The sequence below is a fragment of the Francisella sp. XLW-1 genome (genome assembly GCF_008711455.1).
Classification (GTDB): domain Bacteria; phylum Pseudomonadota; class Gammaproteobacteria; order Francisellales; family Francisellaceae; genus Francisella; species Francisella salimarina.
The window spans coordinates 173,015-230,685 of record NZ_VXKP01000002.1; the positions used below are offsets into that span (position 1 = coordinate 173,015).

Sequence of the window (57,671 nt, forward strand, 5' to 3'; positions counted from 1 at the left end):
TGACTGCCATAAGTCCAATAGGACCAGCTCCAGTTATAAGTACATCCTCACCAGTTAGGTTAAATGAAAGTGCTGTATGAATAGCATTACCCATAGGATCGAATGTACTAGCTATATCATCACTGATAGAATCAGGAATCTTAAAAACATTGACAGCTGGCATTACTAAGTATTCAGCAAAAGCTCCCTGTACATTTACACCTATTCCAATGGTTTTTCTACAAAGATGGCGTTTACCTGCTCTGCAATTACGACATTGTCCACATACAAGATGACCTTCACCAGATACTCTATCGCCAACATCTACACTTGTAACACCATTTCCTTTGGCTACAACTTCACCAGCAAATTCATGTCCGGTAATCATTGGTACAGGTATGGTAGCTTGAGACCATTTATCCCAATTATAAATATGTAAATCAGTGCCACAAATTGCTGTTTTTTTAATTTTAATCAAAACATCATTGTAGCCATATTCTGGTATAGGAGCATCATCAAACATCCAAATACCAGGTTCTTTTTTTAATTTAGCAAGTGCTTTCATAGTTTGATTCCTATTAACTATATAATACCTAATTCTTTGGCAGCTTTTGTAAAGCCATCAACAGCTTTATCGATTTGTTCAAAAGTATGGGCAGCAGACATTTGTGTTCTAATTCTGGCTTTACCCTTAGGTACCACTGGATATGAAAAAGCGATTACATATATACCATAATCTAGTAGCTTATCAGCAAATTCAGCTGCTTTTTTCTCATCGTATATCATTACAGGAATAATAGGGTGTTCTCCTGGTATTAAATCAAAGCCTGCAGCAGTCATTTTTGATCTAAATCTCTGTTGATTTGCCTGTAATTGCTCTCTTAATTCATTTGAATTTTTAGTTATCTCTAAAGCTTTAATAGATGTTTTAGCTATTATAGGTGCTAAAGCATTTGAGAAAAGATATGGTCTAGAAAGATTTTTAAGTAAATCTACTACTTCTTTTTTAGCACAAATGTAGCCACCAGAAGCGCCACCTAATCCTTTGCCTAGAGTACCAGTTAGGATATCAACCCTACCCATAACATCACAATGTTCAATTGAACCTTTACCATTTTTACCTACAAACCCTGAAGCGTGAGAATCATCAACCATAACAATGGCATTATATTTATCGGCTAAGTCACAAATAGATTTTAGATCAGCAATAATACCATCCATTGAGAAGACGCCATCTGTAGCAATCATTTTAAATCTTGCTCCAGCTTGATCAGCCTCTATAAGTTTTGTTTCAAGGTCTTGCATATCATTATTGTTATATCTAAAACGCATCGCCTTGCACAATCTAACACCATCAATAATACTAGCATGATTAAGAGAATCACTTATAATGGCATCTTCTTTAGTAAGAAGTGTCTCAAAAAGCCCTGCATTGGCATCAAAACATGATGGATATAGGATTGTATCTTCAAACTCGAAAAATTCACTTAGTTCTTTTTCTAGTTGCTTATGCACAGAGTTTGTACCACAGATAAACCTAACTGATGCCATACCATAACCACATTCTTCAATATGGTTTTTTGCATAAGAAACTATTTCTGGATTATTTGCAAAGCCAAGATAGTTGTTTGCACAGAAATTAATTAGTGTTTCACCATTTTCTAGATTAATTACAGGTTCTTGTGGAGTAGCTATTATTCTTTCGCTTTTGTATGTGCCTGCTTCTTTTATTTCTAGTATTTTATTATTTACATTAGTATAGAAATTATTATTCATGATTAGTTTCCTCTCAAAAAATTAGAATTTAAAATATATTCGACTTTAGAATATTAGCTAATAAACATAAGTTTTAAAACAATTTAATGTCAAATTATATTGTCAATAAATGTTATTTTCTTTTTGCTAGATCGTAATCTGTAAATTTATGTAAAGAAAACTATTTGAATTATTAATAATTTATTTGTTTTTTTGTTGTGTTATGCAACTATAAATTAATCTTTGTATTCAAGTTTTAGCTATTATTTTTTATCTGGAGCTATTAGTTTTTGATAATTATTTATTTTTGGCTATATGTTATATTGTGTCTCAATAAGAATCTAGCAGGAACTTTAAAGAAAAATTAATATTTATTTATGCAAATCATAATAAATAGGATTTGAAAAAAAAATTGCTTGATTTGCTTGATTTGATAAGCATAAAATGAATCTGTAAGCAATAAACTTACAGTTATTAATGTTTGTATAAGGAGAAATTCATGAACAAAACAAAATTAGTTTCAATGGTATGCGCTTTGATGGGCGTTGGTTCTTTTGCAGTAGCTGAAGCAGCTCCAGTAAATGATGTTAAAACTTATGATTTTAAAGCACCATTTAAGGACTATAATAATAAAATTGTTTTAAGTATTAATAATGTGGCATCTGGTAAAACAGTTGAGTTTACAAGTAACTTTAAACCTAAAGCAGGTTGGGGTAATTGTTTTGGTACAACTGTTGATAATGTTAATTTTGATACTACTCAGAATACCAGTGGTGATTTTGTAACAAAAATGACATTAAAAGATGATACTGCATCATTTAACTTTAGCCAGTCATGTGACATCATGGGTACAGATTCTGGTAATGCAGTTGTGCTGCCAGGGGTAGTAGTTCCTATCGTAAGCAGTCTAAAGGTAGATGGTAAAGATCTAGATATTCAAAGACCGTGTGAAAACAATGTCTGTGAGGATCCAACTCCAGGATATACAAATGCTGCATACTACGCACAGTGGGCTGTCTGGGGTCGTAAATATAACCCGTATGATTTCAAATACGATAAGTTAAACACTATAATTTATGCGTTTATAGGGTTTGATAAAAATACTGGCAATATCAAAACATTAGATGCTTCAGCAGATTCATGGGGTCTGTCTGCAGCAGCTAGAGCAGCTAAAAAGTATCCATACTTAAAGTCATTCTTGTCGTTTGGTGGTTGGACCAATAATGGAATTACAACGGCTCCAATGTTTGAAAAGCTAGCTTCTAGTCAGCAAAGTATGCAAAACTTTGCAGATCAGTCGATTGAATTAATGCGTAAGCTTGGTTTTAATGGTATTGATATCGACTGGGAGTGGTGGTCAGATTATGGTAATGATGTGGCGCCAGCTAAGAAGATGTTGGCTTTCTTCAAAGTTCTTCGTACTGAATTGGACAAGGCAGGTAAAGCAGATGGTAAAAAATACTATCTTGCTATAGCTGTGAATGGTGCTAGAAGTCGTATCGAGGCAATGGAAAATCCGAGTAATCCAAATAGCGTATCAGATTTCTGGAAGCAAACTGGTGAGCTGATGGATGAAATCAATATTATGACTTATGACTATCAAGGTGGTTGGGGTACTGGTTTCCCTGCATACTTCCAAGCGTCAACTGATTTCCCTAGTAATACTCCGTATAGTAATAGAGTGTACTCAGCTGGAAAAGGTCCTACTGATGCTGTTGATAATGTTACTGATGTTGCAGCTGATGGAGTAACTCTAGATCAAGCTATTGGTAAAGAAGGTGGTTGGTCAATCAAAGGATCTGTAGATGCGTATATTGCAGCAGGTGTGCCAGCTAAGAAGTTAATTGTTGGTTTACCGTTATATGCTAGATCAATGACGGTTGATAGTGATGTTGATGGTGGTCTATTCCAGACTATTACAGCACCAGGTATTGGTGACTACGAAGCTGGTGTATTTGACTATAAATGTCTAGTGAATCCAGTAAATGATCCTGTAACAGGATGTGGTACAGCTAAGCCTGTTAGTGGTCTATCTAATCTTAAGTATTATGATATTAGTCATAATGTTGATGTATTTAACAAATATGGTAAAGTTGCTATGCAACCTTGGGCATATAGTCCATCAACTAAATCATTTATAACTTATGATGACGTATGGTCTGTAGGTGAAAAGACTAAATATACTAAGAGTAGAAATCTTGGTGGTACTATGTTCTGGCAAGCAGACAATGATTCTACAGATCCAAATAAATCATTAATAAATGCGGTTGCTAAGGTCTATGCATCAGACACAATTAATGTTTCGGTAACAGATATTACAGAAAACTCAGCGACAGTATCATGGAATAAACCAGAATTAGATGGTTCTATCAGATACAAGATAGTAGTTAATGGTGATGTGGTTGCTGAGAATATTACAGCCCTTAATTATGTACTGACTAATTTAGAAAAAGGAACAAGATATAATGTAGAGGTTATCGCAAATACATCTGCTACATCTAGAGAAGATAGTCTAACTTTTGAGACTGTAGGTGCAGAACCAGCTGATGATCAAAACCAAGATCAGAATGATGATCAAAACAATAACGATGATCAAAATCAAGATCAAGGCGATGATCAAAATACTGATAATGGAGCAGCAAATACTTGGACAGCTGATGGAGTATACAACAAAGGCGACAAAGTAGTTATGAATGGTGTAACATATGAAGCGCAATGGTGGACTCAAGGCGAGAATCCTACTCAAACAGGTCAGTGGGGTGTATGGCGTACAGTTTCTGGTCAGACTGATAACCAAGATAATAACCAAAGTGATGACGCGGACCAGGGTAATGATCAAGGAAACACAGATCAAGGTAATACTGATACAAACCAAGGTAATGATAATGATAACTCATCAGCTTCAGGTACTTGGGATGCTACAAAAGTCTATAATAAAGGCGATAAAGTAACTTATAATGGTGTAAGTTATGAAGCACAGTGGTGGACTCAAGGTAATAAGCCTTCTGATGGTGGCGCTTGGAAGAAACCTATTGTAGCTGGTGGTGCTTGGGAGAGTGGCGTTGCTTACTCTGGAGGTCAAACAGTGACTTATCAAGGATCTACATACAAAGCTAAATGGTGGACTCAAGGAGATACTCCGTCAAACAGCAATGTTTGGGAAAAACAGTAATAATCTTTTGTCTAAAAAATTCTAAATAATATTATTACCTATTTCAATATACCTCCTGAATATTCAGCAAGGAGGTTATTTATTTTAAAGATCGTAATAAACTAATTCAAAACACTTAATTTAATAAACTTTTGTTATAATTAAATAAATTAGTCTATCTCGAGAAAATTATGAAAGTAGTTGAAATCAATCATCCTATGGTTAAACATAAATTAGGTCTTATGCGCGCATCGGTGATTAGCACACAAGAGTTTAGAAGATTAACTAAGGAAATAACTAGCCTATTAACTTATGAAGTCACAGCAGGGTTTGAACTTGAAAAAACAGAAATTCTAGGCTGGCAAGGTGAAAATATTGAAGTTGATCAAATTAAAGGTAAGAAGTTGACTGTTGTACCTATACTTCGTGCTGGACTTGGTATGATGGATGGAGTGTTTGAGCATGTACCCGCTGCAAAAGTTAGTATGGTTGGTATGTATCGAGATGAAGAAACTGCTAAACCAGTGGCTTATTTTGCTAAACTTTGTGATAAGCTTGATGAGAGAGTGGCACTAATAGTGGATCCAATGTTGGCGACAGGTGGGTCTATGATTGAGACTGTTACATTATTAAAAAAAGCAGGATCAAAAGATATCAAAATTATTACTCTGGTATCTGCGCCAGAAGGTATAGAAGCATTAGCGAATGCTCATCCAGATGTTGAGTTATACACAGCATCTATAGATAGTCATCTAAATGAGAAAAAATATATAATTCCAGGTCTTGGTGATGCTGGGGATAAGATATTTGGAACTAAATAAGTCAAAAAAATAACTAAAAATCTAACTAAAATAATAATTATGTATTATAGTTTATGGTTACTATTAATTTCTTTTAAAAATATATAATGCAAAAGTATCGCTTATTGATTGAGACAGATGACCAAAAAGGCTTGGTTTATAAAGTTTCAAAAATTATCTATGAAAATAATCTCAATGTTGAGAGAAACTCTGAATTCGTTGATAAACAGCATAATAAATTTTTTATGCGTACTGAGTTTTCTGGAGAAGTAAATATTGAGCAAATGTTGGTTGATTTAGAGAGTACTTTACCCACTGATTCAGAGATTAAACTAGTAGATTCTTCTAAGAAAAATATAGTTATCTTGGCTACAAAAGAAATGCATTGCTTAGGGGATTTGCTCATAAAGCATGCGGAAGGAAAACTAGATGCGAATATTACCGCAGTAATATCAAACTACGATAATCTTAAGAAGCTGGTAGAGAAGTTTGATATCCCATTTGAGTATGTTTCTCATGAGAGGATTTCACGAGAAGAACATGAGGAAAGAGTCCAAAACATCATAAGAACTTATGATTATGATGTAATTGTACTTGCAAAGTATATGAGAATATTGTCTCCAAATTTTGTTGAGCAATTTCAAGGCAAGTTACTTAATATTCATCATTCATTTTTACCAGCATTTATCGGGGCTAATCCTTATAAGCAGGCTTATGAAAGAGGTGTGAAAATAATTGGTGCAACTAGTCATTTTGTCACAGATGATTTAGATGAAGGACCAATTATAGCTCAGGATATAATTAGGGTAGATCATAATTACTCATGGCAAGACATGCGAGATGCTGGACATGATGTTGAAAAAAATGTTTTATCAACAGCTTTGAGCCTAGTTCTTAATGATAGAATTTTTATTTACAACAATAAAACAATAATTCTTTAAGAGACTTTGCCCTACAGGTTGTTAATGTAAAGCAAAGTACTAATCTAAAAAGCTAAAATTTATATCAAGAAATTTAATTATAGAAGATAATTGAGAATTTTAGACTGAATTAGTTATAGGCTATTCCTTTGACGCCATCAACCCAAGTCCAGCCTTGATAGTCATCTGAATTTAGAATCCAAGTCATTACACCGCCGTATTGGCTATAGTTACCAAGACCACCGTTAGTAATGTCTTTAGTTATATCGGCAGGTTTGTATAATCCTGAACCTGAGCATTCAGCTGTCGCTAAACAAGTTCCTGTTCTATACTCAGACTCAGATACTGATGGATCTTTAAAGTTTGGTACTCCTAGGACTATCTTTGTTTCTTCTGGTACATAAAATGCATCAGCAGGTACACCAGGCATTTTATCGCGTGTTTGAGGGCTTAGTAGCTCAAATGTTTTGGTTAAGAAGCCAACATCTTGTCCTTTAAGTCCAGAGAAGTTAGCACCACCATACTGGTTGTATGTTTGTATAAAGAAAGCGTCAAAATGAGCATTATTTACAAAGTTTTGAGTATACATAGGCTCAGCAAACTTAGCACTACCACTTGCCCATTGACCGCTTCCATACCAACCTTGTATTTGAGGAGCTGCCGTTAGATACATGTCTTTACCCGTGATGTTTTTGTACTCGGCTCTAGTTGCTTCGATATAGCGTAAGAAGTTTGCATCTATTTTAGCTGATCCAACAGGGTGCTCAACATCTATATCTAAACCATCGAAGTTGTGTTCTGCAATGAATTTACCCATAGCTTTACCAGCAGATACTGCTTTTTCTCCACTCATATCAGGTCTGAAGAAGTTGACTCCTCCACCAATAGCTATTAAAGCAATACCACCTTTTTGATGAATTGTTTCCATTTGAGTAGGCAGCTGGGCAATTAGGCTATCTTCCCATTTAAGTTGCATGTTATCTACCTCAAAAGGACTGTCAAAGAAAACTGTACCGTCAGTATCTTGACCAATAAAAGCATATACTAGTACATTGTAGCCTCTGTCAAGAGCTGTTGAAATCATTTGATTTGTGGTATCTGGTTGACTATACCATGTAGAGTTGTAGCCTTTAACATAACCTACAACAACTCTATCAGGCCAGCCATCTTTTGACGAGCTATTTTCAGTAATTTTTAGTGAGATTTGTTGAGTATCTTGGTTAGCTGTGAAAGATGTTGGAGTCACAGCAAGTTTAAATCCAGCAATTGCGGCTACTGCAATATTCCAAGTATTTCCGTCTTTTGGTACTTCTACAGTAATTGAAGAGTTACTCTTAATATCAACTTCTTTAGTATCACCATTTTCGTTAGTTAGTGTAAGAGTTGTTGCTTTATCTTTTGGCAGGCCTTCTACTGCTATGGAAATAGTTTCAGTAGGAACCTGTTTCTTAGCAAATGTAACATCAACTGCTGTTGTATTAAAATTAGTAACAGTTATAGCGTAAGTTTTGCTAGGAGTATAGTTATAACCATTAGTTGTAAAACTACCTATAGTAAGAGTATAGCTTGTACCACTTTCAGATGAAGGGATATGATCTAAAGTTGTAGAGTCATTGATTTTAAGATTGCCATTACTAACAACGTTTCCATTGGTATCTTTAAGAGTATACGTAGCTGTAGGGTTGCCTGTTACTTCCGCTGAGGCATTTATTTTGATAGATCCTTCTTCGGCAGGCTTAGGAGCTGTGTATTCTATATTGACTGTTTTAGAGGCATTTTTAGCAAGAGTAAATGATGCTGGTGTAGCAGAACCTGTAGCACCATCAATAGCTGGTACACTTACTGTTAAGTCTGAGCTATTTCCAACTACAACTTCTAGATTTGTAGTAGAACCCCATTTAGCATTAGTAGACTCTGCTATTTTTTGACCATCTTTTAGGATCTGAACATCTGCTAGTTTGTCTTTTGCGATGAAGTCAGGTTTTGCAGGTAGTATTATTGAGACAGTTGCTTTACCTTGTTCAGTTACAGGTCCTTCATTTTTCCATACTCCCCATTGTCCAGATTGGCCAGGATTTTCTCCGCGTGTCCACCATTTAGCAGTATATAAGTTACCATTATATATAGCTTGAGAAGGTTTGGATTTGTCGCTTGGATTGTATACAGTATTCGCATCCCATTGTTGTACTGAATCACCAGGATTTACTGGGTCTGGTGTAGGAGTTGGTTCTGGTGTAGGCTCCGGAGTCGGAGATGGATTATTACCAATAACATCCCAAGCATCAGAACCATATGTTCCATTAGGCTTATATGCAGCAATTTGACACCAACCAGAAGCTGGCCAACCTTTACATTTATATGTTTTGCCACCATCAGTTACTTGAGAGCCTGCAACGTATGACTTTAGGTTTGCAGTAGACCAAGCATCAGTAGCATTAGCTATTGAAAATGATCCTATACCTATCAAAGCACAAACCATAGTAGGTGTTAGTTTAAGTTTATTTTTCATAATGGAATTCTCCTAATACAAGTATTAATAACCGTAAGCATATTGCTTACAAATTAATTTTATGCTTACGAAATAAAGCTAATCAAGAAAAAAATATTTTTCCTGATGTTTATTATGATTTGTATAAATAAATATTAATTTTTCTTTAAAGCTGGTTATGTATTATTGATTGCGACACAATATAACATATTGTCATAAATTGTTAATTATCAAAAACTAATAGCTGGCTGTAAAAACTAATAGCTAAAATATGTATAACTAATGGAATTGTTATATATTTTTAAATGTTATAATTTTGTTCATAAGTAGATTTTTGATTCTTTAGATGCACAAAAAAATATTTTTATTATCTTTACCACTTATATTATCTAATTTGGTTTTACCAACGGTTGGTATTGTCAATACTGCATTAATTGGTCATCTCAGTGACAGCAATTATCTTGCTGCAATAGGCTTAGGAGTTTCAATAATAAATGTTATTTGTTTCATGTTTTCATTTTTTAGAATGAGTTTGACAGGGTTGATAGCTCAGTCATTAAATAATCTTGAAAAGATGCTAGAAATAGTTATAAAGGCCGTGTTAATTGCATTACTAATATCAATAATTGTTTTTAGTCTTAAAAGTGTGATTCTGGTTGTTGTATTAAAAATAGTAAATACTTCATTTGATATAAAAATGTTACTAGCAAACTTTTATAATGTTGCTATTTATATTTTGCTTTTTTCATTACTAAATTATATTTTTATTGGTTTCTTTATTGGTGTTGGAAATCCTAGAGTAGTACTTTATAGTTCTATTATCTATATGAGTGTAGCAATAGGGCTGAGCACACTCTTGGTGGTTATTTTAAATTACAATGTTGTTGGTGTAGCAGTTTCTTTAGTTATAGCCTCTGCTAGTTGTAGTATTTATCTGAGTACAAAAATATTTAGATATTTCTATAAATTAGGTAGTTTTAGTATCAAAAAGTTGGTGGATTATAAGCTCTTAAATTTGCGTAGTTATATGCCTTTTCTTCAACTTAATATAAATATTTTTGTGCGTTCTTTATGTTTATTATTAGCATTTAATTCTTTTTATATATTTTCTTCGAATTACGGAAAAACTATTCTAGCAGCAAATACTATACTTGTAGAAATAGGTATGTTTTTTGCGATGTTTCTAGATGCTCTTGCTAATACAACTGAGTCGTTAGTTGCTCAAGCGTACGTTGATAAAAATACTAGCCTATTGAGAGAAACTATTTACAAAACATTTGTGCAAAGTATGATACTAACTCTGGTTTTATCTTTGGTTTATTCTTCTTTTAGTGGTTATATAATATCAATCTTTACCGATATTGTAGATGTTAAGATCCAGATAAATAAATATATTATTTTTTCGTTTCTTATGCCGTTATTTGCAAGTTTTAGCTTTTGGATAGATGGTGTGTTTGTAGGTCTCCTAAAGACTGTAGCAATGAGAAATGCGATGATTTTATCAGCAGGAGTGTATATTGCTTTTGTTTTTTTATTACAACCCTATGAAAATTATGGCTTATGGATTTCGCTAATATTATTCTATATAGCTAGAACAGTATTTTTGATGCCTCCACTAGGTCAGTATATTAAAAAAGGAGTTTAAATGCCGCATATAATCTTAGAAGTACCTCAACAATTTGATACAGAATTAGCAAAGAAGGTAATAAATTTAGCGCAGCAATTTTTGGTAGAGAAGTTACCAACTAGATTAGAAACCTTTAAAAGTAGAGTTTATAGGTACAGTTTTAGTAGTGTAGCAGGAGATGATAGCTTAGATGTAATCCATATGCAGATTAAAGTTCTAAAAGGAAGAAAGCCTGAGCATCTAGAAGAAATCTCACAACAATTGAAAGCTAAAATTCGCCAATTATTAAATTCTGAAGTTAATCTAGACAATTATAGTGTAACTTTAGAGTTGATGGAGCTATCTACTGCTTATGCTAATTAATATTTGATTATCGTTATTATTTCACTAATATATACTAAAATCTTCAAACTTAGATATTAGAAAATTAATGAAAAACTATAATAGATTACTATTTTCATCATTAGGTGCTGCTTTTGAACTCTATGATTTTGCAATATATTCTGTATTTGCTGTAGCTATTGGTAGTAAGTTTTTTGATAAAAGTAGTTCTATAAGCAATACTTTATTGGTTTTTTTAGTATATATCGTTGGCTATCTTGTGCGTCCTATTGGTGCTTGGGGGTTTGGATATATTGCTGATAAGAAGGGTAGAGCATTTGTCTTGAGGCTTAATATGTTCTTACTATTTTTTGCGACTCTAGCATTGGCTTTTTTACCCACGATAGAAAGTATTGGTGTTTTAGCTACTATTTTGTTTGTTGGATTGCGCTGTATACAATCATTGGCAGTAGGTGCTGAGATACCAGTATCAGTAGTATATATTGTCGAGAACTACCCTCAAAGACAAGGCTTTATGACAAGTATAGTGTTTTGTTGTTTGAGTATTGGGATTATGATGACATCACTTGTACTGTTTATATTAAATCATTTTACTAGCCAAAGCTTTATAGAAAATTACGGTTGGCGGATTGGATTTTTTATAGGTGCTTGTTTTACATTTATATTATTTTTCTTGAGAAAAAATATTGTAGATATTCCTAAAGTTACTGAAATGTTAGATAAACCTCGCTCTGAAAACTCTATGTTTATTGTGAAAGTAATTGTTGGTATAGCCTTAGTTGCTTGTATTGCTATGTTAACTACTCAGCTATATATGTTTTTACCTGCGTATAAACAAATGTATGTAGAGTCAAATTATGATATTTCTAGTTTACTTCTAACTGGTTCTATAATTATGGCGATTAGTTGTTTGTTAGGTGGTTTTATTAGTGACTATGTATCTAAGTCTAAGATGATGGCGCTATTGATTTTGATAAGTATAGCAGTAACCCCAATCTTCTATAAAAATATGATTGCCGGAACTGATGTTTTTGCATGTTTTATTATTTTGTCAATTATAATGGGATTTTTTGCTTCAACATACAATGTGATTATTACAAATTTTTTTAGATTAGAGTATAGATGTCGTGGTTATGGTATTGCCTATAATTTGGGATATCTGATATTTTCTGCAGGTATACCCGCTTTGACAATATCACTTATAGCTACAACTAATAGCCTTTTAGTACCGGTGTATTTAGTTGTATTTGCTGGAGCGGTATCATTTTTTGGGATTGCTACGGCTAGTTGGTTTATGAAAAAGGCTTAAATATCATCGCCGAAGGATCTGATTTGAATTGATTATATAGTTCTATTATATATCTATCGGTCATAGATGATATGTAATCGCTTATTATTCTAGCTTTACCATGAGAGCTATGAGTGTTATAGAATATAGCACCAATATCATCTGGTAGTAGGCTTTCATCCGGAGTTGAGCTAATCAAAATATCAAAAATCTCTGAAATTATCTCTCGACCACGATACCTTAAGACATTAAGTTTAGGTGATTTTATTATTTTAAATAAAATATATTTTTTAAGTACTTCGACTTGTTTTCTAATTTCATTATTTAAATATACCTTTGAAATAATAGGAACTTTTAGGTTTAGGTCTAGCTCAATATTTTGAATGCAACTATTGACTAGTTTTGAGGTTAGTTTTGTACGTAACAAGCTATTATTAGCAATATTTTTTGATATCTTGTATATCTCCGTGCTATCTACATTGAAATCAATATAATCTGAAAATATATCTTTGAGGATATTTTGAATTTCATCTTTGGTTATCTCTAAATCGTTAGGCATTGCATTATAGATTTTGTCTAGAAGCTTGTTATCAATACTTGCCATAGATAGTGGATCTATAAATCCGCCTTTAAGAGCATCTTCGACATCATAAGTTGAATAAGCAATATCATCTGCTACATCCATAATATAACATTCTATAGTTTTGAAGTTTTCTGTAGTTGTTATCCCATAAGGCTCGAGGAGCTTATGTTTGATATCTTCAACTAGTCTTGATTCTTCATTATAGTAGCCTTTTGTAAGCTTACCTAGATCACTAATTGGTGGAATAAGCTGATCATATTTTATAGTTGCTGCGAGAGTTCTATATGTTAGGTTTAAACCAAAAGTTTGCTTTTGATCAATATCTTTTTTAGCAGTATGTGATATTAGTCGTAGCATCTGAGCATTACTTTCAAAACCACCAAAATTACGCATTTTTTTATTTAAGGCAACTTCACCATTATGACCAAAAGGAGGGTGACCAATATCATGACAGAGTGCTGCTGTTTCAATTAGATCATAATCTAAATTTAGACCATGTTCTGTGTTGAGTTTAACAGCTATAGATTTAGCTATTTGGGCTACTTCTAGAGAGTGAGTAAGCCTATTTCTAAAAAAGTCATTTTCAAAACTAGGGAAAATTTGTGTTTTTGCTTGAAGTCTTCTAAATGATGAAGAGTGGACAACACGAGCATAATCCCTTCTAAAAGGAGAAAAGTTATCTTTTTTTGATATATCATTATTTTGTCTTAGATAATCATTTTCATGATAAAGGTTTAATGCCATATATACTCGAATATAATTTGTGATTATATATAAATATTAGAGTAAATGATTAGATATGCAATATTTTAGTAGTAAGAAAGATAAAGAGATTAAGAATAATTATTCTTGAACATCAAACCTGCCAAGCATCATAACTTTATGCCAAGCTTTTGCAAAGTCGTTTACAAATTTTTGCTCATTACCATTTTCAGCATAAACTTGAGCCACAGCTTTAAGTTCAGAATTTGAACCAAAGATTAGATCTACAGAAGAAGCAGTCCACTTTTGTGCACCAGTTTTTCTATCTATACCGATATACTCACCATTGTTTGTGTCAGATTTTTCCCATTTTGTAGACATATCAAGTAAGTTTACAAAGAAGTTATTATTTAACTGACCTGGAGTTTTGGTAAATACACCTTTTTGAGAGTCATCGTAGTTTACATTTAGTGCACGCATACCACCAACTAATACCGTCATTTCAGGGATATTTAAATTAAGCATACTTGCTTTTTCAACTAATGCCTGAGGTAGTTTATTAGATGCTAGACTACCGTCACTATAGTTTACAAAGCCATCAGCTTTTGTTTTTAGATAGTTGAAAGAAGCAATGTCAGTTTGAGCTTGGGTAGCATCTGTTCTACCTGGTACAAATGGTATCTCTATAGTATAACCAGCTTCTTTAGCTGCTTGTTCAACACCTACATTACCACCTAGTACTATTAAGTCAGCTAATGATACTTTAGTGCCATCAGTTTTGCTATTGTTAAAGTTAGTTTGAATCTCTTTAAGCTTAGCAAGAACAACTTCAAGTTTAGAAGGTTCATTCATTTGCCAATCTTTTTCAGGAGCTAAAGCAATTCTTGCACCATTTGATCCACCTCTATAGTCGGTTTTACGATAAGTAGAAGCTGAATCCCAAGCGGTTCTTATAAGTTGTTGATTTGTTAATCCAGAGTTTATGATATCTTGCTTAAGTTGAGCGATATCTTGAGCTGATACTTGCTTGTAGTCAGCAACTGGCACAGGATCTTGCCATATAAAGTTTTGTTCAGGAATCCAAGGACCTATATATCTAGATTTTGGACCCATATCTCTATGAGTCAGTTTAAACCACGCCTTAGCAAACTCTTCTTTGAATTCTTCAGGATTCTTATAGAATTCTTCAGCATATTTATTAAATATTGGATCTTCTTTTAGCGCTAAGTCTGTTGTAAACATAATAGGCTTATGTTTTACCCCTGGCTTATGAGCATCAGGAACCATATTTTCTGGCTTAGCATCTGTAGGAGTCCATTGGTGAGCTCCAGCAGGACTATGAGTTTTTTCCCAATTTAGATTATACAAGTTATGTAGGAAGTCATGGTTCCAGAAAGTCGGTGTAGAAGTCCAAGAGCCTTCAAGACCACTACCCATAGTATCATCACCCATGCCAGTACCGTAGCTATTATGCCATCCTAAGCCCTGTTGCTCGATAGGTGCTTTATCCGGAGCAGGACCAATATCCTTTTTGATATCTTTTTCAGGAACTGCACCATGAGTTTTACCAAATGAATGTCCACCAGCAATAAGAGCTACAGTTTCTTTATCTGTCATGCCCATACCGCCAAATGCTTGACGAATATCGCTAGCAGCACCTTTGATATCCGGTTTACCATCTGGTCCCTCTGGGTTTACATATATCAGACCCATTTGAGTTGCTGCATAAGCTGGAGCAAGTTTGCCATCTTTGACATTGCTAGACATTAGCTCTTCAGGAGATATACCCCAGTTTGTATCATCGCCTTGCCAATCATCTTCTCTACCAAAAGCAAAACCAATCGGCTGCATACCCATAGATTCTAGAGAAACTGTACCAGCTAGAACAATCAAATCAGACCATGACACAGAATCACCATATTTCTGCTTGATTGGCCATAAAAGCTGTCTTGCTTTATCAAGGTTAACATTGTCTGGCCAACTATTTAGCGGAGAAAATCTTTGCTGACCACGATTAGCACCACCACGACCATCTACTACTCTGTAAGTACCCGCATCATGCCAAGATAGTCTAATAAAAAATGGTCCATAATTACCAAAGTCAGCTGGCCACCAGTCTTGAGATTGGGTTAATAGATTTTGCATATCTTTCTTAAGCTGTTCTGTATCTAGCTTTTTGAAAGATTGATGATAGTTGTAATTTTTCCCCATTGGACTATCGAGTTTATTCAAATTGCGAAGTGGAGATAAATCTACACTTTGAGGCGTAGCTGTTTCGGTATTTTTGTCATCAGCAATAGCACTACTGGTTGCTAATAGCATACCTGACATTCCTAATGCCGTTACAATTTTTTTTAGCATGGTGATTTCCTTACTATAAAGTTAACTATTAATACAAGATTTTTCTTATATTCTCTAAATTAAACCAAATCCTATGTTTAAAATAAAATTAAGGTCTATAAGTGATTGTATGTAAATGAAAAAGTCTAGTCAAATAGTATATGGTTATAAGCTCTATAACAAATTCTTATAAGTCCTGTAGCTTTGCACAGAGTTGATTTTAATTTATTTATAGTCCACCAGTGATATCAATAATAGTACCGGTGCAGTAGTTTGCACCATCTGATAATAACCAAATAACTCCACTAGCAATCTCTTCAGGATAACCACCTCTTTTAAGCGGGATTTTGTGTTTGATTTTATCAACTCTAGCAGCATCACCAGATAGTTTATGGATATCTGTATATGTAGAGCCAGGTCTTATACAGTTTACAAGGATTCCTTCATCAGCTAGTTCTTTTGATAAACCTTTTGTAAGAGTATCAATTGCACCTTTGGTACAAGCGTAATCTATATACTCATTAGGCGAGCCAGAGCGAGATGCACCAGATGATATATTAATAATCTTACCACCGCTATAACCATATTTTTGCGACATATTTTTTATAGCATGTTTTGCACATAGAATATTCCCAATAGCATTTACTTGGAATACTTTTTGTAGACGATCAATACTCATATCCTCTAGACGAGAAGTATGAAAAATCGTACTAGCGTTATTTATAAGCGCATACATGGAGCCATGGTCAGATATAAACTCATCAAACATTTTTTTGATATCTTCTTCATTTGCTATATCAGCACAATATGTTGATATATTGATATTATAGCTAGATAGCTGAGTTTTTAGCTTATCAATATTCTCATGATTTTTATTATAATGTAAACCAACATTATAACCAGCTTTTGCTGCAGCTAAAGCTATGGCAGATCCAATCCCACCATTAGCGCCTGTTATTAAAATATTTTTAGTCATTATTAAAGCTCAATAAATTATTTTATCGCAATTCTAGCAGATGCTCTCAAGCAAGTCTCTTTCTACAGCGATAGCAGCTTGTTTTTGTGAGTCTTTGAGGTTATTAATCAATATTGAGAATATATATTGCTTATCATTAGTGTAAAGATATCCAGATAGAGAAACTGAAGTTGTTCCGGTGCCGGTTTTTGCATAAACTTTGCCTTTTAATATGACGCTTGAGCGATTTTTAAGTGTACCGGTTTCTCCATATATTGGTAGTAGACTCCTAAAAAGCTCAAAACTTTTATGCTGAGATATCTGTTGTAATAGATTACTAATAAAATCAGCTGATAATAAATCATTATCTGACATCCCAGCACCATCTTCAATTTGAATTTGGCTAGTGTCAATTTTAAGCTTACTTTTTAGTATTTTACCAATAGCATTTTTGCCGGATACGATACTTCCGACTTGATTATACTTATAGCCTATAGTTCTTGTGATTGTCTGAGCATAAAGATTATCGGATACTAAAAGCATATGTTTTAGCAACTTTGTTAGATTAGCTGATTTATGATCTGCTAAAAATATTAGATTCTTTGGAAGTTTATTTGTGACTTTTATTTGTTTGGATGATGAAATTTTAAGCTGTGCAAGTTGAGCTAAGACAGCTTGTTGCATATGTCGTTGAGGATTTTCTATGGCAAAGCTAAAGGTATAGTTGTTTAATGGTAGGCAACCACTAAGAACAAGTTTATGATCCACATAATTAGAGCTAAATTGGCAAGTCTTTAGCTGCTCTGGTTTAGCTACAACTAGCTTATTCACAAAATTAATTTTCTCACCATCAGTTTGCTTTATTTTGAAGGAGTTAGAGCTTGGTGTAAGCTGAAGGGTTATTGCATTTTCATTCAAGTTATATATTGAGCTTGGGGCTCCGTAACCAAATATAGAACTAGTATTGCTTTGATTGATAGGTGTATCACGCCCCTTAAAGTAGCGGTTTACAAAGTAGATATTCTTTATGCTACGGATATGTTTTTTTTGTAAGCTCATCAAAAGTCTATTCAAGTCCCTGGTAGTAAAACTTGGGTCACCTGAAAACTCAATATAGAGATTGTCAATGGTATGATTATTAATATAATCATAATATATAGCAGTTGAGTATTTAAAGTGTTTACCAAGAAATAGTAATCCTGAGATGCCCGTTAATAATTTAGTGTTACTAGCGGGCATGAAGTTTTTGTTAGAGTCTTTTGAAAAAATAACGGCTTTATTCTGAGAGTCAATAATATTGATCCCAATTAGTGCTGATTCAAGATTATGATATTTTATTGAGTTATTTAGTTTTTCATTTAACTCTTCAGAGTTAAATGAGAATGCTAAGTGAATTGTTAGTATGAAAAATAAGAATGATTTAAATATTTTTGTAGACATTAAAGTCTTTGTATTTAACTTTCAGAAGCTTGATTATAACTAAGATTCCAGCAGATAGCTAATAATGCAGTAGCAATTACACAAGAGCCTAATAAGAATATAAATACAGCATCCCAACCTAGCATAGTTGCGATAATACCAATCACTGCTTGAGCTCCAACTGTACCTAAGAAGTAGCCAAACAATCCTGTGAATCCAGCTGCAGTACCACCAGCTTTTTTAGGGACTAAGTCCAAAGCTAATATTCCGATCAGAGCGACAGGTCCGTAGATAAGTACACCCATAGCAGATAGTGAAAGTAGTAATATCCAAGCAGTATCGCTGTACCAGTATACAAACAAAGCACCCATAAATAAAAGCATACATATCACACCCATAGGAGCTCTACGACTACCAAAATATTTATCTGTTATCCAGCCAATTATTATAGTTCCTGGAATCGCAGGTAACTCAAATAATGCAAATCCCAAAAGTCCTGTAGTTGTTGACATGTGTTTAACATGAACAAGGTAATATGTTGACCAGCTTAAAAGACCATATCTAGCACAATAAACAAAAGCATTTGCAAATGCAATTAGCCAAACCCATTTATTATTTAGGACATATTTAAAGAAGATTTCTTTAGCTGAAAACTCTTGTTCATGATGAGCTTCTGAAGTTGTATAGCCTTTGTATACTTCTATAGCTGGTAAACCCACTGATTGAGGAGTATCTGCACCAAAAATTAGAACTAATATTGATACAAATATACACATTGCACCAGCAACATAAAAAAGACCGTGCCAGTTATCATTGAATATTAGTAGACCAATAGGTACAACCGCAATAGCTAAAAATCCTGCTCCGACATTATGAGCAGTATTCCAGATTCCCATTTTTGTGCCGCGCTCATTAGCACAGAACCAGTGTGTCATAATACGTGCACATGCTGGCCATCCCATACCTTGCACCCAACCATTGATAAGCATGGCAATGAATAACACAAGTACGCCTAATGATAATAAGCTAGGTAATATTAGGTTTATAAGTCCTGTGATAAATAATCCAATAGCTAAAAATACCTTTGCATTACTTCTATCTGAGATATTCCCCATCAAAAATTTACTTATACCATAAGCTATACCTAAACCAGCCCCAATTAGTCCAAGCTCATCTGGAGTTAAGGTTGTAATATATTGTTTTGATACATCAAAACTACTACGACCAAAATAGTATGTAAAGTAACCTATATAGGCTACTAAAAACATTCTTAGACGCCAATGAGGGTATGCTTTTTGAATTTGCTCTTTAGCTAATAAAGGCAGAGCTTTTGCTGGTTTAAGGAAATTCATCGTTAATTAGTAAATATTAAACAATAATAGCTTGCTAGTTTAGTTTAAATTTTGGTATTCGGCAATATAAATTAACTGTTTAATTTTGATGTTTTAAATAATGATTAGAATTTTTTTGGAAAAGGAATATTAGGATAGGCAGGTGGTAAATCTAAACCTTTAGCTGCTTCTACACCTCTTAGTATATCTGGTCTATCAGTGATGATACCATCAACTTTCCAGTCGATTAAGTTGTTAATAACTTTATAATTAAAGTCACTACCTTCATCTTCTGTCCAGCCCCAAGTCACAACTTTGACACCTAGTTTGTGAGCTTCTTCAACATCTTTTTTAGTTAGATCTTTTTCATAAGGTTCCCAGAATGTACCGCCTAATTTTTTGACCATCAATGGATAATTGTAATTATAGTCTTTAGGATCAAGTGGAGCTGTCCATTTTTGATAATCCGTGAGTTGTTTTGCTTGTTCGGCATTCATTGGCTCTGTTGTATGATCTGTCAAATATGCAGTTTTAACTTTTGGATTTAATTTCTGTAAATCTACTAGAGCTTGCCATTCAAAAGATTGTACTTCAACATTATCAGTCATATCTGTTTTAACCAAAACTTTGTTTAACGCTTCAGCCATTTCTTGTGCTGACCAGCTTGCATTTGGATCATAAGGGTTGGTTTTTATCTCAATTTGTAAACGAACTCTACTACCAACATTAGATTTGACATAGTTGATAACTTCTTCTAAGGTTGGCATATGAACATTGTCCATGCCAATATGGTCTGGATACATCTTAGCTGTAGCAGAATTAGGCTTTATATATCCAACTGTGTATTTTTTTACTTGAGCTAAAGTGAGATCTTTTATTGGAGTCTTTTCTGTTATCCAATTACCATTTTCATCTTTTGTAAGATCTGGGTTTAGTGTTAAATCGTGTGTTACAACTAAAACTTTGTCTTTAGTCATATTTATATCCATATCAATAACATCGACACCAACACGCATAGCCTCTGTATATGCTGGCAAAGTGTTTTCTGGAGCAATAGGTCTAAGACCTCTATGAGCATAAATATTTATAACATCAGCAGTAGCAATACTAACACTACATACTGCAAAAGTAGCAACGGCGATCTTTTTAAACATTTTGATTTAAGTGGTTTTGGTTTAAAACACAAATATAATTACTTTTTTATTATCAAATAGCAATATTTTTATATCAGAAAAATGGTTTTTTATGATAGTTGTTTACTTTATAATCACCGTAGTGATTTTTATCTTTGATTAGTGATGTCGATTAGAAAAAAAATTATAATTGTATCGATTATATTTGTTATTTTTGTCTTAGGATTTATTTATTATATTAGTAGATCGAGTATTAAAGTAATTCCTGGTTACGTTAGTACAGATGTTAGATATATATCTTCACAGGAAAGTGGTAGGCTTCTTAGACTAGATGTAAGTCAAGGAGAGTATATTAGAGAGGGACAATCATTATTTCTAATTGATTCATCAAAAAACCAGACTTTATTAGATTCAAATAAATTTTTGTATAGTGCATCTCAGGCAGTCTCAGAAAATATGTCTAAAGGTAAAAGACAACCATATATAGAAAAGACAGCCATCGATATATCTAATGCTAAAGCAAATTTAGCCGTTGCATCTAAAGAGTATCAGCGCCAACAAATGTTATTAAAAGATGATAGTACTTCTCAAAAAGAATTTGAACAGGCGCAAAGTAAATATATCCAAGCAAATAATCAAGTTGAAGCATTAGAGGTAATGCAAATTATTAATAATTTACCTGCTCGAGAGGATTTGCGAAATGCGGTTGACTTTATGTCAAAATTTATCAATAGTAACTCTAAATATTTACAACAAAAAATCAGTTCAGCAGATGTTAAATCACTAGAAAATGGTTATGTTTATCAGATTTTTTATCACAAAGGTGAAGAAGTGCGTGCGTATAGTCCTGTAATGACTATTATTAATCCTGAAGATGTATATATTGTATTTTATTTATCAAAGGATAATTTAGCTAACCTACATATTGGCCAAACTATTAAATTTATTACACCTAATAATAAGAGTTTAGAAGCTAAGGTTAGTTATATCTCACAAAAGGCTGAATATACACCACCATTATTGTATGGCATAAATTCTGATTCAGAGATTTCTTTTGAAGTGCATGCTAAGGTTGATTACTCCGCAAATAGCTCTGAGATTCATATCGGAGAGCCTGTAAAGGTAGAGCTAGGATGATAAGTGACAAAGAGGATCAACTAATAATAGATGTCAAAAACCTTACCAAAGTCTATGGTGATAAAACGGTAGTTGATAATATCTCTCTGCAAGTTAAGCAAGGGGATATTTATGGTTTTTTGGGACCTAATGGTTCAGGTAAGACAACTTCTATAAGAATGGTATGTGGCTTGCTGCCAATAACAAAAGGTGAGGGTACTTGTCTTGGTTATGATATAGGTACTCACGCTAGTATTATTAAACAGCAAGTTGGTTACATGACTCAGAAATTTACACTCTATCCCGATCTTACAGTTAGAGAGAATCTCAAGATTTTTGCGCGACTTCATAGTTTAAAAAATATTAAAGAAGCTGTTGAGAAAACAATAGATAATCTGCAAATAGGTAAAGCTAGAGCGAATCAAAAAGCTTATGAGTTATCAGGTGGTTGGAAACAAAGATTAGCTTTGGGTGTGGCAACAATTCATGATCCTAAATTATTACTATTAGATGAACCTACAGCCGGAGTAGATCCAAAAGCACGTAGAGAATTTTGGGACTATATATCAACACTATCAAGTAAAGGCATCACAACATTGGTATCAACTCACTATATGGATGAAGCAGAAAGATGCAATAAGTTGTCATATATCGCTTATGGAAAGCTGTTATCTAGTGGTACTCAAAAAGATATTATTGATAGCTGTGGTATCAAAACATACAATATTTCAGGCAAAAATGTTTATAGCCTTGTGTTAGAGCTTCAAGATAATACTGAAATTGAGCAAGTATCAATGTTTGGTAGTAGTGTACATCTTAGTGTTAAAAATAATGTTGATATTACACACATTCAAACAAAGTATAATCAATTTGAATGGCAATCAATAGAAACATCACTTGAGGATGCTTTTATATATTTGATGAGTAGCCAAAAGGATAACTTTGCATGAAGTATTTTGATATTAATAGATACTATGCGATTTTTCTCAAAGAAGTTATTCATATGCTTAGAGATAAAGTCACAATTGGACTAGTGATTGGTATACCACTTATTCAGCTAATACTATTTGGCTTTGCTATAAATATGAATCCAAAGCATTTAAGTACAGCAATAGTTAATGCTGATAAGACACTACAAACAAACTATCTAATCGAGAAAATTAATAATACGGGTTATTTTGATATCAAATATCAAGACATCTCAAGAGATGATGCTACAACACTAATGCGTAAAGGTAAGGTACAGTTTATCATAGATATACCGCCTAACTTCACTAAGCAAGTTTATCGTGGTGAATCTCCGAATATTCTAATAATAGCAGATGGAGCAAATGCAACTTCAAACTCAGGTGCTTTACAAGCTGTTGATAAGGTCAAAGAGATATACAGTCAATACTTTTCTAATAAACAAATATCTCAGCCACAGCCTTTTAATTTTGTAATCCATAATAAATATAATCCAGAGAGTAAAACACAAAATAATATCGTACCAGCATTGGCAGGAGTGATTTTGACTATGACTATGGTTATGGTTACATCTTTGACAATCACACGCGAGAAAGAGTATGGAACTATGGAATCTCTGCTTGCAACACCTGTTACCTCTCTAGAGATTATTTTCGGTAAGATTACTCCATATATTGTGGTTGGCTATATTCAGTTATTGCTTATTATAATATTTGCCAAAGTAATATTTGGAATAACTATAGTTGGTAGTATTTTACTATTACTTATCGCAACTTTTCCTTTCATTATTGCAAATCTCTTGGTGGGTATTACATTTTCAACTATTGCTGACACACAATTACAAGCAATGCAAATGACATTTTTCTTTTTCTTACCATCGATATTGCTGTCAGGGTTTATGTTTCCATTTGATGGTATGCCAGAGTGGGCACAAGTCATAGGTAATATTTTACCATTAACTCATTATCTAAATATTGTCCGAGAAATTCTTCTCAAAGGAGGAGGATTCTTTGATATCCTCAATAGTATTTACCCACTATTGATTTTTATGATTGTGGTTTCGATAATATGTATTAAAAAATACAAAAATACTATTTAGATGAACTTTAATTCTACTTAAATACAAATTTCTTTTATGGTATCTTTAAGGCTTAAAAATTAGAATCTAAAAAATTAGGAAATAAGTTTGTTAAATTATAAAGAGAATTTTGTTGGCAGGAACATCAAATCAGATGTATTATCTGGTTTTGTAGTTGCAGTTGCTCTTATCCCTGAAGCTATAGGCTTTTCATTTATTGCTGGAGTATCTCCTACAGTTGGTTTATATACTGCTTTTATATTAGGTTTGATAACAGCTCTTATAGGTGGTAAGCCTGGGATGGTCTCTGGAGCAACTGGAGCGGTAGCAGTTGTGTTAGTAAGCTTAGGTATTCAAGTTAAAGCATCACTTTCTCCTGAGACGCTTCATAGCTTAACAGCTTCAGGAGAATTGAGTAGTTATATCTTACAGTACATATTGTTATGTGCGATTATGGCTGGTGTTATACAAGTTATAATTGGGATACTTCGCTTAGGTAAATTAATTCGCCTAGTACCACAACCAGCGATGTATGGTTTTGTTAATGGTTTAGCGATAGTTATCGCGCTAGCGCAAATACCATTGTTTAGAGATGAAGGAATTGCAATGTATGTTCTAGTTGGTGTAACTATGCTGATTGTTTACTTCTTGCCTAAATTTACTGACAAAGTGCCTTCAGGTCTAGTAGCAATTATTGTTATAACAGCTGTAGTTGTATTCTTCAAATTACAGACAAAAAATGTTGGAGATTTGGCAGATATCTCTGGAGCATTTCCAAGTTTTGCATTGCCTAATATTCATTTGACTATGCAGTCATTTCTTATAGTATTACCTTATGCTGTGATTGTTGCACTTGTTGGTTTGATTGAATCACTACTGACATTATCAGTGCTTGATGAAATGGATAATAAGCGTGGTAATGGTAATCAAGAGTGTATAGCTCAAGGTACTGGTAATATTGTTTGTGGTTTCTTTGGTGGTATGGCTGGTTGTACCATGATAGGTCAGTCAATAATTAATTTCACAAATGGTGGGCGTGGGCGTTTATCATCATTAACAGCAGCATTGCTATTGATATCTTTTGTAGTTGCTCTATCTGGGTATATATCTTATATTCCTGTCGCGGTGTTAGCTGGTATTATGTTTATGGTATGTATCAATACTTTTGAGTGGGAGAGTGTTAATCGTATTCGTTATATGCCAAATTCAGATAAAGTTGTTTTAGTAGCAGTTACAGTTATTACAGTATTTTCAGATTTAGCAATTGCTGTTATCTCTGGTGTGATTATTTCAGCTTTAGTTTTTGCTTGGAAAAGTTCACAAGTACATAGCCGTACTCACAGAGAAGATGACAATACAAAAGTATATGAGTTTTTTGGACCACTATTTTTTGGTTCAACATCTTCGTTTAAGAGCTTATTTGATGTAAATTATGATCCAGAAAGTGTTATATTAGACTTTGCTAACTCTAGAGTTATGGATATCTCCGGAGCTGAGGCAATAGATGATATTACTAAGAAATACTTAGATTTAGGTAAAAAAATTACGCTTAAACATCTAAGTGAAGATTGTCGTAAAATACTCAAAAGTGCAGGTCCATACTGTGTTTTTGAAGAAATAGATCCAACTTATAAAGTCGCGAGGGATGTCTAATGGAAAAGACTAAAATAAATACTACTAATGCACCACAAGCTATAGGTTCGTACGAGCAAGCTATAAAAGTAGGAAACTTTGTATATACTTCTGGTCAAATACCACTAAAAGCAGATGGTACTATGTCTGGAGAGTGTGTTAAAGAACAAACTACTCAAGTCATGCAAAATCTAAAAGCAGTATTAGAAGCAGCAGGCTCAGGTCTAGATAAAGTAATCAAGGCAACTATCTTTATCAAAGACATGACAGAGTTTAAGCTTATTGATGAAGTTTATGGCTCTTTCTTTAATGGTAATTTCCCAGCTCGTTCATGTGTAGAGGTAGCTAGATTACCAAGAGATGTGAGAGTTGAAATAGAAGCAGTGGCTTTAGCAGAGTAATAATTTTCTAATATACTATCTCTTAGTGTAAGAGATTATAAAGTTTAAAGCCTAAGACAGTAATTATCATAACTACAGAAGGGTAGAATGTTAAAGTAAACCCTAAACCTCTGGCACCAGCACCTTTTCTATAATTGACAAAGAATAATATTCTTCCTAGAGCAAAAGTGAAAGCTGCGAAAATGATAGTTGACATACTTTGAGCTGGCATAGTTACAGACCAAGCAGTGTATGCTACAAAAGCTATGCATAATTGTTCTAAAGTATTCTGTATTAAAGATTGTAGGATCTTAGCTTGCTGTGATCCTTGTGTTAACCCACTACCATTTATATCAGTATCACTAAAGAAGCGATATTTTGCTAATCTTGCTACGGCAATTATAAGAAATACTCCAGGAATTATTAAACTATTAAAAGCTATAGTAATTTTATTATCAATTTTTACCAAATTAAAAACATCACATATTGATCCTATAGCAACTATAAAAACAGATAGAACTATTCCAATTAATAATCCCTGTAAAACGCCTTTTTGTTCATTGGTCATTATATCTAATCCTATATTTTTATCTCTTAGAAGTATTATGATTTTTTAAATGATAACTTGCAAACTTTAGTAAAAACAATTTACTTAGGATATCTTTATAAGATATATTGAAATTATGACTTCTTAATTTTGAGATCAATATGAAAATATTTCGTCATTTATATGCACAGGTTTTACTTGGTATATTTATAGGAGTTTTACTTGGAATTATGACTCCTGAATTTGCAGTAGCTTTGAAGCCTTTTGCAGATGTTTTTGTTAAATTAATCAAGCTGATGATAGCTCCAATTATTTTCCTCACTTTGGTATCTGGTATTGCTGCAATGAAAGATTTAAAAGCAGTGGGTAAGATAGGTGGAGTGGCATTATTGTATTTTTTCTCAATGACTATAGTTGCTCTAATCATTGGGATGTTTACAGCAAATTTATTAAAGCCTGGATTAGGTCTTAATATTGATCCATCTACTCTAGATGCCAGTGCTGCAAAAGCTTATATGGGTAATGTTGAGCATGTAGAGAGTATTCAAGGTTTCTTTATGAATATTATCCCTCATACATTTGTAGGAGCTTTTACAGATGGTGATATTTTGCAGGTACTATTTGTATCAATATTATTTGCTGTTGGCTTAGTAATGTATGGAGAATCAGGCAAGCCAATACTAGATGGTATTCAGAGCTTATCCAAAGTGTTTTTTAAGATAATTCATGTGATAATGCACTATTCACCGATAGCTGCTTGTGCTGCGATTGGTTATACAATAGGTATGTATGGGGCAGGTACACTGCTTGGATTGTTGGGGTTGTTGCTATGCTTTTATATTACATGTTTGATATTTATCTTAGTATTTTTAGGGTTAATACTAAAGCTATATTGTGGCATAAATATATTTAAACTACTTGGATATATCAAGACAGAAATACTTATCGTATTAGGTACTTCATCATCAGAAACAGTTCTACCAAATTTGATGGAGAAACTTGAGAACTTAGGTTGTGATAAATCGGTTGTGGGTCTGGTGATACCAACTGGATATTCTTTTAATTTAGATGGTACAGCGATATATTTATCACTAGCTGCGATATTTATAGCACAAGCATTAGGTATAGAGCTTACTTTGAGTCAGCAGGTTTTTATGCTGTTAATTATGGTTATTAGTTCAAAAGGAGCTGCAGGTGTTACAGGCAGTGGATTTATCATATTAGCGAGTACTTTGAGCGCCTTGGGCGTAGTACCAGTTGCAGGTATTGTGATTATCTTAGGTATAGATAGATTTATGTCAGAAGGGCGTGCTATTACAAATATGATTGGTAATACTATTGGGACAATTATAATATCCAAATGGCAGAAGAAATTAGATATTGATAAATTAAATATAGAGTTGAGAGGGTAACTTACAGTCTAACAACTCTATCAAAACTTTCCAAAAGCTTAGCATTATGAGTAATAAATATTACAGTCTTATTCTGCATAAGCTCAACCAAGTTTTCAAAAACTAATCTTTCAGTTTCTTTATCAAGACCTTCGGTTGGCTCATCTAGTATAAGTATAGGCTTATCTTGTAAGAATGCACGCGCTAAAGCTAGGCGTTTTTGTTGACCACCTGATAATTGCCTACCAAGCTCACCAGTCCAAGTATCAAGACCTTTTGGCAATGATTCAACGTGTTTTTTTAGTTCAACTTTTCCTAAGGCTTCTAGGAGCTCTTCTTCAGTAGCATTATCTTTAGCAATCTTTAGATTTTCTCTAATTGTTGTGTTAAAGATATGTGGAGATTGATTAATCACAGTCATTAGGTTTCTAAGTTGGTCTTCGTTAAATTCTTTGATATTTCTATCGCCGATAGTGACTTCGCCACTACTAACATCCCAGAATCTAGCAAGTAGGTTGATAATGGTAGATTTGCCTTTTCCTGTTGGTGCGAATAGTGCTGTTTTTTCATTTTGTTTGATTTTTAAACAAAAATCTTTAAGTACTGATTGCTCTGCATTATATCCAAAATCAACATTATTGAAGCTGATACTATAGTTATCTAAACTAATGTCAGAGTTCGTTGGATACTCAACATCTGCTTTAGCATCTGTAATATTTAATATCCTTTTTGAAGCAGAAATTGTCTTACCTAAATACTGATATGCTAGTGGTAATGGCATAATTGACTCAAACATCGCCATTATCGCCAAGAATATCAAAGCAATAAATGCACCACTTATATAGCCATTTTGAGTTAGTTTGACTGCAAAGACTGTTACCATAACTACAGTTAAGCCTAATGCCAAAGTCATTAAAGCACTACCAAAACCACTTATAAAACTGATTTTTTCTTCTTGCTTTAGTAGTTCAGAATTTTGCTTTTTAATCTTTTCAAGATGCTTACCTTCTAGGTCAAAGATTTTAAGCTCTGCTAGAGAATTAACATGTTCTGTGATATTTGTTTTTAATTCAGCACTAGTGTGATTAAGATCTTGAGTTTTTTTCATGGCTAATAGACTACTAACTAATGGTATTACAAAACCTATTAGTAACAGTGCTATAAATGTAAGTAGTGCAAGACTTAAGCTAAAGAAGCTAAATAATATAGCTATAGTTATACTTGCTAAGACAAATACAACGGTTGGAGAAATTATACGAATATATAGATTATCTAATGCACCAATATCATTGACTAGACGTGTAAGTAAGTCGCCACTTTTATATTTGTACAAATGAGAAGGCGCTAATGATTCAAGCTTTTGATAGAACCACACACGAATATCTGTGATTATTCTAAAAGTTGCTTCGTGTGTTAGTATTCTTTCACCATATCTACTTAGTATTCTACCAAGTGAGAAAGAGCGTACACCAGCAGAAGGGTAGAAATAGTTAAATGAAGTTGCAATAGCATAGGTAGTAGTAGCTAAATAACCAGTATATGAGATAAACCAACCAGATAGTGACATTAAGCCTATACCCATAAGTATTGCTGACCATGCAAGTAGGGTACCCAAGAGCATCCATTGAGTTTGATTTTTAAACAGCTTTATAAACGGTATTAAATTTCTCATGCTGTTACCTCATTTCTATAGAAGTTATAGAACTCACTATTTTGATCGCTAACTAGCTCTTCAAATGTTCCTGTTTCAACTATTTTTCCATCTGCTAAGACTACAATTTTGTCAACACACTCTAGGAAGCTTAATTTGTGAGTTAGCATAATCACAGTTTTATCATTCCAGTTTGATTTAAGTGAGTTGATAATTTTTTCTTCACTATTTTTATCTAAGCTCGCTGTAGGTTCATCGAGAATTAGAATATCATGAGGTTTTAGATATGCACGAGCTAAAGCTAATCTTTGTGCTTGACCTCCAGATACTCCTATATTCTGCTCACCAACCTCCGTATATAAACCATTTGCAAGAGAGCTTACAAAGTTATTTAAATCAGTGTTTTGTAAAGCTTGATTTATTTGCTTATCTGTAGCGCTAGCATTTGCCAGTAGTAGATTATCTTTGATAGAACCTTTGAATAATGATGAGTTTTGTCCTAGCCACGAGATATTTCTAAGCCAAGATTTTTCTTCAAGATTTTTTAGCTCAATATTGTTATTAACTAAGATATTGCCTTGATATTTTATAAAACCAAGTAGCGTATTTATCAGTGTGGTTTTACCTGCGCCACTAGCTCCAACTATAGCTATTTTCTGTTTGTGATTAATCTCTAAAGAAACATTATCAAGAGCCGTTTTATCATCATACTTAACTATCAGATCTTTGATGTTTATAGAGTTTACTTTATCGTTAAATATTTCATTTCTTTCTTGATGAGACGGTTGCACCTCAAATATTTTAGAAATTTCTAGAGCTGCACCAACTGCTTCCGCTTTGGCATGATAATGAGTGCTAAGCTCTCTAAGGGGCATAAAAAATTCAGGGGCTAAAAGTAGAATAAATAATCCACCTTGTAAAGTTATATTTTCTAGCGACCACCAAATATCATTACCTGCGCCGGCATTGATAAAGCCCATACCAAGATATATCGCAACAAGAGCGATAGAAGCAGCAGCAAAAAGCTCAAGTACAGCCGAAGATAAAAAGGCAATTTTAAGAACTTTCATTGTACGGATTCTATAGTTATCAGATGCTTCGTAAATAGTCTCGCTATGAGATTTACTTTTATTAAAAAGTTTTAGAGTTGTAAGTCCTTTTAGAGTATCTAAGAAAGTCATACTCATTCTTGCAAGTGTTTTAAAATGTTTTTGGCTCTCAGATTCTGCACCTAAACCTACCAAGATCATAAATAGTGGTATAAGAGGAGCACATATTAGTAGTAGAATCCCACATACTATACTTTGTGGAAATATGAATATTAGAATAGCCAGTGGTAATAGTCCAGATAATGTTATTTGAGGTAAAAATTTAGTCAAGAAACCTGTTAGCCCTTCAACTTGCTCCATAGCACTAGTTATTATGTTTGCATTAGAAGTTTTATTAAGCTCAATAGGACCAAGACTATTGACATGAGCTAGGATATCTTCACGAATTTGCTTTTTGACCATTGTTGCGGCTTTGTAGCTTACTATTTCTCGGATCCAGCTTAGAGCAGCTCTAACTAGTACAATCACAATAATCAAAACAAAGTAAGTACTTAGTTGACCTAAGGTTGAATTTTGTAGATATGCTTCATAAGAAATATGAGCAAGTAAATACAGCTGACCTATTAGTAGTAGGCCACTAAGAAAAGCGATTAATACAGTTAATTTAATCCATTTTTTAGCAGGAGATGCGATATCTTTAAGCCAATTCCTTGCTAGTTTCTTATCTTCTTTAGATGCATCTGATAGCATTAGAGATTCATTAGTTTTTATTTTGTTTTAAATTATAACACAATAGAATTACAAACTTGTTTATCATGTCAAACTAGTGCTGAAATATAGTAAAAAAAAGAGTTTTGTGGTAATTTTTATAATAGTTAATTCATTACCCTGAGGTTTATGGGATGAAAAAAAGATATATACACTTATTTATATTGGGCCTAGTAATAGTACCATTATTTTGTGGGGCTGTTCCTGAAGCTACCTCTATGGATACTCCAGCTCAAAATATAAGTGATGATGGTAGTACAAATCAACAGCAGTCAGAAACTGTCAAAACTTTGTCGGATGTCGAGTCTGAAAATAATCAAGCAACTATTAATAACTCCAGTAAGACTCAAACTATGAAAGAGGAAATTGGTAATATTGATGATGCAGCTAATGGTTTGACCAGCTAGCTAAATTTAATAAATTTGATATATAGCTATTAGGAGATTATTTTATGAAAAAAATTAAGATAGCAATTGCCATGGCAACCTTGGGGTTATCTACTTTGTCATTAGGATATGCCGATGACTTTGACTATTCACAAGGAGATTCTTATCAGGTGGGCAAGGAGCTCGGTCAATCAGTTACTCAAGCAAAACAGGATATTATTGAGAAGACTAACAATGCTTCACAATCTATGAATCAAACATATAATGATGTTAAGAATAAATTTTCAGAAACAGCTAATCAGATAGTAGATCAGGCAAATAAAAGTCAAGAAGCTATAAAAGCAAAGGCAAGTGATGCATCAGATACTTTGAATGATATGACTAATAGCGCCCAAACAAAAGTTCAAAACTTTAAAAAAGGATTTGATGAAGGTACAAGTGATGATCAAGCCAGTAGTGGCGCTACGATGGTTTTTTAAATAGTTAGAGTAGAATTTTTATGAGAATGTTTAAGAAAATTTTTGGGAAAATTAATGTTCCATTAATTATTTTCCTAGTATTAGTGGGTGGATTGTTATTTGTTGCAAATATGAAGAATCAACCTGTAAAAGAAGCTAAAGAAAAAGTAAATAATGCTGTGGATAATGTCTCTAAGTCACTTAATAGTGCAGCAAAAAGCAATAGTAGTCCAATAGAATCATAGCTGTATATTTATCTAAAAGTAAAAATAGTAGGGTTGATTTTTATTTTTGTAACTACTTTATATAGTAGATGAATATTCCAATATATCATTGATATGCTTGAGGCAATTGCTAATCCATATACACCCCAGTATATCGTAAAAATACTTCCTAATACGATATTTAGAATTAGTGCAATATAAAATGCAAAGCAAGTACTTCTTTCAAATCCTGCCATGTTAAGAATAGTTGCTACACAACCAGAAAGGACATTAACAATTTGTCCAATCATTAGGATACAGAAAATAAAGTATGATGTTGTATATTGCTCTCCATACATCAAAGTTATTGGATAACCACAAATAATTAGTCCTAGAATAGCGAGAATAGATAAAACGAATATTATTCTTGTGTATGATGTTATCTTCTGTTGAAATATCTCTCTAGAGTTATTTTTGTAGTCATCTGCTATCTGTGATAAAACATTTGAGTTGACAGCATTTAATACAAAACTTACTAAAGCACTGAGCTGTAGTGCAACACCAAATAGAGCTACATCACTAGGACCTGATAATCCTTTTAAAATGATAATATCAATCTGTGATAGAAGTAATAATCCCCATTGCATTAAGGCAAAAGATAAATTGCTACCAACAGGTTTGGCACTTTCGAAACTATATTTAGATGTTTGGATAAGCCATATAGATGTAACATATATGGTCATAAAAATCATCATTGTGCCAATAAGCATTGCAGTGTCATTAATGTATAAAACTATAAAAGCTATAGTTAAAAATAGCATAATAAGTCTTAATCCAAGTTGCATTAAATTGGCAAAAACAACCACTCTTCTTGCGACAAAGAATGATTGGAATATATTTGCCATAAAAAATGGTACGGCAAATAAGAGTGCAAAATTTTCTATAGAATTATCATGGTGTTCAGAGTGGTTATAAAAAGTTATTAGAGCAATCAATATGATTACTATTGCAAAGCCTCGTTTAAAGTACCAGTTGTGGACTCGATACGTTTCTTTATGGCGCTCAAAGTTGCTTTTTAGGTCAGATTTACCCCAAGTTCTAGCTAATATGCCTCCGGCTCCCATAGTTGCTATTACTGCTATGATAGTGGCAACTGTAACTCCAAAGATATAAAAGCCATAGTCTTTTATATTCAGGTGCCGAGCTAATAGTATAGCCGTAATAAATGCACATGCTTGACCCAAAGCTTGAACTACCATTGTTTGCAAAGATTTAGATAGTATATGATTAGAACGTATTTTATTTATCAAGATTAGCTAAGTAGTTTATTTTTCAATTAATTTAACAAGATTTTAACAGTAAAGAGCAGATAATATAAGGATAATTTTGACTAGATTACTTTGTTTGTGTATTGAATGTCTCTAGTGCAAGAGCAAGAGAACCTTTAACGCCTGTATTATCGCCAAAAGAAGCAGGTACTATAAAGCTATCCATATCTTTTAATGCAGGATAATCAAAGTAGTTATTTAAGTATTGTTTCACATTTTTACGAATCATATCAAACAAGATTGTTTTATGCATTACACCACCTCCAAGAATAATCTTTTCTGGAGAAAATGCACATATATAGTTTACTAATGCTTTTGCTAGATATTCTGCTTCAAATACCCATGCAATATGATCATCGTTAAGAGCTCCTGCATGAGCAACTTGCCATCTTTTATTTATGGCTGTACCAGAAGCTAGACCTTCTATACATGTGCCATGAAAAGGGCAGCAGCCCTCGAATTTATCTTTAGGATTTTGTGGGATGAAAAGATGACCAATCTCAGGATGCATAGCTCCTTGGACTAATCTATTATTACATATAACACCTCCACCAACACCAGTACCAACTGTTAGATATAAAAGATTTTCTAGGTCTTGAGCACAACCCCAAAGTTGTTCGCAAATTGCCGCAGCATTTACATCAGTATTAAAACCAATCGGTCCTTTATATACTGACTTTATAGCTCCAACGATATCAAAGTTTTGCCATGCTATCTTAGGGGTGTTTGTAATATATCCATAAGTTTTAGATTTGGTATTGATATCAATAGGTCCAAAACATGCCAAACCTAGAGCTTTGATCTCATAATTATTCTGATAATCTCTTATTATCTCAAGAACTTCAGACATTGTTTCTTCTGGAGTAGTAGTATCTGTACGATGACGTTCAATTACATTTCCATCAAAATCACCAATAGTTGTAAAAAACTTGGTTCCACCAGCTTCTATACCTAATAAATGCATATCAATTGATTTAAATAGTGTATTTAATATTCTAAATAGTATCACTGATAAGCTTACTTTAGAATTATTTGATTGAATGTTTATTAAGTTTTTGAGAAGTTTATTTTTGATTTTTTAATTTATCAGTAAATATTTTCAGGTCTTTTTTTTCAAAGTCATATTTTAATTCATTATTAGCTTGAGCTAGACAGTTTGATAGATATCCTTTTATAAAATTAATGCTATTATCATTCTCCAGTTGTTTAGAAATATGAAGAAGACTTTTTTGGATGCGTTTTGCTACCTGAAGATTATTGCTTCCATAAATTCTTATATATTCAAATCCACTTTTTATAAAACGATCTATCTCAATACCCTCCACATAAATATTTTTATAAATAACTTTGGTAGTAGAGTCTGTATGATCAATTAGATACTTCAAACAACGATTAAGCGAATCAATAATATTAATAGCAGTTCCAGGATCATTTGTTCTAGGACTTAAAGCTTTAGCTGCGATTTCACTGAGAGTTTCTACTCCAAATATTGGATCTTCAATAAAGTTTTTTTCATTAGAGATAATAAAATTATCAGTAATTTTGCTAAGCATCTCTTTAGATAAATATTTGGGAGATTTGATATAAGCTATAATTTCATAGCTAGCTAAGTGTTCTCCTTTGTATTTTACAATGTATAGTTTTGCATTTAGTTTTTCACAATGCTTGTTTAGAAGTTCTAGATGAATTTCATTAAGAAATCCATAATGATCAGAGTAAATTGGTAGTGCCTCTTCTGGTATTCTTTCTTTATCCAGCTTATTACAGTACATGTACGGATTTTTTGTATATTGTTTAACTGTAGAAAAAGCTTGTTTCTCTGTTTTTTGCAAGATAGTTTTTATTTGTCCAAGTTTTGCAATATTGTCAATCCATACAATAAACGTAAGAATAATCCATATAAATACGAGTATGGTAATAATAAATATTAAAAAGATTCCTGTTTGATTAAAAATTCCAGATTTAAGACCAATAGTAGCAACAACCCCATATATAAAAGCGCCGATAAAGGTTGATGTAGCTTTATGAGAGGTGCTGTCTCTTAGAAGTATAGATAGTACTCTAGGTGTTCCGGATTGACTAGCTGATGTATAAGCTGTAACTATAGCACCCACAGCAAAAACCATTGCTGCAATCATACTATTTGTAATTATAGAGAGTAGGGTAGTAACAGTATCTTTATTAATAGTTGTAGAATAGAAATTTATACCTATTTTCTGAAATAGATAACAAAAATATATTGCTAAAGTTGCAACAACACAATAAGCTGCAGGTTTAAACCACAATTTACTTCTAAGTATATATATCTGATGTTTTACAAAGTTTATAAATTTTGACATTATTTAATCTTCCATAATATTTCCCTGATGAAATTTCATTTTCCAATCATTATCTACTTTAATCCAAATAGAACATCTATGGTGTTTTTGAGGGCTATCTAAATTTATAGTTTTATATGTTACCAATACTATATGCTCATTAAGCTTATCAATCTCAAAGCTATCATTAACTATTTTTATGTTAATTTTAGCTGGTGAGAATGTGGATTCTAAAATGTCTTTTTTTGTATAGAAATATCCAGATTTTCCAAACTCTTTAAAGTCATCCATTAAAACTCTAGATATATATTTATAATCAAAGCGAGTTTCATAGGATAGTAAAGATTGCTCTAGATTAAGAAGAAGTTGACAAAGAGAAGTCATAGGATTATTTAATAACAGAAATTCCACCCATATAGTTAATGAGTGCTTCAGGAATCATGATAGATCCATTTTCTTGTTGGTAATTTTCAATAATAGCTAGTAATGTTCTACCAACTGCTAAACCAGAACCATTTAAAGTATGTACTAATTCAGGTTTCTTCATACTTGGATTTTTGTGTCTAGCTTTCATACGACGTGCTTGGAAGTCTCCGCACCAACTACATGATGATATTTCTCTATAGGTATTTTGAGAAGGTATCCATACTTCTAGATCATAAGTCTTTTTCGCACTAAAGCCCATATCTCCTGTACAAAGTTTGACTACTCTGTATGGCAGGTTTAGTTTTTGTAGTACTTTTTCTGCATGAGATGTTAATAGCTCCAAAGATTCTTCACCTTTATCAGCTGTAGTGATATGGACCATCTCAACTTTCTCAAATTGATGTTGACGAATTAAACCTTTAGTATCACGCCCATAAGAACCAGCCTCACTTCTAAAACATGGTGTGTGTGCTGTGTAGTATCTAGGTAGAGATTCTGTATCTAAGATTTCATCTCTTACTAGATTTGTGATAGGTACTTCTGCCGTTGGTATTAGGCTATATTCAAAGTCACCTTCTAATTTAAACAAATCTTCAGAGAATTTAGGTAACTGGCCTGTTCCATATAAACTATCATTATTTACCATATATGGCACATATAATTCTTCATAGCCATGCTTTTCTGTATGCATATCTAACATGAATTGTGTCAATGCACGATGAAGCTTAGCAATCTTACTTTTTAGAACTACAAAGCGACTACCTGTGATTTTTGCTGCAGCTTTGAAGTCAATCATATTGAGTATTTCACCTATATCTGCATGATCTTTAGCTTGAGCTTCAGGATGAAATTCACGAGGAGTCCCCCATTTTTTTATCTCGACATTTTCACTCTCATCCTTACCAACTGGTACATCATCAGCTGGAAGATTTGGCATTGAAAGAAGAGTGTTGTTTATACAATCTTGAAGGTCTTTTAGCTCTTTTTCGATTACTTTTAGTTCATCGTTAATATCATTAACTTTGGCAAAAATATCACTAGCATCTTCACCTTTAGACTTTCTTTTACCTATTTCTTTGGAGATAGTATTACGTTGAGATTGAAGCTCTTGAGTTCTCTCTTGAAGATTTTTTCTTTTTACTTCTTGAGCTTTGAATTCTGCTATATCAAACTGATAACCTCTGGTTGCGAGTTTCTCAGCTACTTCTTCTAAATTATCTTTAATATATTTAGCATCAAGCATTTTGTCTGAAATCCTTATTTTTCAAAATTAAAAATAGTTTTGCCTGTCATTTCTTGAGGCTGAGTAATATCCATCACATTAAGTATAGTTGGAGCAATATCAGATAACTTACCATGATCTAAAGCTACTTGAGCTTTTTTATGTCCAACATATACAAATGGTACCAGATTGGTAGTATGAGCAGTATGAGGTTTTTGTGTTTTAGGATTAACCATCATATCAGCATTACCATGATCTGCAGTAATGAACATGTTACCGTCATGTTCAAGTATTGCATCTTTTAACCTCGCTAAACATTTATCAAGATATTCAATTGCTTGCATTGCTGCTTCATAGTTACCAGTATGACCAACCATGTCTGAGTTTGCATAGTTGCAAACTATACAATCATATTTACCATTATTGATGGCATCAACTAATTTGTCAGTAACTTCCGGAGCAGACATCTCTGGTTGTAGATCATAAGTGGCAACTTTTGGAGAAGGAATTAAGATCCTATCTTCACCTTCGAATTGATCTTCCTTACCACCATTAAAAAAGAATGTTACGTGAGGATATTTTTCAGTTTCAGCTATTCTTAGTTGAGTCTTATGATTCTTCATTAGTACTTCGCCAAGAGTATTTATTGGCTGATCCGGTGGGAATGCTACATTGCATTTAAGTTTTGAATCGTACTCTGTAAGAGTTGTGAAGTTTATGTTTAAATGTCTGTCTTTCGGGAAATGATCAAAGTTTTCATCTGTGAAAGCATGAGATATTTCTCTAGCTCTATCAGCTCTGAAATTCATAAAAATGACACTATCATTATCTTCAACTTTTATCAGTTTTCCATCTTTTTGGATACAAGTTGGAATGACAAATTCATCAGATTGATCTCTAGCATAAGACTCCTCTAGAGCTTCAAGCGCAGAATTACAAACAAACTCGGCATCTGCATTGACTATCGCGTTGTAAGCTTTTTCAACTCTATCCCAACGATTGTCTCTGTCCATTGCATAATATCTACCACTGACGCTAGCGATATACCCGATTTCTAAGTCTTGTAATAACTTGTCTGTTTTTTTGATAGAGTCTTCAGCGGAGCGCGGAGGAGTATCTCTACCGTCTAAGAAAGCATGTAAGTATACTTTTTTGACACCTTTTTGCTTGGCAATTTTTATCATTTCAAAAATATGTTCTTCGTGAGAATGAACTCCGCCAGGAGAGAGTAGACCCATTAAGTGAAGGTTTGAATCTTTTTGGATAACATTGTCAATAGCATCACAGATGGCTTTATTGTCACCAAAAGTTTTTTCTTCGATTGCTTTGTCAATTTTTGTAAGCTCTTGATAGACCACTCTACCACAGCCAATATTTACATGTCCAACCTCAGAGTTTCCCATTTGGCCTCTAGGTAACCCAACTTCTAAGCTAGATGCGCTAATTAATGTTTTAGGAAAATCTTGCCAAATGCTATCCCAGGTAGGTGTATTTGCATTTCTGATGGCATTGAAGTAATCACTTTCGCTGTAGCCCCAACCATCCAAGATCACTAAAAGAGTAGTTTTTTTCATATTTATCCTCAAAAACTTTTAACTTTTGAAATTATTTTTAAATACGATTGTCATTATAACTTTATATTTGGAGTTTGTCTGCTTTGATACAAAAAAATGAAATGTTTTTATCTTTTATGTATTTTCCTAATATTATTTATGTGAAGTTAATTTTCTTATATAATTCTAGGTGGGTATTATCTACTTTTTATTAACCAGGATAATTTTTTATATATGAAAACAAGTAAACTGCCAGTCTTAAATAATACAAATGCTTTAAATGCTTTGATTAGTGCTTTTGCTGAAGAGTTGATGAGTAAAGGGTTTGAAGGTGATATACATTCTGATTATGCTTCAAGAATATCATCATCAATGGATAACAGTGTATATCATGTTGTTCCTGAGCTTATTGTTTTTCCATATGGTAAGAATGATGTTAATAGAGTTTTTGCATTAGCGAGTAAGAAGGAGTATCAAGAAATTAAATTTGCTCCTCGTGGAGGTGGTACTGGTACTTCAGGGCACTCATTATGTGCGGGGGTCATTATAGATACTAGTCGATACATGAATAATATTCTAGAAGTAGATTTTGATAATGGATATGTTAAAGTTGAGCCAGGTGTTGTGCTTGACCAACTTAATGATACATTAACTGATTCAGAATATTTCTTTGCACCAAATTTATCACCTAGTAATAGAGCAACTTTAGGAGGTATGGTAAACACCGATGCGTGTGGTAAAGGTTCTAGAATTTATGGACGGACAAGTGCGCATGTCTTAGAGTTGGAGTGTACTTTAATAAATGGGCAGAAGTTATCTACTAAAAAAATTAAATTAAGTGATCTTAATGAAGATAAATTAAATGACATTGAGAAAAATATATACTCAATAGTTGTTGAACATATTATAGATAAGTACGAATTAATTGAGGAGAAATTTCCCAAGTTAAGTCGTTATTTAACAGGCTACAATCTTGCCAAAACTTATAACAAAGATGACAATACTGTCAATCTAAGCTATTTAATATCTGGTTCGGAAGGAACATTAGCTTTTGTTACGGAACTCAAACTTAAACTAACTAAAAAACCTAAATTTAAAGCACTGTTTGCGATTTCATACAATAGTTTTGATGATGCGTTGAGAGCTGCTAGAGATTTATTGTCATCTAAGCCATCAGCTATAGAGACCATAGACAATAATATAATTGAAATTGCAAAGGGCGATGAGATTTATCACAAGATAAAGTATATGCTTGAAAAGAATAACTCTATTAATGTGGCAGCAGTAAATTTAGTTGAATTTATTGCTGATAGTCAACATGAGTTAGATAATATGACCTCGCGTCTAGAAAGGCAATTACTAGAAAAACAATCAGTGTTTCATTTCACAGAAAGCCAAACTGATATGGATAGTCTTTGGGAGTTGAGAAAAAAAGGTGTAGGCTTACTTGGTGCAATGAAAGGAGATCGTAAACCAATACCTTTCATTGAAGATACAACAGTAGCTCCTGAGAAATTAGCAGACTATATCAAAGAGTTAACAGTGTTGCTAGACTCTTATGGTGTAAGATATGGGATGTTTGGTCATGTTGATGTAGGGTGTTTGCATGTAAGACCAGCACTAGATATGTCCTCAGCTGAAGATTCTCAGAAGGTTAAACAAATTACTCAAAAGGTTAGTGAACTTGTTAGAAAGTATGGTGGGGTTTTATGTGGTGAGCATGGTCACGGCTATCGAAGTGAATATATAAAAGAGTACTTTGGTCAAGAGCTTTATGACTCATTAGGACATATCAAAAAAGTATTTGACCCGCATAATCAACTTAATCCGGGTAAAATTACTGTTCCAACAGGTAGTAAGGATAAGCTTGTAAAAGTAGATGGGCCATTCAGGGGTTATTCAGATGAGCAAGTGCCTAAAGATATGCGCGAACAATTTTCTGGAGCATATAACTGTAATGGTAATTCGCAGTGTTTAAACTATAATTTAGACACTGTAATATGTCCATCAGCCAAAGCTAGTAGAAACTGGTTATATTCACCAAAAGGAAGATCAGCGGTATTACGTGAGTGGCTTAATCAGCTTTCGGCAGCAGGATACTCAACAAAGGATAAAGTCTATAATACAGGTTTCGATAAAATAGAAGATTATCCTGATGATTTCTCTCATCAAGTTTATGACTCTTTGGATAAATGTTTAGGATGTAAAGCTTGTGTGTCAGGTTGTCCTATAAAAGTTGATATCCCTACAATGAAATCTAAATTCTTATACCATTATCATTCTAAGTATAAGAGACCTGGTCTAGATTATTTCGTTAAATATAGTGAGTCACTGTTGAGAATCAACTTATATATGCCAAAAATATATAATGATATTTTTAATACTCAGTTTGTTAGAGCTGGATTGACTAATTTAGTTGGTTTTGCAGATACTCCAATCATCAGTTCGTTAAATTTAAGGTCAGAGCTCAAAAAAAGAGGCGCTCCAGAGTTTAATCTTGAAGAAATGAGAAGTTTGTCTACTGAACAGAAGAAAAAAGCTGTTTGTATCGTCCAAGATATATTCACATCACTGTATGATACTCATATAGTTCTGTCGTTGTATGATTTCTTGACAGCACTAGGCTTTAGAGTATATTTTGCTCCGTTTAGAGTTAATGGTAAGCCTTCTCATGTGAAGGGTTTTCTGAAGTATTTTAAAAAGCATGCTCTAAAAGCTACTAAACTATACAATCAAATAGCTGAAACTAAAGTCGAAATGATTGGGGTTGATCCTGCTATGACGCTGGTTTATAGAGATGAGTATAAACAAGCTTGTCGAGATAAAATAAGATTTAAAGTCAAACTGGTACAAGAATGGTTGATAACAAAACTTGATACCTTACCTACTATGCAAAAAATGTTAGATAAAGAGTTTAATCTTTTTAATCATTGTACAGAAAAGTCTTTATCTGTCGTGTCAGTAGAGCAGTGGCAAAAAATATTTAAGCATTTTGGTGTTGAGACAAAAGCAGTTAAAGTTGGATGTTGTGGCATGTCTGGTAGTTTTGGACATGAGACTAAACATATTGATGCTTCTAAACATATTTATAATTTGAGTTGGAAAGCTAAAATTAAAGAAAGTGGTATAAGATCTGTGATTGCCACAGGATTCTCCTGTAGGTGCCAAGTCAAACGTATGGAAGGACATACAATAAAACATCCTGTTGAGATATTGGAATTAAATAGAAAAAAACAGCATAAAGTGTTGACACATAAAATCTAGTCAGTATAATAAACATCAAATCTTTAGGGTTGTTAGCTCAGTCGGTAGAGCAGTTGGCTTTTAACCAATTGGTCACAGGTTCGAATCCTGTACAACCCACCATTTATTTTACCTCTTACTTCAATTTTTTTGTAGTTATGGGTTGTTAGCTCAGTCGGTAGAGCAGTTGGCTTTTAACCAATTGGTCACAGGTTCGAATCCTGTACAACCCACCATTTACCTAAAATATTTCATATAAAAAACTTAATAGGTAAATAATTATTTATTAATATTATTATTTTGGAAGTTCCAATATAATATTAATACTTTAAAAGTTAGAAAATTACTATGTCTAGTGTAAATTTAAAACACCCAAGAGCTTTACCTATTTGCTTTCTTACTGAAATGTGGGAAAGATTTGGTTATGCAATAATTGCAACAACAATGATTTTTATTTTGATCCAAAGGTTTGACTTAAATGATAGTAAAGCAAATATTATAGTTGGCTCATTTAGTGCAATGCTTTATATAACATCAGTATTAGCGGGGCAAGTTGCTGATAAGCTTATAGGGTATTATCGTAGTGTGCTTTTGGGAGGCGTCTTCTTAATAGCAGGCTATACATATCTTGTGTTTGCAAGTGACTTATTTACCTTTTGCATTGCCTTAGGGGCTGTCTGTAGTGGCACAGGTTTATTGAAAACGAATGTTGGTAGCTATTTAGGTCATAGTTATAAGCCTGAAGATACTCACCGTCAGAGCGGATTCACAATATTTTATGTCGGGATAAATATAGGAGGGTTGCTTGGTTTTTCAACAGCAGGTTATATATATAATTCTATGGGAGATATAGCAATATTTGTTTTAGCTGCGATAATGATTCTGATAGGAACTTTAACTTTTTATATAGGATTCAAAAAATTAAGTTTGGAATTGTATAGAGAAAGTGTCAGCGTTTTTCAATGGATTCTTGCTATAGCTATATCGATTGGTGGAGGGTTAGCAAGTGTAATTGTTATATACAACCCTAGTATTTCTAATTTGTTCTTAATTTTAATTATCATATTTAGTTTATTTGTTATATTTAAGGGTGCTAAAGATCCAAAAGATTTGAAGAAGGCAGTATCCTACCTAATATTTTTGATAGTTGCTGTAGCATTCTGGGCGTTATATAACCAAATATTTATGTCGTTAAATCTGTTTATAGATAGAGTTGTTGATCATAGAATTTTTGGAGTTAATATTCCAACTCAGTCATTTCTAATATTTAATACTTCGACAGTATTAGGAGGAGGTGTTTTATTAGGACTTTTATGGAAAAAATACAATTTATTAGACATCTATAAGTATTTAATAGGGATGTTTATATTAATCTTTATGTATGTGACTGTCGCAGTAGGAATTCATCTATCTGGAGTAGATACACAAAGTCTAGTAAGTGGTTATTGGGTTGCTTTATGCTATATCTGTCTTGGTTTTGCAGAGCTCTTTGTATCAGCAATAGGATTGTCTTTAGCAACTAGACTGGCTCCACGTGGACAGATAGGTGCTTATATGGGATTATGGCTAGTAAATATTGGTATTGGTGGATTTGTAGCAGGTATTATTGCAAATTTTGCAGCCATATCTGATAACAATATAAATAATATTATTGAACTTAAACATGTATATTTACATGGTTTTAATATCTATATCAGTATTGCTGTGATTGCATTTGTTATAACCATGGTAGCAACCTTTTTTATCAAAAAACTACTTGGTGATGATGCTTAAACTATAAGGAAAACATATATGGAAGTAATTCTTTAATATTTGTTTGTTTTATATCTGTTTTTTTGATGTTAGATAATATAATTGGACACTCAAGATCTAGAAGCTCAGACATAACTTGTCGGCAAGCTCCACATGGAGAAACTCCTTCCGGAGTGTCAGCAACTACTGCGAGTTTTTTGATATCTTCTTTACGATAGCCTTGTGCATAAGCATAGAATAATACTGTTCTTTCAGCACAGTTGCATAGTCCATAAGAAGCATTTTCTACATTAGCACCTTTTAAAATAGAGCCATCTTTCATTAATAGTGCAGCACCAACATTAAACTTAGAATATGGAGTATAAGCATTCTCAGCTGCTTGTATAGCTGCATCAATTAGTTTGTTGTTAATATCATTGCTCATTAGTGTTTATTTTTCCTTAGTTTTCAAAATTATTCTCAATTGAGTGTTTTATAATTGACATTATATTCTGTATACCTTCATCATATCTGCTTTTATTGACTGATTCTGAAGTTATTCTCTTTGCTAGAACTGTACATATACAGCTGGCTTGCAAGCCAAAAGTGGCACATACTGTAAGCAAAGCAGAAGACTCCATTTCTAGATTAAGAACGTTTAATTTTCTCCACTCATCTAGAGATTCTCTAAAATGTTTTCTTACATAACCGCTATAGCTATCTCTTCTTTCTTGGCCTGGGTAAAAGGTGTCAGAAGATCCTGTAATTCCACAGTGAATATTTATATCTAATGATTTTGCTGAGTTGTATAAAGAACTATTTAACTTAAAGTCAGCAACCGCAGGATACTCTATTGGCGCATAATGATATGAAGTTCCATCTAGACGAACAGAAGCAGTGGTTAATATCAAATCACCAAAATCAATATTTTCTTGAATAGCACCACATGTTCCCACACGTATTAGTTTTTTGATTCCTATCATAGCTAGTTCTTCGATACATATTGCTGTTGAAGGACCACCCATACCTGTTGATATGATGACAGTATTTCTGCCAGCTACTTTAGCCAAATACGATGTATATTCTCTATTAGTAGCAAGAAACTTAGCATTTTTATCTAGCATTTTTGCTAAAGGCTCTGACCTTTTAGGATCTCCAGGAAGAACTGCGATTTCTGCACTATTTATCATCTCTTCACTTAATCCTATGTGATAAAGCACTTCGTCTCTTGCTACGCGTTTATTAGCTATATTTATATTACTCATAACTTTAAATATTCAGATTTACTCATATAAACATTCTACTCTTAATAATTTTAAATAGAATATATTAAGCAATTTTTTTATAATACTGCAAAAAGTAAATTTATAAATTATCATGAAGCAACAGTACGCGAATTTTGCAACCATTGAGAATTTTTTGTTATGTGAAACGCCTGATCAATGGATACAGAAAGCATTAGTAAATATAGAGCTTATGCTTGTAGATCATGCTCACTGTGAGATGAAAGCAGCATCTTCAGCTATGACATATATTTATAGACACCCTGACAAATATGAACTGGTAACTAGAATGTCTAAGATCGCTAGAGAAGAATTGGTACACTTTGAGCAGGTGTTGCGTATTATGAAAAAGCGAGATATTCAATACAAAGCTATATCAGCATCTAGATATGCTAGTCAATTAATCAAGGCCGCTAGGACAGATAAAGAAGGACGCTTTATTGATGCTTTGATAATTGGGGCATATATAGAAGCTCGTTCTTGCGAAAGGTTTGCAAAAGTTGCTCCATACTTGGACTCTGAATTACAGAAGTTCTACAATGGGCTATTAGAGTCAGAAAAAAGACATTTTACGATATATCTGCATTTTGCAGAAAAATATTCTTCTACAGATATTGGCGAAGATATCAAAAGAATAGGTGAAATAGAAAAGGATCTTATATTATCTTCAGATTCGGAGTTTAGATTTCATAGCGGTATCTAGGTATAGATTATTAACTTTACTAGATTATCGGTAATTTCCATTTATATATTATTGACATAATTCTTATTGTCAGACCAAAACCTATAATTATTGCAGCACTTATATATAGGTTTACATTTAGGTATATGAAAATAATGTTCATTCCTCCTACAACAGCTGCTACTGAAGCGTATAGCTCTGCTGTAAAAGCAACTGGGATATCATTACAGATCATATCACGCATGATACCTCCAGCAACGCCGTTAAGTATAGCTATAACAACACCAACTATAAAAACACTAAAGAACTGCATATTAAATACTTCAGTACAAATCTGGTGTGCAATGCTACTACCTATGTAAGCAAAAGCAATAAGACCAATTGAATCTAATATCAAAAATATTTTATAAAACTTATTAATGTATTTTTGTGTAAAGATAGCAATAATTGAGAAAAATAAACATATAACAATGTAATAAGGGTGGAGGATAATCGTTACAGGAAGATTACCTAAGATTAGGTCTCTGACTACACCGCCACCTAAAGCAGTTGTTAAAGCGATTGCTACAACTCCAAAAGCATCCATATTTCTTCGAGACGAAGATATAACACCTGTCATACTTTCAGCAATTATTCCTATAAGAAACATCACTGTAAAAATATAAGGTCCTGATATTCCAACGTGATACATGATTCATTTCCTGAAGCTAGAGTTGGCATATATTTTAGAGATTATTTTTAGAATTTAAATGGTTTTTTGTTATTAGGTTGGTATAACTTCTTTTTATTTCTTCTATGGACAGGTTTGAGCTAAGAGCATAAATATAAGTTACAAGAGAAAATATAAAAATTAGTAATAAAGTTAAGATTAAGGAAAAGTATTCTGGGTACGTGTTATAGCAAAAAGATATAATAGTTATGCATATAATATGTAGAAAGAACCATAAACTCTTTAGAAAATGAAGCTTATGACTTTTTACTCGGGTTTTTTCTATTATGATAAATATAGTGCTACAAATAATTGCAAAGATAACAATATTAACAATGGTATTCCAGCCACTAAAGAAGATAATAATACTAGAGAAATAGAATGATAAGAAGCAAGTGACATCTGCAGCTTTTAGTTTGTATGCTCTATTTACATCTGGTATTGATTTTCTAAAGTTCATAGTGGCTAGTGGGCCAATTAGGTATGTAATAGCCATAAGTGCTGCAATAAATGTAGATACTTCTGCCCAGTTGTCAAATATAAAGAAAATAAATAAAGAAATGATAAAGCTAATTAACATATAGGTTTTCATGCCTTTTCTATTTTTTGTGGCATCTTGCAGTAAGATATTTTCTGTTATTAGGACATTCAATGACTCGACAGAAACTCGTAGATACATAACACCACATATAAATGGAAATGTTAGAGCTGAAAAATATAAGATAGTACTTAGGAGTCTTGAACCTATATTTGAAGCAACTACACCAAATGCTCCAAGCTCATTTGTTCCAACGTAGACATTATCAAAATTCTTAGCAGAGTAGAAGTAAGCGATTTGCACTAGAAGGAAAATTATTAAAGATATTAAAATCACTAGAATTATTGATAATGGAATGGTGCTTTTGGGGTTATGGGCTTCGCCAGCTATTTCTATAATCGTCTTAAAACCAATAAATGAGAATGCAATACCACCCATTGTGATGGCTGTGAAAATCTCTGACCATTTCCAAGTTAGTACATGTAGTGAGCTATCGCCGACATAGTGTGTAGCTTGCTGTGGAGTACTAAGGCAAAAAATCACTATAAATAAAGCCACAAATATTGGGATGATAATTTTTAGTATAGTGAAATAGCTGTTTATACGAGATATCAAGCTTATTGATAAGAAGTTTAGTAAACAGGAAAGTGCCACAATAATTATACCTGCTATCATGTGATGAATTTGATTTTTTAGCAGTGTTGGGAAATATACCGCTAAATATTGAATAATAGCATGGCTTTCTATGGGAACAAACATCATATAAGAAAGCCAAGTAAATACTGCAAATATAAACCCAGTCATAGGACCGTATATAATAGTTGGAACTTTTGATGAAGCACCATTTGTTGAGAAAAGTGTACTAAACTCCATAAAGGATAGAGCAATTACAAAAGTGATTATTGCTGCAATAATCCAAGAAACTATAGATGCATAACCTGCTATTTTTGTACTATATTCGGCAGTAAATAGCCAGCTTGAACCTATTAAAGAAGTAATCCCTATACCGATTAAACTAATCAAACTAATACTTTTTTGCATATAAATATAAAACCTCAAATTTGTTATGCAGTTATCAAAATATCTAACATAATAAGTATTTATTTAAAGATTATGGTTTATTCGTAAGTTTAAAGATAATTAATTTTTTAAATACGGGCTATTAGAAAAATCAATTTGCTTTATGCCTACTCCTAAGTGATTATGAAATAAAACTGATTTATTATTTGCTTTCTTTTAAGTATCTAATGCAGATAAGTTTCAGTAACAAAACATTTTATTTAAACATTATAAGAAAAATTAAAACTAAGAGGAAAGTATGATGAAATATCAAGCAAATAATTTTATAAATGGTCAACAAGTTAAGCCAACAGGAACTACAGTTATTGATATAGATAATCCTCAAACTGGTGAAGTAATTGCCAAGATGACTTGTTCATCTGTTGAAGATTTAAACAATGCTGTGAATATAGCTAAAGAGGCTCAAGAAGCTTGGGGAAACACTACGTTTAAGACAAGAGCTCAGGTATTTTTTAAATACAGACAGCTTTTGGAAGAAAATTTTGAAGCACTAGCAAAGCTTTGTGCTGAAGAGAATGGTAAAACACTTGCAGAAGGTGCTGCAGAAATAGCAAAAGCTATGGAGCTTTGTGAGCTTGCAGTATCTATCCCTCAAACGCTAGGTGATAGAAGACAAGTTATTAGTACAGGTATTGAGTGTAAAGAGCAAAGAACTCCTTTAGGTGTTGTTGCAAGTATTGTACCATTAAACTTTCCGGTTATGGTTCCTCATTGGACTATTCCAATGGCTCTAGTTTTAGGTAATGCAATGATTGTTAAACCTTCTGAAAGAGTACCATTATCTTGTATAAGAACTGCTGAACTATTAAAGCAAGCTGGTTTACCTGATGGTGTATTTAATATTGTTCAAGGCGATAGAGATATTGTAGAGGGTATTTGTGATCACGCAGATATTAAAGCAGTATCATTTGTTGGATCTAGTCCTGTAGCGAAGATCGTATATGAGAGATCGGCTAAGTCAGGCAAAAGATGTATTGCTTTGGGAGGTGCTAAAAACAATTTATTGTTATTACCAGATGCTGATCCTGATATGGCATCAAGCGATATTGTGGCATCTTTCACGGGATGTGCAGGTCAAAGATGTATGGCAGCATCATTACTAATAGCAGTTGGTGATGTTGATCATATTATTGAAAAAGTTGTGGAGAAAGCTAAGGATGTACAAGTTGGTGTAAATCTTGGTGCAATCATAACAAAAGAATCTAAAGATAGAATAGAAAACTACATTACTAAAGCAAAAGATGCTGGATGTAAGATTTTACTAGATGGTAGAAATGCTGTAGTTGAAGGTAAAGAGGGTGGTTACTATGTGAACCCGACTATTATCGATGGTGCAGAGTTTGGTCAGCCATGGTCTTGTGATGAGATTTTTGGTCCAGTTGTAACTATTATTAGAGTTAAAAATATTGAAGAGGCTATCAAGATTCAAAACTCATCTATATATGGGAATGGTGCATCTGTATATACTCAAGATGGTGAAGCTGCGACTTATGTTATTGATAGGTTAACAGCTGGTATGTGTGGTGTGAACATTGGAGTACCAGTTCCAAGAGAGCCATTTGGTTTTGGTGGTTGGAAAGACTCTAAATTTGGTGTTTCTGATATCACAGGATCTCAACCGGTAGATTTCTGGACTCAGACTAAGAAAATTACAACAAAATGGAATGCTAAGCATAAGAAAGATTGGATGAGCTAATATTTGCTTAGGCTAAAGTATTTAAACAAAAATTATATTGTATTTTTTAGGAGAGAAATGTGAGTATTAGAGAACAAATTAAACAAAATAATATTGATCATAATGTTTTTACTTGGGTGAAACAAGGTGGTTTAAATCCTGCATGTATCGAAAGGGGAGAAGGTTCTTTCATATATGATTATGATGGTAAGAAAATTTTAGATTTTACTGCAGGTTTGATCAGTGTAAATCTAGGGCATGGTAATCTGGCTGTAATTAATGCTGTAACAGAGCAAATGAAAGCAATTGCTTTTCCTGCACCTGTTCACGCTACTAAAGTTAAAGGTGAGTTAGCAAAGAAATTAGCAGAGCTTTTACCAGGTGATTTAAATAAAGCATATTTTACATTATGTGGAGCAAGTGCAAATGAAGCTGCAATCAAGGCCGCTAGAGCATATTCAGGTAAACAGAAAATACTAACAAGGTATAGATCTTTCCATGGTGGTAGTTATGCGACTATGACATTGGGTGGAGATCCTAGAAAACTTCCTCATGATGCAGATGGTATCCCTGGTGTTGTTCATTTTGAAATACCATCTACTTATGATGGCATCTATAATGAAAACCCTAAGAAACAAACAGAAGAAGCTTTAAAGCACTTAGAAAGAGTAATTAATTACGAAGCTGCTGAAAATGTTGCTGCGATTATGCTCGAAGGTGTAAGTGGTACATCTGGTTGCTACTTATATCCAGAAGGCTACATGGAAGGTGTAAGAGAGTTATGTGATAAGTACGGTATTTTACTAATCGTTGATGAAGTAATGAGTGGTTTCTGCCGTACTGGCAAATGGTTTGGTTTTATGAACTATGACATTGTACCGGACATTGTTACTATGGCAAAAGGCATTACATCATCATATTTACCATTAGGTTGTTGTATGCTTTCTGACAAGATTATGGCGAAATTCCAAGAAACAGCTTTTGTATTAGGTGCTACTTATAGTGGTCATCCAGTGTCTTGTGCTGCAGGTTTAGCTACTATCAATGAGTATGAAAGATTAAATGTGCTTGATAATGTAAATAAAATGTCTGCATACTTCGGTGAAAAAGTAGAAGAGTTAAAAGCTAAACATAAATGTATTGGTGATTATAGATCAAAAGGTCTATTAGGTTGTTTTGAGCTTGTTAAAAATAGAGAAACAAAAGAGCCATTAGTTCCTTATAATGCTAAAGATGTTAGTATTACAACTAAGATTGCAGGTAAATTCAAAGAGCTAGGTTTACACTCTTTTGTAAGATGGAATCATATATTTGTTGGGCCGCCACTAACAATTAGTAAGGAAGAACTGGATATAGCTGTGACTGTTCTTGATGAAGTATTTACTTTAGCTGATACTTTCTGTGACTAGACTAGTATTCTTGTTTCTGCAACCAATCACAAAATAGTTTAACAATTTTCGTGTGGTGCTTATTTTTCTTCAATATAATTCGATGATTTCTTGTCATTACAATATTTTTTACATTAATAACCTTTAGTGAGTTATTGTCTATCTCACTAAGGCTTACATTAGGCACAGTTGCAAGAAAATCGCTGTTTGAGACATATACTTTAACAGCTTCAATATTCGGTAGATAGAAATCATCATCAATGAAAGAGTTTGTACTTTCTTTTATCATGTCACCATTTTTTGTAAAAACTATATCTCCTAGAACAATGTTCTCTTTAACATCGTAGTCACCAGCCCATTTCCTCATGATATTTGAGTTTTTATCTATCTTGGTTATAAGAATATCTCGCGTTGTAAAAGTGTCATGATAATATGCCCATTTATATCCAAAAACATCATCAATGTTAACAGAGTCATACTTTGCAAGTGGGTGGTTTTTATTGCAGATTATTTTGAGTTCAGACTTTTTTATAATGATTTCTTCTGATTTCATTTCATGTAAAAGAACACGTCCCTCGACAAAGCCTATTTCACATATTTCATTTTCAATATTAGCGAAAGTTTTATCAAGGTTATCACTGATAATATTAATCTTTATGTTTGGGTATTCTGTCTGGAATTTATAAAGTAGTTTTGGCAGCACATAAGTTGCTATTACAGAGTTTGCAGCTACAGAAATGTCACCTTGTAGGTTTTCATTGGATTTATTAAATAATTCAAACTCATTTGATTTTTCTATGATTTCAATAGCTTTCTTAAATAGGGCTTTACCGTCACTATTTAGGCTTAGACCATTTTTATTACGGTCAAAAAGTTTTATTTCAAGGATTTTTTCTAACTGACCTAAACTAATACTAGCTGCAGATTGTGATATAAAACATGACTTGGCACCTTCGCTGATAGATTCAGCTTTTGCGACTTCAATAAAAACTTTCAGATGTTTGAGAGTTATACGCATAATGGAGGATAAGTACTACTAAAAATATATTCACAAATTGTAGCATAATTGAGCTATTTAAAAGTCTAAATATATAAAGACTTATTTTTTACGTAGAAGTTTGGCGGATAGAGTACTTGTGGTTTTTTCTTTTAATATATCAAAACCATCAAGTTTATATGTAGCTGTTTTTTCAGTTTCTACATAAATCAATGTTTCATTAGGAATATTTTGATTTTTTAATATTGACTTTAGAGCTTTTGGAGTGATGTTTTTATTGAATGGAGGGTCTAAAAATATAATTAGCTTAGAATTTTTGGCGTCAAAATTTGCAAGGGCTTTTATACTATCGGCTTTATATATTTCACAATTCTTTATTTCCAATGCATTAATATTTTCTTTGATTTGCTGCAAAGCTTTAAAATTAAGTTCATAGAATATAGTTTTTGAAGCGCCTCTTGATATGCTTTCTATACCTAGGCTACCACTACCAGCAAAAGCATCAATGCAAATGCTATCATGTATATATGGAGCTAACCAATTAAAGATAGTTTCTTTAAGTTGATCAGAGGTTGGGCGTAAGCCATTTACATTAGGGAACTTAAGCCTTCGATTCTTATATTTTCCAGATATTATACGAATAGTATTTGTCTTCACTTATTCGATATCTCCAACCATTACTGTGATTATGTTATTTTCTTGTATCGCTTGGTAAGCATTATGAATCTCTTTAGCAGTAACATTATTAATATGCTCAACATAAGTATCAAAAAAATCTAAAGGTAGATTTTTATTTGCGATTGAAGATAGCATATTTAATTTAGAGCTATTTTTTACACTACTGAGTAAATGCGTGCCTTCAATATGCTTTTTAGAGTTTGTTAGGGTTTGTTCATCTATAGTTGAATTGATGAAATTACTATAGACAGTGTTTATAGTGTCTATAGCAAGGTTTGGATTACTTGTTTGAGCCGATATTAAAAAACTACCGTAATCGGGATTAATATTTGCTGTGCTTGATATGTTGTAAACCAATCCAAGCTCTTCACGAACTTTATTGAAAAGCAAAGAGTTTAAACCGCCACCACCAAGTATTTCATTTCCTAGTTTTAGAGGGAAGTATAATGGATCGTTAATTTCGAGTAATAATTGATGACCAACTAGTATTGCAGTTTGTTTACTTGGAAATTTGTTTTTAACTATTTCGATATTGTTTTTTTGTTGAGCAAATTTTTGCGTATTTTTTTTACCTTTTGGTAGGAGGCTAATTATTTTTTGAGAAATACTTTCAGCCTGAGATTTATCTATAGCACCAACTACACAAATATTAGCATTATTCGCACAAATATTTTCACCAAAGAAATCTTGAATATCTTTTTGAGATATTTTTTTGATAGTTTCTTTGTAGCCAATTGTTGGCTTACTATAAGGGTTATTTGCAAAAATATGCTTTGAAAATTCAAGTGATGCTAGGTAATTGGGCTGTTGATATAAATAGTCAATATGAGTAAGAGTCTGAATTTTTTCTCTTTCTAATATATCAGGATCAAAGTCTGGAATAGTAAAAACTTCTTCTAATATACTAATAGTATTGCTAATAATATTATTATCATTTAACAAGCGAATTTTTATATTAAAAAATTCTTTAGTAGTTTCTGAATGTATAGATATTCCATTATCAGTTATTTTATTTATAAGTTCTTGCTCATTAGATTTCTTAGTCTTTGTAGCAAACATTCCTACTGCCAAATCAGCTAAACCATTCAATTCTCCATCAAATGCAGATCCAGCTCTAAAGTTAAGCTGTATATCAATCATTGGTAAACTTGGAGATTCTTGGAAATATACTGTTGTATTATTTATATCAAATTTATGGATCATAATTTTTAATCCTTTAATAAGTGAAGAGATGTAAGGTTTGATTTGTCAAAATATCTGTCTAGTACACGGTTAACATCACTGGTTGAAACATCATAAAGTTTTTCAAGATACTTATAGTAGTCAACATCTAGATTTATACTGGCAAGAGAACCTATTAAATTTGCTTGAGTTTCAAGAGAATCCATAGCAAACACTTTATCAGCTTTTATAGTTACTTTTGCTCTATCGAGTTGCTCTTGGGTTATACCATTGTTTTTTAGCTTTATAATTGAATTCTCTATTTCATTTTGGATTTTATCTAAGCTTTGGTTGTGGTTTGCTATAGCTGTAATCATAAAAAGATCCTCTCCTTTTATGAAGGGAGAGTATTCGCTATCAATATGACAACATAGATTTTTATCTCTAACAAGCTCTTGTTGTAATACTGATGCATCAGCACTACCAATAATATTATTTAGGATCATTAAGGCAAAAGGATCATTATCATGATAATCAGTTGTTAGCGAGGGTGTTATGTATCCTAATATCGCAGCATCTGTATCATTTGGTGATTTTTGTACTTTTGAGTGTCTATAGCCAATATTTATTAAGCTTGGCTCTTTTTCTATATTAATTAATTTAGATTTAGGAATACCACCGAAGTAATCCTTTATCATAGGTATAGCTGATGATTCATCAATATCACCTACAAGAACAATATTAGCGTTATTTGGGGCGTAATTTTGTTGATACCACTTTTTTAGATCATTAAGAGTGTAATTTTCAATATCTTCACGCCAACCAATTATTGGAGTGTGTCGTGAATTATTTTGATATGCAAGTCTCATAAATTGTTCAAAGGCGTAGCTAAATGCTTTGTCATCTACACGTAGATTTCTTTCTTCGAGTACAACTTTTCTTTCAGGGATAAATTCATTTTCATCAAAGAGTAGGTTAGACATTCTTGATGACTCAATAGATAGGCTTAGTTCTAGATTTTTTTTATGCCAAAATTGGTAGTAAGCAGTATAATCAAAACCTGTGAATGCATTTTGTACACCCCCATTATTCTCCACTATACTATTAAGCTCATCTTTGGAGTATTTGTTAGTACCTTTAAACATCATGTGTTCAAGCATGTGAGATATGCCAGTTAGTTTAGTGGGTTCGTATGTAGAACCTACTTTATACCAAATCTGTGCAAGAGTGACGGGAGCTCTCAAATCTTTTTTAATGTATATATTTAAATCATTGTTTAAGGAATATTTGTTAATGCTCATATATTATTTTATGTTTCTTTAGATCTTATAAATAGATAAATTAGTAATATTAACGCAACAACCGTAGGTCCTGCAGCACCAATTATTGTTGGTAAGTGCAGAATCAGCGCAATTGGGCCAAATATTTGGTTAATAATAAAAAATGCGAATCCAAAAAATGCTCCTAAAAGTAGCTTGAGTATTAGGGTTGATGATCTTGTGGATCCTATACTTAAAGGCACAGAAAGTAGTATTAATACCATTAAAGCTATAGGCTGAAAAATTTCTTGCCAAAACTTTAGTGATATAGAGTCTTTTGCCTGACTATTGGAAAGCATATATTTAGTTAACTGAGTAAAGTTTAGATAGTCATTATCGTTGATAGTAATAACTTTAGCTACAGATATTGGTATTGGATTAGACCAGATAGCTTTATAAACATTTTCTTTGACACTTATATGTTTGGCATTGCTGTTGGGGAATGTTACAACACTTACATCAAACACATTTGCTGTCGCATCATTTACGTATTCAGCTTTTTTTGCATATCTAACTTGTTGCACTTGGTTATCACTGGTTATAAACTTTCTTATTCCGAATGCTTTTCCTCCATTAGGATCTATATTTGAGATATTCATAAACCCGTCAGAAGTTTTGAGCCACAAGTCGTGAGTGTTATATGCAACGGTGTTTGAGTCAGCGAGCTTTTGTAATACTGGAGCTATATAGCCACCAAAAACCATTGTGATGATAGAGCCAATTATACCGACTAATACTACCCCTTTTGCAATTTGAGCAGTAGAGCGACCAAAAGATCTTAATACTATTATTTCGGAGTTGTTTGCAAGTAAGCTAAGTCCCATTAGTGCTCCCACCATAGCACAAGCAGGAAGTAATGTGTATAAGATTCCTGGTAACTGATATATAGTTACTATAATAAGCTCTATGTTACTTGCGCCTGTATCATTATTACTTACCTGTGCTAGATATGTGAAAATAAAAAATAAAATACAAAAGATCAAACTTACAACAAGAAAACTGCTAAATACTGTTTTAAAAATGTAACGATCAATACGGTTTAAAAACATTTACTTTTCCTTTTTAGATGATCCATTATCTTTTCTTATTGTTCTAATAGCATAAATTATAAAAAAGATATGTGGAAGCCAGCAGCCTATCCAGATTGGTAATTTACCACCAACCATAAGAGTGTTAACAAACATATTACTACATAAGTATACGGCCAGAACAACAACAGAGGGCAGCAGTTTAGCATATTTATTTTGTCTTGGTCTTAATCGACAAAGAGCAAGAGCCAACAATGATGCTACAATTACAGAAATAGAGTTGTTGATACGACCAAAAAGTTCCCCACGTGAAACTGTTCCGTTGTCACTATCAGAAAAATTTTCTATTAATGTGTGCATGTATAGCCTATCAACTTTATCGTGATTGTAATCACGGTCAGAAGTGTCAAAAATAGTGTATATGGCATTCTTAGCAGTGTCATAAGAGTGTTCGTATGTTTTAGGTTCTTTTGTATAAATATGAGCATCGTGGAAGTCTACGTATGCTGCACCTTTATCTGTTATAACCTTTGCTATAGGGGCTGTTACAACTTTGTATTCATCACTATTATCTGTACCCATATATAAGAAAACGTCTTTAAGCGTGTTCCCTGATTTACTTTTTATATATATGACTTTTCCATCAGTAGTTTTAATTATCTTGTCATCTGTTATTGATGATAGTAGTGCTTTTGCAGTCAGTGATGCTTGATAGATGTCCTGCGTCTGTTTAGATAACGGATTAATATACATTACTGTCAAAAATGTTATAAAGGTTAAAGCATATACAGGCTTCATAGTGTTTTTGACAATTTGCATCCATGTGACACCGCCGGCAAGCGTTACAAACATTTCATTGTTTGCAAAGTACTTA

48 protein-coding genes and 2 tRNA genes (2 of these 50 running past the window's edge) are annotated in these 57,671 nt (G+C 33.0%); 22 read left to right on the plus strand and 28 right to left on the minus strand.

Annotated features, from left to right (window positions below; all coding sequences use genetic code 11):
* Together tdh and F3D59_RS03375 are read right to left on the minus strand one after the other, a co-directional pair.
* Positions 1 to 544: the 5' portion of an L-threonine 3-dehydrogenase gene (gene tdh / locus F3D59_RS03370; protein ID WP_150463794.1), read on the minus strand. 512 nt of this gene lie to the left of the window's left edge; only the first 544 of its 1,056 coding nucleotides appear in the window; its start codon is at positions 542 to 544; its stop codon lies beyond the left edge, outside the window.
* Between the two features lie 17 nt (positions 545 to 561).
* Entirely contained in the window at positions 562 to 1,755 is a 1,194-nt protein-coding gene (locus F3D59_RS03375; protein WP_150463795.1) for a glycine C-acetyltransferase, read from the minus strand.
* Positions 1,756 to 2,233: 478 nt separating this feature from the next.
* Here F3D59_RS03375 and F3D59_RS03380 point away from each other — a divergent pair, with 478 nt between their 5' ends.
* The 3 genes from F3D59_RS03380 (at position 2,234) to purU (ending at position 6,626) form a co-directional block, all read left to right on the plus strand.
* Positions 2,234 to 4,906: a glycosyl hydrolase family 18 protein gene (locus F3D59_RS03380; RefSeq protein ID WP_146421099.1), complete on the plus strand. Its 2,673-nt coding sequence runs from the start codon at positions 2,234 to 2,236 to the stop codon at positions 4,904 to 4,906.
* 170 nt (positions 4,907 to 5,076) lie between these two features.
* A complete protein-coding gene (upp, locus tag F3D59_RS03385) occupies positions 5,077 to 5,706 on the plus strand; it encodes a uracil phosphoribosyltransferase (RefSeq protein WP_149368015.1) in 630 nt (209 codons plus the stop codon).
* An 86-nt stretch (positions 5,707 to 5,792) separates the two neighbouring features.
* Positions 5,793 to 6,626, plus strand: a complete 834-nt coding sequence (purU, locus tag F3D59_RS03390) for a formyltetrahydrofolate deformylase (protein WP_150463796.1) — start codon at positions 5,793 to 5,795, stop codon at positions 6,624 to 6,626.
* A gap of 109 nt (positions 6,627 to 6,735) precedes the next feature.
* Here purU and F3D59_RS03395 read toward each other — a convergent pair whose 3' ends face one another.
* Positions 6,736 to 9,114: a glycosyl hydrolase family 18 protein gene (locus F3D59_RS03395; protein WP_150463797.1), complete on the minus strand. Its 2,379-nt coding sequence runs from the start codon at positions 9,112 to 9,114 to the stop codon at positions 6,736 to 6,738.
* A gap of 325 nt (positions 9,115 to 9,439) precedes the next feature.
* On the opposite strand from F3D59_RS03395, the gene F3D59_RS03400 reads away from it, so the two are divergent.
* The 3 genes from F3D59_RS03400 to F3D59_RS03410 all read left to right on the plus strand — a co-directional run bounded on the left by F3D59_RS03400 (position 9,440) and on the right by F3D59_RS03410 (position 12,371).
* Complete coding sequence (locus F3D59_RS03400) at positions 9,440 to 10,738, plus strand: MATE family efflux transporter (RefSeq protein ID WP_150463798.1); 1,299 nt, start codon at positions 9,440 to 9,442, stop codon at positions 10,736 to 10,738.
* Entirely contained in the window at positions 10,739 to 11,083 is a 345-nt protein-coding gene (locus F3D59_RS03405; protein ID WP_150463799.1) for a hypothetical protein, read from the plus strand.
* Between the two features lie 67 nt (positions 11,084 to 11,150).
* Positions 11,151 to 12,371 carry an MFS transporter gene (locus tag F3D59_RS03410; protein ID WP_150463800.1) on the plus strand — a complete coding sequence of 407 codons (1,221 nt, stop codon included), beginning with the start codon at positions 11,151 to 11,153 and terminating at the stop codon, positions 12,369 to 12,371.
* Here the strand turns inward: F3D59_RS03410 and dgt are convergent.
* The 6 genes from dgt to F3D59_RS03440 form a co-directional block, all read right to left on the minus strand.
* Positions 12,355 to 13,677 carry a dGTP triphosphohydrolase gene (gene dgt, locus F3D59_RS03415; protein WP_150463801.1) on the minus strand — a complete coding sequence of 441 codons (1,323 nt, stop codon included), beginning with the start codon at positions 13,675 to 13,677 and terminating at the stop codon, positions 12,355 to 12,357. The two genes, F3D59_RS03410 and dgt, sit on opposite strands and share 17 nt — an antisense overlap.
* A 99-nt stretch (positions 13,678 to 13,776) precedes the next feature.
* Positions 13,777 to 15,996 carry a catalase/peroxidase HPI gene (katG, locus tag F3D59_RS03420; protein ID WP_150463802.1) on the minus strand — a complete coding sequence of 740 codons (2,220 nt, stop codon included), beginning with the start codon at positions 15,994 to 15,996 and terminating at the stop codon, positions 13,777 to 13,779.
* A gap of 208 nt (positions 15,997 to 16,204) precedes the next feature.
* Positions 16,205 to 16,951: an SDR family oxidoreductase gene (locus F3D59_RS03425; RefSeq protein ID WP_149368027.1), complete on the minus strand. Its 747-nt coding sequence runs from the start codon at positions 16,949 to 16,951 to the stop codon at positions 16,205 to 16,207.
* Positions 16,952 to 16,984: 33 nt separating this feature from the next.
* The gene (dacB, locus tag F3D59_RS03430; protein ID WP_150463803.1) at positions 16,985 to 18,370 is read right to left on the minus strand and encodes a D-alanyl-D-alanine carboxypeptidase/D-alanyl-D-alanine-endopeptidase; all 1,386 of its coding nucleotides are present in this window, start codon (positions 18,368 to 18,370) and stop codon (positions 16,985 to 16,987) included.
* Positions 18,371 to 18,384: 14 nt separating this feature from the next.
* On the minus strand, positions 18,385 to 19,701 hold the full coding sequence (locus tag F3D59_RS03435) for an MFS transporter (RefSeq protein ID WP_150463804.1): 1,317 nt from the start codon (positions 19,699 to 19,701) through the stop codon (positions 18,385 to 18,387).
* Positions 19,702 to 19,805: 104 nt separating this feature from the next.
* The gene (locus tag F3D59_RS03440; protein WP_411961534.1) at positions 19,806 to 20,840 is read right to left on the minus strand and encodes a glycerophosphodiester phosphodiesterase; all 1,035 of its coding nucleotides are present in this window, start codon (positions 20,838 to 20,840) and stop codon (positions 19,806 to 19,808) included.
* A 138-nt stretch (positions 20,841 to 20,978) separates the two neighbouring features.
* Between F3D59_RS03440 and F3D59_RS03445 the strand changes: the two genes are divergently transcribed.
* The 5 genes from F3D59_RS03445 (at position 20,979) to F3D59_RS03465 (ending at position 26,006) form a co-directional block, all read left to right on the plus strand.
* Positions 20,979 to 21,950: an HlyD family secretion protein gene (locus F3D59_RS03445; RefSeq protein WP_150463806.1), complete on the plus strand. Its 972-nt coding sequence runs from the start codon at positions 20,979 to 20,981 to the stop codon at positions 21,948 to 21,950.
* A complete protein-coding gene (locus F3D59_RS03450) occupies positions 21,947 to 22,879 on the plus strand; it encodes an ABC transporter ATP-binding protein (protein WP_149368032.1) in 933 nt (310 codons plus the stop codon). The genes F3D59_RS03445 and F3D59_RS03450 overlap by 4 nt, the downstream gene beginning before the upstream one ends.
* Positions 22,876 to 23,994 carry an ABC transporter permease gene (locus tag F3D59_RS03455; protein ID WP_150463807.1) on the plus strand — a complete coding sequence of 373 codons (1,119 nt, stop codon included), beginning with the start codon at positions 22,876 to 22,878 and terminating at the stop codon, positions 23,992 to 23,994. Before F3D59_RS03450 ends, F3D59_RS03455 begins: the two co-directional genes overlap by 4 nt.
* An 87-nt stretch (positions 23,995 to 24,081) precedes the next feature.
* Positions 24,082 to 25,626, plus strand: coding sequence for a SulP family inorganic anion transporter (locus F3D59_RS03460; RefSeq protein WP_150463808.1), 1,545 nt, complete (start codon positions 24,082 to 24,084; stop codon positions 25,624 to 25,626).
* Positions 25,626 to 26,006, plus strand: coding sequence for a RidA family protein (locus tag F3D59_RS03465; protein WP_150463809.1), 381 nt, complete (start codon positions 25,626 to 25,628; stop codon positions 26,004 to 26,006). Before F3D59_RS03460 ends, F3D59_RS03465 begins: the two co-directional genes overlap by 1 nt.
* A 22-nt stretch (positions 26,007 to 26,028) precedes the next feature.
* Here the strand turns inward: F3D59_RS03465 and F3D59_RS03470 are convergent, their stop codons facing one another.
* On the minus strand, positions 26,029 to 26,553 hold the full coding sequence (locus tag F3D59_RS03470; protein WP_150463810.1) for an MAPEG family protein: 525 nt from the start codon (positions 26,551 to 26,553) through the stop codon (positions 26,029 to 26,031).
* Between the two features lie 140 nt (positions 26,554 to 26,693).
* On the opposite strand from F3D59_RS03470, the gene dctA reads away from it, so the two are divergent.
* Positions 26,694 to 27,944: a C4-dicarboxylate transporter DctA gene (gene dctA / locus F3D59_RS03475; RefSeq protein ID WP_150463811.1), complete on the plus strand. Its 1,251-nt coding sequence runs from the start codon at positions 26,694 to 26,696 to the stop codon at positions 27,942 to 27,944.
* Between the two features lies 1 nt (position 27,945).
* Here the strand turns inward: dctA and cydC are convergent, their stop codons facing one another.
* Both cydC and cydD read right to left on the minus strand, forming a co-directional pair.
* Positions 27,946 to 29,595 carry a heme ABC transporter ATP-binding protein/permease CydC gene (cydC, locus tag F3D59_RS03480; protein WP_150463812.1) on the minus strand — a complete coding sequence of 550 codons (1,650 nt, stop codon included), beginning with the start codon at positions 29,593 to 29,595 and terminating at the stop codon, positions 27,946 to 27,948.
* A complete protein-coding gene (cydD, locus tag F3D59_RS03485; RefSeq protein WP_150463813.1) occupies positions 29,592 to 31,373 on the minus strand; it encodes a heme ABC transporter permease/ATP-binding protein CydD in 1,782 nt (593 codons plus the stop codon). The genes cydC and cydD overlap by 4 nt, the downstream gene beginning before the upstream one ends.
* A 152-nt stretch (positions 31,374 to 31,525) precedes the next feature.
* On the opposite strand from cydD, the gene F3D59_RS03490 reads away from it, so the two are divergent.
* The 3 genes from F3D59_RS03490 to F3D59_RS03500 are packed head-to-tail and all read left to right on the plus strand — an operon-like array spanning position 31,526 to position 32,480.
* On the plus strand, positions 31,526 to 31,798 hold the full coding sequence (locus tag F3D59_RS03490) for a hypothetical protein (protein ID WP_150463814.1): 273 nt from the start codon (positions 31,526 to 31,528) through the stop codon (positions 31,796 to 31,798).
* 44 nt (positions 31,799 to 31,842) lie between these two features.
* Complete coding sequence (locus F3D59_RS03495) at positions 31,843 to 32,256, plus strand: YtxH domain-containing protein (protein WP_150463815.1); 414 nt, start codon at positions 31,843 to 31,845, stop codon at positions 32,254 to 32,256.
* A gap of 20 nt (positions 32,257 to 32,276) precedes the next feature.
* A complete protein-coding gene (locus F3D59_RS03500; RefSeq protein WP_150463816.1) occupies positions 32,277 to 32,480 on the plus strand; it encodes a hypothetical protein in 204 nt (67 codons plus the stop codon).
* An 8-nt stretch (positions 32,481 to 32,488) separates the two neighbouring features.
* Here F3D59_RS03500 and F3D59_RS03505 read toward each other — a convergent pair whose 3' ends face one another.
* The 6 genes from F3D59_RS03505 to gpmI form a co-directional block, all read right to left on the minus strand.
* The gene (locus F3D59_RS03505) at positions 32,489 to 33,748 is read right to left on the minus strand and encodes a lipopolysaccharide biosynthesis protein (RefSeq protein ID WP_150463817.1); all 1,260 of its coding nucleotides are present in this window, start codon (positions 33,746 to 33,748) and stop codon (positions 32,489 to 32,491) included.
* Positions 33,749 to 33,833: 85 nt separating this feature from the next.
* Positions 33,834 to 34,730, minus strand: coding sequence for an ROK family protein (locus F3D59_RS03510; protein WP_150463818.1), 897 nt, complete (start codon positions 34,728 to 34,730; stop codon positions 33,834 to 33,836).
* A 100-nt stretch (positions 34,731 to 34,830) separates the two neighbouring features.
* Positions 34,831 to 36,105: a DUF2254 domain-containing protein gene (locus F3D59_RS03515; RefSeq protein WP_150463819.1), complete on the minus strand. Its 1,275-nt coding sequence runs from the start codon at positions 36,103 to 36,105 to the stop codon at positions 34,831 to 34,833.
* A 3-nt stretch (positions 36,106 to 36,108) separates the two neighbouring features.
* Positions 36,109 to 36,495, minus strand: a complete 387-nt coding sequence (locus tag F3D59_RS03520; protein ID WP_041263809.1) for a nuclear transport factor 2 family protein — start codon at positions 36,493 to 36,495, stop codon at positions 36,109 to 36,111.
* A complete protein-coding gene (serS, locus tag F3D59_RS03525) occupies positions 36,473 to 37,753 on the minus strand; it encodes a serine--tRNA ligase (protein WP_150463820.1) in 1,281 nt (426 codons plus the stop codon). Before serS ends, F3D59_RS03520 begins: the two co-directional genes overlap by 23 nt.
* Positions 37,754 to 37,767: 14 nt before the next feature.
* Entirely contained in the window at positions 37,768 to 39,306 is a 1,539-nt protein-coding gene (gene gpmI / locus F3D59_RS03530; protein ID WP_150463821.1) for a 2,3-bisphosphoglycerate-independent phosphoglycerate mutase, read from the minus strand.
* Positions 39,307 to 39,519: 213 nt separating this feature from the next.
* Here gpmI and F3D59_RS03535 point away from each other — a divergent pair, with 213 nt between their 5' ends.
* The 4 genes from F3D59_RS03535 (at position 39,520) to F3D59_RS03550 (ending at position 44,301) form a co-directional block, all read left to right on the plus strand.
* The gene (locus F3D59_RS03535) at positions 39,520 to 42,549 is read left to right on the plus strand and encodes an FAD-binding and (Fe-S)-binding domain-containing protein (RefSeq protein WP_150463822.1); all 3,030 of its coding nucleotides are present in this window, start codon (positions 39,520 to 39,522) and stop codon (positions 42,547 to 42,549) included.
* Positions 42,550 to 42,575: 26 nt separating this feature from the next.
* Positions 42,576 to 42,651, plus strand: a tRNA-Lys gene (locus tag F3D59_RS03540).
* A gap of 37 nt (positions 42,652 to 42,688) precedes the next feature.
* A tRNA-Lys gene (locus F3D59_RS03545) sits at positions 42,689 to 42,764 on the plus strand.
* 112 nt (positions 42,765 to 42,876) lie between these two features.
* Complete coding sequence (locus F3D59_RS03550; protein WP_150463823.1) at positions 42,877 to 44,301, plus strand: peptide MFS transporter; 1,425 nt, start codon at positions 42,877 to 42,879, stop codon at positions 44,299 to 44,301.
* 1 nt (position 44,302) lies between these two features.
* On the opposite strand, the gene cdd is transcribed toward F3D59_RS03550, so the two are convergent.
* Both cdd and udp read right to left on the minus strand, forming a co-directional pair.
* Positions 44,303 to 44,704, minus strand: a complete 402-nt coding sequence (gene cdd / locus F3D59_RS03555) for a cytidine deaminase (protein WP_013923428.1) — start codon at positions 44,702 to 44,704, stop codon at positions 44,303 to 44,305.
* Positions 44,705 to 44,720: 16 nt separating this feature from the next.
* Positions 44,721 to 45,524: a uridine phosphorylase gene (udp, locus tag F3D59_RS03560; RefSeq protein ID WP_150463824.1), complete on the minus strand. Its 804-nt coding sequence runs from the start codon at positions 45,522 to 45,524 to the stop codon at positions 44,721 to 44,723.
* A gap of 109 nt (positions 45,525 to 45,633) precedes the next feature.
* Between udp and F3D59_RS03565 the strand changes: the two genes are divergently transcribed.
* A complete protein-coding gene (locus F3D59_RS03565) occupies positions 45,634 to 46,245 on the plus strand; it encodes a tRNA-(ms[2]io[6]A)-hydroxylase (RefSeq protein WP_187986016.1) in 612 nt (203 codons plus the stop codon).
* Positions 46,246 to 46,264: 19 nt separating this feature from the next.
* On the opposite strand, the gene F3D59_RS03570 is transcribed toward F3D59_RS03565, so the two are convergent.
* Together F3D59_RS03570 and F3D59_RS03575 are read right to left on the minus strand one after the other, a co-directional pair.
* Positions 46,265 to 46,915 carry a trimeric intracellular cation channel family protein gene (locus tag F3D59_RS03570; protein WP_013923425.1) on the minus strand — a complete coding sequence of 217 codons (651 nt, stop codon included), beginning with the start codon at positions 46,913 to 46,915 and terminating at the stop codon, positions 46,265 to 46,267.
* A gap of 34 nt (positions 46,916 to 46,949) precedes the next feature.
* The gene (locus F3D59_RS03575; RefSeq protein WP_150463825.1) at positions 46,950 to 48,512 is read right to left on the minus strand and encodes an APC family permease; all 1,563 of its coding nucleotides are present in this window, start codon (positions 48,510 to 48,512) and stop codon (positions 46,950 to 46,952) included.
* Between the two features lie 280 nt (positions 48,513 to 48,792).
* Between F3D59_RS03575 and F3D59_RS03580 the strand changes: the two genes are divergently transcribed.
* Together F3D59_RS03580 and F3D59_RS03585 are read left to right on the plus strand one after the other, a co-directional pair.
* The gene (locus F3D59_RS03580) at positions 48,793 to 50,247 is read left to right on the plus strand and encodes a CoA-acylating methylmalonate-semialdehyde dehydrogenase (protein WP_150463826.1); all 1,455 of its coding nucleotides are present in this window, start codon (positions 48,793 to 48,795) and stop codon (positions 50,245 to 50,247) included.
* 59 nt (positions 50,248 to 50,306) lie between these two features.
* Complete coding sequence (locus F3D59_RS03585) at positions 50,307 to 51,635, plus strand: aminotransferase class III-fold pyridoxal phosphate-dependent enzyme (protein WP_150463827.1); 1,329 nt, start codon at positions 50,307 to 50,309, stop codon at positions 51,633 to 51,635.
* 1 nt (position 51,636) lies between these two features.
* On the opposite strand, the gene F3D59_RS03590 is transcribed toward F3D59_RS03585, so the two are convergent.
* The 6 genes from F3D59_RS03590 to lptF form a co-directional block, all read right to left on the minus strand.
* The gene (locus tag F3D59_RS03590) at positions 51,637 to 52,632 is read right to left on the minus strand and encodes a LysR family transcriptional regulator (RefSeq protein ID WP_150463828.1); all 996 of its coding nucleotides are present in this window, start codon (positions 52,630 to 52,632) and stop codon (positions 51,637 to 51,639) included.
* Positions 52,633 to 52,713: 81 nt separating this feature from the next.
* Positions 52,714 to 53,268, minus strand: coding sequence for a 16S rRNA (guanine(966)-N(2))-methyltransferase RsmD (rsmD, locus tag F3D59_RS03595; protein WP_150463829.1), 555 nt, complete (start codon positions 53,266 to 53,268; stop codon positions 52,714 to 52,716).
* Positions 53,269 to 54,492, minus strand: coding sequence for a M16 family metallopeptidase (locus F3D59_RS03600; RefSeq protein ID WP_150463830.1), 1,224 nt, complete (start codon positions 54,490 to 54,492; stop codon positions 53,269 to 53,271).
* Between the two features lie 5 nt (positions 54,493 to 54,497).
* Positions 54,498 to 55,751, minus strand: coding sequence for a M16 family metallopeptidase (locus tag F3D59_RS03605; protein WP_150463831.1), 1,254 nt, complete (start codon positions 55,749 to 55,751; stop codon positions 54,498 to 54,500).
* Positions 55,752 to 55,759: 8 nt separating this feature from the next.
* Positions 55,760 to 56,818, minus strand: a complete 1,059-nt coding sequence (gene lptG / locus F3D59_RS03610) for an LPS export ABC transporter permease LptG (RefSeq protein ID WP_150463832.1) — start codon at positions 56,816 to 56,818, stop codon at positions 55,760 to 55,762.
* Positions 56,819 to 57,671: the 3' portion of an LPS export ABC transporter permease LptF gene (gene lptF / locus F3D59_RS03615; protein ID WP_041263800.1), read on the minus strand. The gene runs 230 nt beyond the window's last position; 853 of the gene's 1,083 nt are visible here — the last part of the coding sequence; its start codon lies beyond the right edge, outside the window; it ends in the stop codon at positions 56,819 to 56,821.

What these genes read in the sequence shown, in the direction of transcription:
- F3D59_RS03445 (WP_150463806.1), top strand. Translation starts at nt 20,979, where the DNA reads ATGTCGATTAGAAAAAAAATTATAATTGTATCGATTATATTTGTTATT.
- F3D59_RS03435 (WP_150463804.1), bottom strand. Translation starts at nt 19,701, where the DNA reads ATGAATTTCCTTAAACCAGCAAAAGCTCTGCCTTTATTAGCTAAAGAG.
- upp (WP_149368015.1), top strand. Translation starts at nt 5,077, where the DNA reads ATGAAAGTAGTTGAAATCAATCATCCTATGGTTAAACATAAATTAGGT.
- F3D59_RS03405 (WP_150463799.1), top strand. Translation starts at nt 10,739, where the DNA reads ATGCCGCATATAATCTTAGAAGTACCTCAACAATTTGATACAGAATTA.
- cdd (WP_013923428.1), bottom strand. Translation starts at nt 44,704, where the DNA reads ATGAGCAATGATATTAACAACAAACTAATTGATGCAGCTATACAAGCA.
- F3D59_RS03550 (WP_150463823.1), top strand. Translation starts at nt 42,877, where the DNA reads ATGTCTAGTGTAAATTTAAAACACCCAAGAGCTTTACCTATTTGCTTT.
- F3D59_RS03395 (WP_150463797.1), bottom strand. Translation starts at nt 9,114, where the DNA reads ATGAAAAATAAACTTAAACTAACACCTACTATGGTTTGTGCTTTGATA.
- F3D59_RS03515 (WP_150463819.1), bottom strand. Translation starts at nt 36,105, where the DNA reads ATGTCAAAATTTATAAACTTTGTAAAACATCAGATATATATACTTAGA.
- F3D59_RS03400 (WP_150463798.1), top strand. Translation starts at nt 9,440, where the DNA reads ATGCACAAAAAAATATTTTTATTATCTTTACCACTTATATTATCTAAT.
- F3D59_RS03495 (WP_150463815.1), top strand. Translation starts at nt 31,843, where the DNA reads ATGAAAAAAATTAAGATAGCAATTGCCATGGCAACCTTGGGGTTATCT.
- F3D59_RS03510 (WP_150463818.1), bottom strand. Translation starts at nt 34,730, where the DNA reads ATGCATTTATTAGGTATAGAAGCTGGTGGAACCAAGTTTTTTACAACT.
- F3D59_RS03375 (WP_150463795.1), bottom strand. Translation starts at nt 1,755, where the DNA reads ATGAATAATAATTTCTATACTAATGTAAATAATAAAATACTAGAAATA.
- F3D59_RS03470 (WP_150463810.1), bottom strand. Translation starts at nt 26,553, where the DNA reads ATGACCAATGAACAAAAAGGCGTTTTACAGGGATTATTAATTGGAATA.
- cydC (WP_150463812.1), bottom strand. Translation starts at nt 29,595, where the DNA reads ATGAGAAATTTAATACCGTTTATAAAGCTGTTTAAAAATCAAACTCAA.
- dctA (WP_150463811.1), top strand. Translation starts at nt 26,694, where the DNA reads ATGAAAATATTTCGTCATTTATATGCACAGGTTTTACTTGGTATATTT.
- F3D59_RS03590 (WP_150463828.1), bottom strand. Translation starts at nt 52,632, where the DNA reads ATGCGTATAACTCTCAAACATCTGAAAGTTTTTATTGAAGTCGCAAAA.
- F3D59_RS03455 (WP_150463807.1), top strand. Translation starts at nt 22,876, where the DNA reads ATGAAGTATTTTGATATTAATAGATACTATGCGATTTTTCTCAAAGAA.
- dgt (WP_150463801.1), bottom strand. Translation starts at nt 13,677, where the DNA reads ATGGCATTAAACCTTTATCATGAAAATGATTATCTAAGACAAAATAAT.
- F3D59_RS03500 (WP_150463816.1), top strand. Translation starts at nt 32,277, where the DNA reads ATGAGAATGTTTAAGAAAATTTTTGGGAAAATTAATGTTCCATTAATT.
- F3D59_RS03410 (WP_150463800.1), top strand. Translation starts at nt 11,151, where the DNA reads ATGAAAAACTATAATAGATTACTATTTTCATCATTAGGTGCTGCTTTT.
- F3D59_RS03575 (WP_150463825.1), bottom strand. Translation starts at nt 48,512, where the DNA reads ATGCAAAAAAGTATTAGTTTGATTAGTTTAATCGGTATAGGGATTACT.
- purU (WP_150463796.1), top strand. Translation starts at nt 5,793, where the DNA reads ATGCAAAAGTATCGCTTATTGATTGAGACAGATGACCAAAAAGGCTTG.
- F3D59_RS03580 (WP_150463826.1), top strand. Translation starts at nt 48,793, where the DNA reads ATGAAATATCAAGCAAATAATTTTATAAATGGTCAACAAGTTAAGCCA.
- serS (WP_150463820.1), bottom strand. Translation starts at nt 37,753, where the DNA reads ATGCTTGATGCTAAATATATTAAAGATAATTTAGAAGAAGTAGCTGAG.
- udp (WP_150463824.1), bottom strand. Translation starts at nt 45,524, where the DNA reads ATGAGTAATATAAATATAGCTAATAAACGCGTAGCAAGAGACGAAGTG.
- F3D59_RS03570 (WP_013923425.1), bottom strand. Translation starts at nt 46,915, where the DNA reads ATGTATCACGTTGGAATATCAGGACCTTATATTTTTACAGTGATGTTT.
- F3D59_RS03535 (WP_150463822.1), top strand. Translation starts at nt 39,520, where the DNA reads ATGAAAACAAGTAAACTGCCAGTCTTAAATAATACAAATGCTTTAAAT.
- F3D59_RS03600 (WP_150463830.1), bottom strand. Translation starts at nt 54,492, where the DNA reads ATGATCCATAAATTTGATATAAATAATACAACAGTATATTTCCAAGAA.
- F3D59_RS03490 (WP_150463814.1), top strand. Translation starts at nt 31,526, where the DNA reads ATGAAAAAAAGATATATACACTTATTTATATTGGGCCTAGTAATAGTA.
- F3D59_RS03380 (WP_146421099.1), top strand. Translation starts at nt 2,234, where the DNA reads ATGAACAAAACAAAATTAGTTTCAATGGTATGCGCTTTGATGGGCGTT.
- lptG (WP_150463832.1), bottom strand. Translation starts at nt 56,818, where the DNA reads ATGTTTTTAAACCGTATTGATCGTTACATTTTTAAAACAGTATTTAGC.
- dacB (WP_150463803.1), bottom strand. Translation starts at nt 18,370, where the DNA reads ATGTCTACAAAAATATTTAAATCATTCTTATTTTTCATACTAACAATT.
- gpmI (WP_150463821.1), bottom strand. Translation starts at nt 39,306, where the DNA reads ATGAAAAAAACTACTCTTTTAGTGATCTTGGATGGTTGGGGCTACAGC.
- F3D59_RS03605 (WP_150463831.1), bottom strand. Translation starts at nt 55,751, where the DNA reads ATGAGCATTAACAAATATTCCTTAAACAATGATTTAAATATATACATT.
- F3D59_RS03425 (WP_149368027.1), bottom strand. Translation starts at nt 16,951, where the DNA reads ATGACTAAAAATATTTTAATAACAGGCGCTAATGGTGGGATTGGATCT.
- F3D59_RS03465 (WP_150463809.1), top strand. Translation starts at nt 25,626, where the DNA reads ATGGAAAAGACTAAAATAAATACTACTAATGCACCACAAGCTATAGGT.
- cydD (WP_150463813.1), bottom strand. Translation starts at nt 31,373, where the DNA reads ATGCTATCAGATGCATCTAAAGAAGATAAGAAACTAGCAAGGAATTGG.
- F3D59_RS03450 (WP_149368032.1), top strand. Translation starts at nt 21,947, where the DNA reads ATGATAAGTGACAAAGAGGATCAACTAATAATAGATGTCAAAAACCTT.
- katG (WP_150463802.1), bottom strand. Translation starts at nt 15,996, where the DNA reads ATGCTAAAAAAAATTGTAACGGCATTAGGAATGTCAGGTATGCTATTA.